At 62.2% G+C, this 57154-nt stretch carries 52 protein-coding genes and 1 pseudogene (2 of these 53 cut by a window edge); 35 read left to right on the top strand and 18 right to left on the bottom strand.

The features are described 5' to 3' along the window. From FHS82_RS14915 to FHS82_RS14905, 3 genes are all read left to right on the top strand, one after another. Positions 1–710, top strand: the 3' portion of a protein-coding gene (locus FHS82_RS14915) for an acyl-CoA dehydrogenase family protein (protein ID WP_166954257.1). Its footprint begins 553 nt before the window's first position; the window shows 710 of its 1263 coding nt (coding positions 554–1263); its start codon lies beyond the left edge, outside the window; its stop codon occupies positions 708–710. Between the two features lie 398 nt (positions 711–1108). Next, on the top strand, positions 1109–2275 hold the full coding sequence (locus FHS82_RS14910) for a winged helix-turn-helix domain-containing protein (protein ID WP_343042589.1): 1167 nt from the start codon (positions 1109–1111) through the stop codon (positions 2273–2275). A gap of 53 nt (positions 2276–2328) precedes the next feature. After that, complete coding sequence (locus FHS82_RS14905; protein WP_166954253.1) at positions 2329–3231, top strand: EamA family transporter; 903 nt, start codon at positions 2329–2331, stop codon at positions 3229–3231. A gap of 10 nt (positions 3232–3241) precedes the next feature. Here FHS82_RS14905 and FHS82_RS14900 read toward each other — a convergent pair whose 3' ends face one another. Next, positions 3242–3466, bottom strand: coding sequence for a hypothetical protein (locus FHS82_RS14900; RefSeq protein WP_166954251.1), 225 nt, complete (start codon positions 3464–3466; stop codon positions 3242–3244). Positions 3467–3717: 251 nt separating this feature from the next. After that, positions 3718–4626, bottom strand: a complete 909-nt coding sequence (locus FHS82_RS14895; RefSeq protein ID WP_166954249.1) for a LysR family transcriptional regulator — start codon at positions 4624–4626, stop codon at positions 3718–3720. 172 nt (positions 4627–4798) lie between these two features. Between FHS82_RS14895 and FHS82_RS14890 the strand changes: the two genes are divergently transcribed. The 13 genes from FHS82_RS14890 (at position 4799) to FHS82_RS14830 (ending at position 16239) form a co-directional block, all read left to right on the top strand. Then, on the top strand, positions 4799–6184 hold the full coding sequence (locus FHS82_RS14890) for an MmgE/PrpD family protein (RefSeq protein ID WP_166954247.1): 1386 nt from the start codon (positions 4799–4801) through the stop codon (positions 6182–6184). Next, positions 6181–6642, top strand: coding sequence for a MaoC family dehydratase (locus FHS82_RS14885; protein ID WP_166954245.1), 462 nt, complete (start codon positions 6181–6183; stop codon positions 6640–6642). Before FHS82_RS14890 ends, FHS82_RS14885 begins: the two co-directional genes overlap by 4 nt. 10 nt (positions 6643–6652) lie before the next feature. Then, positions 6653–7813: an acyl-CoA dehydrogenase family protein gene (locus FHS82_RS14880; protein ID WP_166954243.1), complete on the top strand. Its 1161-nt coding sequence runs from the start codon at positions 6653–6655 to the stop codon at positions 7811–7813. Then, positions 7813–8319, top strand: coding sequence for a MaoC family dehydratase (locus tag FHS82_RS14875; RefSeq protein ID WP_166954241.1), 507 nt, complete (start codon positions 7813–7815; stop codon positions 8317–8319). The genes FHS82_RS14880 and FHS82_RS14875 overlap by 1 nt, the downstream gene beginning before the upstream one ends. Next, a complete protein-coding gene (locus FHS82_RS14870) occupies positions 8316–9542 on the top strand; it encodes a CaiB/BaiF CoA transferase family protein (protein WP_166954239.1) in 1227 nt (408 codons plus the stop codon). The genes FHS82_RS14875 and FHS82_RS14870 overlap by 4 nt, the downstream gene beginning before the upstream one ends. Beyond that, complete coding sequence (locus FHS82_RS14865; RefSeq protein WP_166954237.1) at positions 9535–10908, top strand: MmgE/PrpD family protein; 1374 nt, start codon at positions 9535–9537, stop codon at positions 10906–10908. The genes FHS82_RS14870 and FHS82_RS14865 overlap by 8 nt, the downstream gene beginning before the upstream one ends. Beyond that, complete coding sequence (locus FHS82_RS14860) at positions 10905–11768, top strand: HpcH/HpaI aldolase/citrate lyase family protein (RefSeq protein WP_166954235.1); 864 nt, start codon at positions 10905–10907, stop codon at positions 11766–11768. Before FHS82_RS14865 ends, FHS82_RS14860 begins: the two co-directional genes overlap by 4 nt. A gap of 33 nt (positions 11769–11801) precedes the next feature. Then, a complete protein-coding gene (dctP, locus tag FHS82_RS14855; protein ID WP_166954233.1) occupies positions 11802–12782 on the top strand; it encodes a TRAP transporter substrate-binding protein DctP in 981 nt (326 codons plus the stop codon). Continuing rightward, a complete protein-coding gene (locus FHS82_RS14850) occupies positions 12769–13320 on the top strand; it encodes a TRAP transporter small permease (protein ID WP_166954231.1) in 552 nt (183 codons plus the stop codon). The genes dctP and FHS82_RS14850 overlap by 14 nt, the downstream gene beginning before the upstream one ends. Continuing rightward, positions 13317–14582: a TRAP transporter large permease gene (locus FHS82_RS14845; protein WP_166954229.1), complete on the top strand. Its 1266-nt coding sequence runs from the start codon at positions 13317–13319 to the stop codon at positions 14580–14582. Before FHS82_RS14850 ends, FHS82_RS14845 begins: the two co-directional genes overlap by 4 nt. A gap of 228 nt (positions 14583–14810) precedes the next feature. Then, on the top strand, positions 14811–15017 hold the full coding sequence (locus FHS82_RS14840) for a ParD-like family protein (RefSeq protein WP_166954227.1): 207 nt from the start codon (positions 14811–14813) through the stop codon (positions 15015–15017). Position 15018: 1 nt separating this feature from the next. Continuing rightward, a complete protein-coding gene (gene map, locus FHS82_RS14835) occupies positions 15019–15807 on the top strand; it encodes a type I methionyl aminopeptidase (protein ID WP_166954225.1) in 789 nt (262 codons plus the stop codon). Positions 15808–16050: 243 nt separating this feature from the next. Next, positions 16051–16239 (top strand): hypothetical protein, encoded by a 189-nt coding sequence (locus FHS82_RS14830; RefSeq protein WP_166954223.1) that lies wholly within the window; start codon positions 16051–16053, stop codon positions 16237–16239. A 367-nt stretch (positions 16240–16606) separates the two neighbouring features. Here the strand turns inward: FHS82_RS14830 and FHS82_RS14825 are convergent, their stop codons facing one another. Beyond that, complete coding sequence (locus tag FHS82_RS14825) at positions 16607–17026, bottom strand: DUF2177 family protein (protein ID WP_166954221.1); 420 nt, start codon at positions 17024–17026, stop codon at positions 16607–16609. Between the two features lie 164 nt (positions 17027–17190). On the opposite strand from FHS82_RS14825, the gene FHS82_RS14820 reads away from it, so the two are divergent. Continuing rightward, the gene (locus FHS82_RS14820; protein ID WP_166954218.1) at positions 17191–18699 is read left to right on the top strand and encodes a cryptochrome/photolyase family protein; all 1509 of its coding nucleotides are present in this window, start codon (positions 17191–17193) and stop codon (positions 18697–18699) included. After that, a complete protein-coding gene (locus FHS82_RS14815) occupies positions 18696–19538 on the top strand; it encodes a DUF1365 domain-containing protein (protein ID WP_166954216.1) in 843 nt (280 codons plus the stop codon). The genes FHS82_RS14820 and FHS82_RS14815 overlap by 4 nt, the downstream gene beginning before the upstream one ends. 22 nt (positions 19539–19560) lie before the next feature. On the opposite strand, the gene FHS82_RS14810 is transcribed toward FHS82_RS14815, so the two are convergent. The 3 genes from FHS82_RS14810 to FHS82_RS14800 are packed head-to-tail and all read right to left on the bottom strand — an operon-like array spanning position 19561 to position 21675. Next, positions 19561–20367 (bottom strand): DUF1295 domain-containing protein, encoded by an 807-nt coding sequence (locus FHS82_RS14810; RefSeq protein WP_166954213.1) that lies wholly within the window; start codon positions 20365–20367, stop codon positions 19561–19563. 1 nt (position 20368) lies between these two features. Continuing rightward, a complete protein-coding gene (locus tag FHS82_RS14805; RefSeq protein WP_166954210.1) occupies positions 20369–21040 on the bottom strand; it encodes a ChrR family anti-sigma-E factor in 672 nt (223 codons plus the stop codon). Further along, complete coding sequence (locus tag FHS82_RS14800; protein WP_166954207.1) at positions 21037–21675, bottom strand: sigma-70 family RNA polymerase sigma factor; 639 nt, start codon at positions 21673–21675, stop codon at positions 21037–21039. The genes FHS82_RS14805 and FHS82_RS14800 overlap by 4 nt, the downstream gene beginning before the upstream one ends. 178 nt (positions 21676–21853) lie before the next feature. Between FHS82_RS14800 and FHS82_RS14795 the strand changes: the two genes are divergently transcribed. The 3 genes from FHS82_RS14795 to FHS82_RS14785 all read left to right on the top strand — a co-directional run bounded on the left by FHS82_RS14795 (position 21854) and on the right by FHS82_RS14785 (position 27806). Continuing rightward, positions 21854–23209, top strand: a complete 1356-nt coding sequence (locus FHS82_RS14795) for an NAD(P)/FAD-dependent oxidoreductase (protein ID WP_166954204.1) — start codon at positions 21854–21856, stop codon at positions 23207–23209. Continuing rightward, the gene (locus FHS82_RS14790) at positions 23206–24501 is read left to right on the top strand and encodes a class I SAM-dependent methyltransferase (RefSeq protein WP_166954493.1); all 1296 of its coding nucleotides are present in this window, start codon (positions 23206–23208) and stop codon (positions 24499–24501) included. Before FHS82_RS14795 ends, FHS82_RS14790 begins: the two co-directional genes overlap by 4 nt. A gap of 515 nt (positions 24502–25016) precedes the next feature. Continuing rightward, complete coding sequence (locus FHS82_RS14785) at positions 25017–27806, top strand: bifunctional aconitate hydratase 2/2-methylisocitrate dehydratase (protein ID WP_166954201.1); 2790 nt, start codon at positions 25017–25019, stop codon at positions 27804–27806. A gap of 269 nt (positions 27807–28075) precedes the next feature. On the opposite strand, the pseudogene FHS82_RS14780 reads toward FHS82_RS14785, so the two are convergent. Beyond that, positions 28076–28183 (bottom strand): annotated as a pseudogene (locus FHS82_RS14780) (helix-turn-helix domain-containing protein); the annotation flags it as partial. 110 nt (positions 28184–28293) lie between these two features. Here FHS82_RS14780 and FHS82_RS14775 point away from each other — a divergent pair. From FHS82_RS14775 to FHS82_RS21445, 4 genes are all read left to right on the top strand, one after another. After that, positions 28294–29028, top strand: a complete 735-nt coding sequence (locus tag FHS82_RS14775; RefSeq protein WP_166954200.1) for an SDR family oxidoreductase — start codon at positions 28294–28296, stop codon at positions 29026–29028. Between the two features lie 136 nt (positions 29029–29164). After that, complete coding sequence (locus FHS82_RS14770; RefSeq protein WP_166954198.1) at positions 29165–33049, top strand: CHAT domain-containing protein; 3885 nt, start codon at positions 29165–29167, stop codon at positions 33047–33049. Beyond that, positions 33049–35460, top strand: coding sequence for a CHASE2 domain-containing protein (locus FHS82_RS14765; RefSeq protein ID WP_166954195.1), 2412 nt, complete (start codon positions 33049–33051; stop codon positions 35458–35460). The genes FHS82_RS14770 and FHS82_RS14765 overlap by 1 nt, the downstream gene beginning before the upstream one ends. 145 nt (positions 35461–35605) lie before the next feature. Continuing rightward, positions 35606–36250: a LysR substrate-binding domain-containing protein gene (locus tag FHS82_RS21445; RefSeq protein ID WP_166954192.1), complete on the top strand. Its 645-nt coding sequence runs from the start codon at positions 35606–35608 to the stop codon at positions 36248–36250. A 26-nt stretch (positions 36251–36276) separates the two neighbouring features. Here FHS82_RS21445 and FHS82_RS14755 read toward each other — a convergent pair whose 3' ends face one another. Next, positions 36277–37275, bottom strand: coding sequence for a YeiH family protein (locus FHS82_RS14755; protein WP_208394266.1), 999 nt, complete (start codon positions 37273–37275; stop codon positions 36277–36279). A gap of 117 nt (positions 37276–37392) precedes the next feature. On the opposite strand from FHS82_RS14755, the gene FHS82_RS14750 reads away from it, so the two are divergent. Then, on the top strand, positions 37393–38289 hold the full coding sequence (locus FHS82_RS14750) for a LysR substrate-binding domain-containing protein (RefSeq protein ID WP_166954188.1): 897 nt from the start codon (positions 37393–37395) through the stop codon (positions 38287–38289). A 31-nt stretch (positions 38290–38320) separates the two neighbouring features. Here FHS82_RS14750 and FHS82_RS14745 read toward each other — a convergent pair whose 3' ends face one another. The 7 genes from FHS82_RS14745 to FHS82_RS14715 all read right to left on the bottom strand — a co-directional run bounded on the left by FHS82_RS14745 (position 38321) and on the right by FHS82_RS14715 (position 44497). Then, positions 38321–39157 (bottom strand): phosphodiesterase, encoded by an 837-nt coding sequence (locus FHS82_RS14745; RefSeq protein ID WP_166954186.1) that lies wholly within the window; start codon positions 39155–39157, stop codon positions 38321–38323. A gap of 3 nt (positions 39158–39160) precedes the next feature. Beyond that, entirely contained in the window at positions 39161–40240 is a 1080-nt protein-coding gene (locus tag FHS82_RS14740; protein WP_166954184.1) for an ABC transporter ATP-binding protein, read from the bottom strand. After that, positions 40237–41031, bottom strand: a complete 795-nt coding sequence (locus FHS82_RS14735) for an ABC transporter permease (RefSeq protein WP_166954182.1) — start codon at positions 41029–41031, stop codon at positions 40237–40239. Before FHS82_RS14735 ends, FHS82_RS14740 begins: the two co-directional genes overlap by 4 nt. Before the next feature lies 1 nt (position 41032). Continuing rightward, a complete protein-coding gene (locus FHS82_RS14730; RefSeq protein ID WP_166954180.1) occupies positions 41033–41845 on the bottom strand; it encodes an ABC transporter permease subunit in 813 nt (270 codons plus the stop codon). Between the two features lie 65 nt (positions 41846–41910). Continuing rightward, positions 41911–42924, bottom strand: a complete 1014-nt coding sequence (locus FHS82_RS14725; protein ID WP_166954178.1) for an ABC transporter substrate-binding protein — start codon at positions 42922–42924, stop codon at positions 41911–41913. A 42-nt stretch (positions 42925–42966) separates the two neighbouring features. Further along, positions 42967–43989, bottom strand: a complete 1023-nt coding sequence (locus FHS82_RS14720) for a substrate-binding domain-containing protein (protein WP_246225358.1) — start codon at positions 43987–43989, stop codon at positions 42967–42969. Positions 43990–44215: 226 nt separating this feature from the next. Next, positions 44216–44497, bottom strand: a complete 282-nt coding sequence (locus FHS82_RS14715) for a DeoR family transcriptional regulator (protein ID WP_166954174.1) — start codon at positions 44495–44497, stop codon at positions 44216–44218. A 381-nt stretch (positions 44498–44878) separates the two neighbouring features. On the opposite strand from FHS82_RS14715, the gene FHS82_RS14710 reads away from it, so the two are divergent. After that, on the top strand, positions 44879–45772 hold the full coding sequence (locus tag FHS82_RS14710; RefSeq protein WP_208394265.1) for a helix-turn-helix domain-containing protein: 894 nt from the start codon (positions 44879–44881) through the stop codon (positions 45770–45772). 84 nt (positions 45773–45856) lie between these two features. On the opposite strand, the gene FHS82_RS14705 is transcribed toward FHS82_RS14710, so the two are convergent. After that, on the bottom strand, positions 45857–47980 hold the full coding sequence (locus FHS82_RS14705) for a TonB-dependent siderophore receptor (protein ID WP_166954172.1): 2124 nt from the start codon (positions 47978–47980) through the stop codon (positions 45857–45859). A gap of 352 nt (positions 47981–48332) precedes the next feature. Between FHS82_RS14705 and FHS82_RS14700 the strand changes: the two genes are divergently transcribed. The 4 genes from FHS82_RS14700 to FHS82_RS14685 are packed head-to-tail and all read left to right on the top strand — an operon-like array spanning position 48333 to position 52312. After that, positions 48333–49346 carry an iron-siderophore ABC transporter substrate-binding protein gene (locus FHS82_RS14700; protein ID WP_166954170.1) on the top strand — a complete coding sequence of 338 codons (1014 nt, stop codon included), beginning with the start codon at positions 48333–48335 and terminating at the stop codon, positions 49344–49346. Then, entirely contained in the window at positions 49343–50401 is a 1059-nt protein-coding gene (locus tag FHS82_RS14695) for a FecCD family ABC transporter permease (protein WP_166954168.1), read from the top strand. Before FHS82_RS14700 ends, FHS82_RS14695 begins: the two co-directional genes overlap by 4 nt. Further along, positions 50401–51438 (top strand): FecCD family ABC transporter permease, encoded by a 1038-nt coding sequence (locus FHS82_RS14690; RefSeq protein WP_166954166.1) that lies wholly within the window; start codon positions 50401–50403, stop codon positions 51436–51438. Before FHS82_RS14695 ends, FHS82_RS14690 begins: the two co-directional genes overlap by 1 nt. Before the next feature lie 43 nt (positions 51439–51481). Beyond that, on the top strand, positions 51482–52312 hold the full coding sequence (locus tag FHS82_RS14685) for an ABC transporter ATP-binding protein (RefSeq protein ID WP_166954164.1): 831 nt from the start codon (positions 51482–51484) through the stop codon (positions 52310–52312). Between the two features lie 146 nt (positions 52313–52458). On the opposite strand, the gene FHS82_RS14680 is transcribed toward FHS82_RS14685, so the two are convergent. Beyond that, positions 52459–52857, bottom strand: a complete 399-nt coding sequence (locus FHS82_RS14680) for a RidA family protein (protein ID WP_166954162.1) — start codon at positions 52855–52857, stop codon at positions 52459–52461. Between the two features lie 169 nt (positions 52858–53026). Here FHS82_RS14680 and FHS82_RS14675 point away from each other — a divergent pair, with 169 nt between their 5' ends. Further along, entirely contained in the window at positions 53027–53626 is a 600-nt protein-coding gene (locus tag FHS82_RS14675; RefSeq protein ID WP_166954160.1) for a TetR/AcrR family transcriptional regulator, read from the top strand. A 36-nt stretch (positions 53627–53662) separates the two neighbouring features. Here the strand turns inward: FHS82_RS14675 and FHS82_RS14670 are convergent, their stop codons facing one another. Beyond that, entirely contained in the window at positions 53663–55051 is a 1389-nt protein-coding gene (locus tag FHS82_RS14670; protein WP_166954158.1) for a cytosine deaminase, read from the bottom strand. A gap of 288 nt (positions 55052–55339) precedes the next feature. On the opposite strand from FHS82_RS14670, the gene FHS82_RS14665 reads away from it, so the two are divergent. The 3 genes from FHS82_RS14665 to FHS82_RS14655 form a co-directional block, all read left to right on the top strand. After that, positions 55340–56209 carry a GntR family transcriptional regulator gene (locus FHS82_RS14665; protein WP_246225356.1) on the top strand — a complete coding sequence of 290 codons (870 nt, stop codon included), beginning with the start codon at positions 55340–55342 and terminating at the stop codon, positions 56207–56209. 94 nt (positions 56210–56303) lie between these two features. After that, complete coding sequence (locus FHS82_RS14660; RefSeq protein WP_166954156.1) at positions 56304–56786, top strand: RidA family protein; 483 nt, start codon at positions 56304–56306, stop codon at positions 56784–56786. Continuing rightward, a protein-coding gene (locus FHS82_RS14655; RefSeq protein ID WP_166954154.1) for a CobW family GTP-binding protein crosses the window boundary here: on the top strand, positions 56786–57154 show its start. The gene runs 630 nt beyond the window's last position; only the first 369 of its 999 coding nucleotides appear in the window; it begins with the start codon at positions 56786–56788; its stop codon lies beyond the right edge, outside the window. Before FHS82_RS14660 ends, FHS82_RS14655 begins: the two co-directional genes overlap by 1 nt.

The raw sequence follows: 57154 nt of genomic DNA, 5'->3' as shown, positions 1-57154 counted from the left end.
CGACGAGCCGTGCCGGCGTGACCATCAACGACGACTGGGACAACCTCGGGCAGCGGCTCACCATGAGCGGCAGTGTCGATTTCGTCGATGTCTCTGTCCGCGACGAGGACATCATTCTGCCACAGCCCGACGATGCGCCGTCCCACCTCGACCTTACTACGCCGAGGATCCAGCTGTTCTTCTCGAATATCTATCTCGGCGCCGCGCGCGCGGCCCTGACGCACGCTGTCGCTTATGTCAAGGAGCATACTCGTCCGTGGCCCGGTTCAATCGCTTCTTCGGCAACGAAGGACCCCTATATCGCGGCGACGATCGGCCGCCTTTCGGCGCATCTGGGTGCGGCGGAGGCGTTTGCCGATGACATCGGGGACCGCCTCCAGCGGGCGGGCGACGCAGGGTACGCGCTCGATCCGGACCAGAGGGCCGCAGTCGCCTGCGACGTCTATCAGGCCAAGATCGTGGCGACCGAAGTCTCACTCGAGGTCACCTCGCGGATTTTCGAGGTGATGGGGGCAAGATCGACGGCATCCTCCTATGGTTTCGACAGGTTCTGGCGCAACGTTCGGACCCATACGCTGAGCGATCCGGTCAGCTACAGGGAGCGCGACGTCGGGCAGTACATCCTCGCGGGCATCGCGCCACCCATTACCCTTTTTGACAGCAAGGCCCATCGATCCGATACGCCGGACAGAGGCGGTCGGGAGGAGTAACTTTCCGGGAGCTATGTCGGAATCTGGGTGATGACGGTTTGCTGAGGGTGGCGTATCGAGGGGGGTAACGAGCCAGTCAGAACCTCCGAAGAGTAATACACTTGATGACAGATTCCCGCCATGGACGTCGGGCTAGCCTGGCGGCGCGACATGGAGCTTTCATGGAGCTTTCGCCGCAGATGCCCGCTTTCCGATCCTATTTTCGGCAGGCATACCATCTGCCCGGCCGGTGACACGGTCCGAGCGCCGCAGCCGGCGAGCCTCGCAATGCAAGACGACCGGTTTCATGCGGGACGGCTCGGGATCCGGGTGGAGTCTGCGATCCCGGGTCGGGACGAATCGGTTATTGTCGAATGATTGTCCGGGCGCGATCCGCGCCGAATGATCGCGGGGATGCCGTGCCGCCACAGACCGGGGAGATCAGCGTCGCACAGGCACGACGCATCGCGCTTGCCGCCCAGGGGTTCGGATCGGCGCGTCCCGTCCGCGTCGATCAAGGCCATCTGCACCGCGTCGTGGGGCGGCTGGGCCTGCATCAGATCGACAGCGTCAACGTCCTCGCGCGGGCGCATTACCTGCCCGCATTCTCGCGGCTAGGTGCCTACGACCGGACGCTTCTCGACCGCGCGGCGTGGGGGCAGCGGAAAGAGCGGCGGCTTTTCGAATACTGGGCGCACGAGGCCTCGCTGCTGCCTTTGGATACCCATCCTCTCCTGCGCTGGCGCATGGCGCGGGCGGACCGGGGTGAGGCCGGCTATGCAGGCATGCGTGTCTTCGCGGGCGAGCGCCGCGAGGAGGCGATGAAGGCGCTGGAGCGCATCCGGCAGGAAGGGCCGCTTGCCGCCTCCGACTTCGAGTCGAGCCGCGCCGGCTGGTGGGAGTGGAGCGATTCCAAGCGCATGCTCGAATGGCTCTTCTATGCCGGCCATATCACCACCGCCACGCGGCAACGCAGTTTCGAGCGCGTCTACGATCTCATGGAAAGGGTGATCCAGCCGGCCGTTCTCGCATTGCCGACGCTGCCGGAGGCCGAGGCCCACCGCTCCCTGATCGAGCGATCGGCACGCGCCCTCGGCATCGCGACGGTGGGCGAATTGCGCGACTATTTCCGCATCGGACCGGAGGATGCGAAGGCCGCCATTGCGGCGCTGGTCGAGGAGGAAGTGCTGATCCCGGTCGCAGTTCCCGGCTGGCCCCCGGCCTTCCTGCATCACGAGGCCCGCCGCCCGCGCCGGGTCGACGCTCAGGCGCTGCTCGCTCCGTTCGACCCGCTCGTCTGGGAGCGTACGCGCACCGAGCGCCTGTTCGGCTTCCGCTACAGGATCGAAATCTATGTGCCGGCTGCGAAGCGTCAGCACGGCTATTACGTGCTGCCCTTTCTGTTCGGCGACAGGCTCGTGGCGCGCGTAGACCTGAAGTCCGACCGCAAGGCTTCGCGTCTTCTCGTGCACGCCGTGCATCTCGAACCGAAGGCTCCGCCGGAGACGAGGGACGCGCTCCGCGTTGAACTCGCGTCGCTCGCCCATTGGCTGGGGTTGTCGGAGGTCTCGACCGGGCCGGTTTGATAATATAATCCTGTGATGTTCATCTTCTCCCGCCGTGAAAGCACTTTCGTTCTATGGATATCTGGATACCAGCAACCGTTATTGCGGCGTTTCTTCAGAATTTGAGATCGGCCGGGCAGAAGCATCTCAAGGGCGTCATGGGCACATCCGGGGCGACCTTCGTCCGCTTCGGATTCGGCGCGCCGTTTGCCGTGCTGTATCTTTTCTTGGTCCTGCGCGTGACGGGTGCTGCGGTCCCGGCGTTCAATCCGGCGTTCGTCGGCTGGGTGGCGGTGGGAGGATTCACGCAGATCGCTGCGACCTATCTGCTCGTGCACCTGTTCTCGTTCCGCAATTTCGCCATCGGTACCGCGTATTCACGCACCGAACCCGCGCAGGCGGTGATCCTCGGCGGGGTGCTGCTGGCGGAAGTCCCGACCGTGGGCGCGCTGGCGGCCGTCGCCATCAGCGTGCTCGGCGTCATGCTCATCTCGGTCGCGCATACGAAAGTGAGCCTGCGGTCGCTGTTCACCTCGCTCCGCACGCGCAGCGTCGCCATCGGCCTGACGTCCGGGCTCGCCTTCGCAGCCAGCGCAGTGGCCTACCGCGCCGCGTCCCTGTCGCTTGCCGGGTCGAACTTCATCGTCCAGGCAACCATCACGCTGGCCTGCGTCATCCTGTTTCAGGCCGCCGCCATGCTGGTCTGGCTGCTGTGGCGGGAGCGGGACGAACTCGCTCGCATCCGTCGGGCATGGAAACCGTCGCTGTTCGTCGGCTTCGTCGGCGCTACCGCCTCGCTGTGCTGGTTCACGGCCATGACCGTGCAACAGGCCGCCGTCGTCAAGGCGCTGGGGCAGGTCGAGATGATCTTCGCCTTCGCCTTCACCGTCTTCGTGTTCCGCGAGCGGATCAACCGGTTCGAGGCGGCGGGCTGCCTTCTCATCGTTCTGGGGATACTGATCCTCGTGCTGTTGTAGCGGGGCCCGGTCAGTTCTCCGCCGGCCGGTCGTCACCGTCGTCCAGGCAGCGGCGGATGCGCCGCTGCCACGCCCCGGCGCGGATCAGCCGGGCGATCAGCGCGGGGTCGGGCAGGCCCGTAAGGTTCGCGGGCAGGGCGCCGACCCCGGCGCGGATCACGACATCACCGACGACGATCTCCACCCCGAAGGTGGCATCCATCGTCGGCGACGCCGCCACTTTCGTGCACGGCAAGCTGCCCCATCCGTAGCTGCTTGCACCAGTCGTAGACCCGCCAGCGTCGTTCCAAGCCAACATCTCCATCGCTCATGCGCACGGAGAATGGCCCGGTCAGAGTTCTAGCGGCAGGAGGGGATCAGCGTCGCGCTTACGTTCAGAATGCGATAACCTTACATTGGTCGAACGGTCAGACCGGGTTGGGCTCGTTGCCGGCCAAGAGATAAGTCGTTCCTCGCGTGGGAGCGTGGAGATACGATGCGGATCGGTCAGCAATAGTGGCTGATGCGTATCAGGTTTGTCAGCGCGCGTGCCGCCGGGGTAAGGCTGCGGTCGGGGGCGGTTGCGATAGCGATCGAACGCCCGAGCACCTTGTCAGGCAGCCGAAGTGTCACGAGTCCGTGCATGCTGCAAATTTTCTGCAGGCCCACCGGAATGAAAGCGCTCGCGAGACCGGAACGGGTTATGGCGATAGACGACAGAGCGTGCATCGTCTGCATCGTCGGCTCAAAACTCAAGCCGTGCTCGGCAAACAGACGGTGGATGTAATGGTAGGTCGCCGAATGGGGTGGCATTGAGACGATAGGGTATTGTGCCATTCGCTGAAGAGAGAAGTCACCTTCTGCAAGCGGATGGCCCTCGGGAACAATTACCACCATTTCCTCAAAAAGAAATTTTTCCAATAGCAAAGATCCATTATCTATATGCTCGTCATAAGGCGCGATTGCAAAATCCACTTCGCCGCGCATGACTCGTTCCAATGCCATTCCGAAGAAATCATCATAAATCGTCACCCTAATTCCTGGGTAAGTGTCCTGGAATGCGCGAACGATACCTGGTAATACGATGGCTGAAACGGTGGGTGTTGCTCCAACATTTACCCGGCCTCGAATCAAGCGGGCTTCGTCGCGGAATTCGTCGATGATGGCTTGCAGGTCGGAAAGTGCCATTCCGGCGCGCGCCTTCAGGCGGGCGCCGTGTTCGGACAGGATTACCCGTCGGGTTGTTCTGTGAAATAACTCAACCCCAAGAACTTCTTCCGCCACCCGGATCCGTGATGAAACTGCCGATTGCGAGATCGAGAGCAACCCGGCTGCGGCGCTGAAGCTGCCAGTTTCGGCCACAGCGATCACAGCCTCCAACGCGCCAAGATCAATTGGAAGTCGTGCCAAGCTCAAGCCCCCCATTCCTATCGCTAACAATCCAATTCATAAATTGGATAGATAATTATATAAAAAATATCCGTTTGAAAGATAAATTCCATACATGCGACGGTGCCACTGGGAGGCGACCATGCACCAGTTTAACCGGCGCATGGTCGCCTCCCCACTTCAATGAGGAGGGAACACCATGAACACGCTTTCCCAAGCGCTTGCGGCGTTTGCGTTGGGGCGGCTCGATCTGCCATCTGACGTGTATGCGAAGGCGCAAGATCATTTTCTGGATACGTTGGGAGTTGCGGTCGCCTCGTCCGGCTTTCCCTTCGCGGCTTCGGTTAACGTTGCAGCCGAGAGTCTTGGCAAGGGCAGCGATGCAACGGTGATCGGCACGGGCCGCACACTTCCGGCCAATCTTGCGGCCATGGTCAATGGCACACTGGCACATGGGCTAGACTTTGATGATACCCATATCGAGGGAATCTACCACGCCAGCGCGACGGCTATGGCGACAGTCCTGGCTGTCGGTGAAGAGACCGGCGCGTCGGGCCGGGAGGTACTCGAAGCGTTTATTGTCGCGCTCGAAATCGGTTGCCGGTTGGCGCTGACGGCCAAAGGCGAATTCCATGACAAGCACCTGCATCCAACGGCAATATGCGGACCTTTTGCCGCTGCTGCTGCGGCGGCGCGGCTCTACGGGCTGAACGAGACACAGCTTGTCGATGCATTGGGGCTTTGTGGATCCCTTGCCGGCGGCATCTTACAGTTCGAGGGCGCGTGGTTGAAGCGGCTGCATCCCGGCTGGGCCGCCCATTCGGGCATTACGGCAGTCGCGCTCGGCCGCGCCGGTTTCACAGGGCCGAAAACGGTGTTCGAGGGGCCTCACGGCTACTTCATGGCTCATCTGGGCTATCTGCCCGACACTGAGCGCCTGATCCGCAGACTGAACGAAGAGTGGGTGCTGACGGGACTGGCGATCAAGCCATATCCCTGCTGTCATTTCATCCATGCCTTCGCCGACGCTGCGTTGGAGCTGGTCGCTGAAAGAGGGGCACCTTTTACTGCGGACGAGATTATCGCAATCGAGGCTCCGCTGTCCGAACGGCTGCATCATTTGGTCTGGGAACCCCGGACAAGCAAGATCGAACCGCAAAGCGAGTATGATGCCCTGTTCAGCACGCCCTACGTGATTGCTCTCGCACTTGCGCGGGGCAGGGTTGATCTGTCTGGGTTTTTCGACGGAAATCTGGCTGATCCCGAAGTGGTCGGCCTCTCGCGCAAGGTCACTTGCACGGTTGATCAGCTCAGCGATTTTCCTGCCCGTTTTCCCGGTGAGTTACGGCTGACTCTTCGCGATGGCAGCCGGCATGTCCTGCGCAAGCCGCAAAGCCGCGGAACGCCGGGGCTTCCGCTGGAGCGGGCCGAGATCCTCGCCAAGTTCCGCGCCAATGTGCTGCGGGAATTGTCGCCCGATGCGACGGAGCGCCTGCAAACACTCGCGCTGAGTCTTTGCGATCTGGAATCGATCGCTCCGCTGCTTTCCGCCACCCGCTCGAACGTGGAGGATGTGGCGGCATGATCCGGCAAGAACGCGGCCTGCTGTATGAGGATTTCAGCATCGGCCAGCAATTCGAACACCACTGGGGCCGGACATTCAATGCGTCGGACGCCAGTTTGTTCAGCAATATGTTTCTTCAGATGAACCCGATTTTCTTTAATGCCCCCTATGCGCAGGCCCTGGGCTACGACGACATCATTGTCCCGCCCATGTTCGTCTTTGCCACGATCCTCGGGCTTTCGGTGGAGGATCTTTCCGAGGCAGGTGGCCCGTTCCTGGGCGTCGATGATCTTTCCTTCGGGGTGCCGGTTCATGCCGGCGACACCGTTTATGCGCGATCCACCGTGGTCTCACAGCGCCTGACCGAGAGTCGTCCCGGCTGGGGCATCACCGAATGGCACACACGCGGTCACAACCAGAATGGCGAGGAAGTGGTGACCTTCCATCGCCGCAATCTGTCGCGCTGCCGCAATACGTAAGGAACTGCAAATGAGCGAACTTTCCGAAGAAATCCGCCAGATGCAAGAGGCGGCAAGGACTTTTGCCGACAAGGAGGTGGAGCCCGTTGCCCAGGCCCTGCACCTTGCTGAAGCCGAAATACCAGACGATCTGCTGCAAAAGCTCTGTGATCTGGGCATTTTTGGTTTGACGGCGCCTGAAGAGGTGGGCGGCCTTGATATGGGCAATCTGGCCGCCGCGGTGGTGACGGAAGAGCTGTCCCGTGCCTGGTTCTCGGTTGGGGCCTTGCCTGCGCGCAACTGGGCGCTGATCGAAATATTGCTGCGCAACGGGACTGCCGAGCAGAAGCAGCGATTCCTGCCCGATTTGATCTCGGGACGCAAGCAGGCGGCGCATTCCGGCACCGAACCCGAAGCCGGATCGGATGCCGCGAATATCAAGACCACGGCAGTTAAAGACGCGGACCATTACATCTTGAACGGCACCAAGCTGTGGTGCACCCACGCAAGACGGGCGGAAGTCATCTCTTGCTTCGTGCGGACATCGAAAGATCACAAACACGCCGGTATTTCGCTTCTGCTGATCGAAAAGCCGCGTGGCGAGTTTCCAGGACCTGAATTCACCGCCCAGAAGCTGAATACCGTTGGCTATCACGGGATGCATTCCTACCAGCTGTTCTTCGATAACCTGAAGGTGCCGGTTGCAAATCTTGTTGGCGGTGTCGAGGGTCTTGCCTTCCGCCAACTGATGGCGACCTACGAATTTGCTCGCATGCAGTTTGCGTTCCGCTGCATCGGCCTGGCGCAGGCGGCTTTTGACAAGGCACGTGACTATGCCGCCACGCGCGTGCAGTTCGGCAAGACGATCAACAGCTTCCAGGCTGTGCGCTTCAAGCTTGCTGACATGTCCACCGGGATCGAGGCGGCGCGGCAGCTGGGCTACATGGTTGCGCGCAAGCTTGACCGGGGCGAGCGTGCCGATCTCGAAGCGGGGCAGCTGAAGCTGTTTGCCGCCGAAATGGCGCAGAAGGTTTGCCAGGAGGCGGTGCAGATTCATGGCGGTATGGGCTTTGCTGTCGAAACCGCCGTCAATCGATACTGGCGCGACAGCGGCTTGCTGACCATCGGCGAGGGTACTTCGGAAATCCAGCGGGAAGTCATCGCCCGCCGTCTCGTCGAGGAGCGCGGCTGATGGCAGTCACAGGGCGCAACAACTACTTCGAAAGCTTTTCGGTTGGGCAGGTCTATGACCATGCGAGAGGACGCACGGTCACCAACTGGGACAACTACGCCATGTGCCACATGTCGATGAATACAGCTTCGGCGCATTTCGATCTGGTTGCTTCCACCACTGCGATGGACGGGCGGTTCCGCGAAAGACTAGTCCTCGGCCCTTGCACGCTGACGATCGTCATCGGCCTGACCACCGAGGACATGAGCGAGAATGCCTTCATGGACATCGCGGTCACCGGCATTCGGCTGAAGGGGCCGGTATTTCAGGGCGACACGCTCTATGCAAGGTCCGAGGTGCTTGCACTTTCCGATGCCTCGCGCCCCGACGCCGGGTTGATGCGCTATCGCTTCACGGGACGCAATCAGGACGGGATCGAGGTCGCCACGGGCGAGCGCACCGTAATGATCAAACGCGCGGCCTTCTGGGCCGAAAAGGACATGAATTTCGGAAAGATCACAGCATGAGCAGCGCTTCACCAGCCGGCTTGCACGGCATCACCGTCATCGACTTGACCCAGGGTGTCGCCGGGCCATTCTGCACGCGGCTGATGTCGCAGATGGGCGCGCGGATCATCAAGATCGAGCGTCCGGGCGGCGGCGACATCATCCGCTTTTGGGACAACATCGTCCATGGCATGTGCTCGGGTCACGCCTGGGTCAATCCCGGCAAGGAAAGCCTCGCGTTGAACCTAAAAGACGAAAAGGCTCGGGACATCCTGATGGAGCTGGTCGCCACCGCCGACGTGGTGATTGAGAACTTCGTGCCAGGAACGCTGGAGGCCTGGGGACTGACCTACGACGCCTTCCGCGCCCGCAACGAAAAGATCATCTTCTGCCGCATCTCTGGCTTTGGGCAGGAAGGCGAGTATTCCACTCGCTCGGCGCTGGATCTGATCGTCCAGGGCGAAACGGGATTGATCTCGACCAATGGCACGCCCGAGGAGCCGGCAAAGATCTCGCTCTCGCTCTGCGATATCTCGGGGGCGATGTATGCGACAGTCGGTATCCTTGAGGCTCTGTTTCACCGCGAACGCACGGGCAGAGGCCAAGAAATTCAGGTCGCGCTTTTCGACTCGATCATGACGTGGACAGGCTATTTCCCCTACATGATGTGGTATGGCGGCAAGGCCCCGGTGCGGGTCGGCCTGCATCACCACACGATGGCGCCCTATGGGCCGTATGTGGCTGCAGATGGCAAACAAGTCATCGTCGCCGGCGGTGGCGGACATGTCGTGATGTGGCGCAAGTTCTGCGAGGCGATTGACGATCTGGCGCTGTTCGACGATCCGCGGTTCAGCAACAACAACGACCGTCTGGCCAACCGGGCTGAACTTGATGTCCGCATTTCCGAGGCCTTTGCGAAGCGCAACCGGGCCTGGTGGCTGGCACGTTTCCATGAATTTGGCATTCCGGCCGGGGCGCTCAACAGTTTTGAGGACGCATTGGACCATCAGCGCTTCCGCGACCGGGATCTGATCAAGGAAGTACAGAGCGCTGTGGGGCCGGTCAAGGTCTTCGACTTTCCGCCCCGATTGTCTGACGTTGCCGCGGTCAATCGACTGGGTCCCCCGTTAGTGGGCGAACATACCGCCGCAATTCTGGCCGAGATGGGAATGGACAGCGATGCGGTCGCAGCCCTGGTTGCTCACGGCACCGTTGGTTTGATCGAGGAGGTGGCAAATGGCTGACGGCTTGGAACGTTCCGGCGCAACAGCGCGTCTTGCCGCCTTTGCGGTGTCTACGGCGGGGGATGAGATTCCCGCCACCGTTCTGGCGACGATGCGCGTATGCCTGCTCGACTGGTTCGGCAATACTGTATTCGCGGCCCAACACGCCGATAGCGCACCGTCGGTGCGCCAAGGCATAGCCGCCTTCGCGGGCACCGAGCCGGGTGCTCACACTGTTGCCGGAGAACCCGGACGCCGTAGCCTTTCGGCAGCGCTGCTGCTGAACGGTACCTTCGGCCACTCTTTGGATTTTGACGATACCAATCTTTTCGGCAAGATTCATCCGGGCGTGACCGTCATCCCGGCCGCCCTGGCCGAGGCGGAGCGCACCCATACTAACGGCGGCGATCTGCTGGCCGCCATCGCGCTAGGTTACGAAGTGGCTTGCAGAGTCGGGGCCGCGCTTGGGGAGGCCACCTACACGCGCGGCTTCCACCCCACGCCGCTTGGCGGCATTTTTGGCGCTGTAGCGGCGATGGGCCGGTTGCGTGGCTTTGATGCAGCGCAGATGCAAGCCGCTTTCGGACTGGCCGGCAGCCGGGCGGCGGGTTCGATGCAATATCTGGAGAACGGCGCCTGGAACAAGCGACTGCATACGGGCTTCGCTGCCCATGATGCCGCACTTTGCGTGGCATTGGCGGAGGCCGGGGTGAGTGGCGCAGCCGCAGCGCTGGAGGGCCGGGCAGGGGTTCTGACCAGCTACTCGCCCGCGCCGCGGCCCGACCTGCTGACCGACGGGCTCGGCACCTTTTGGGCGGCCGCGGAAACGGCGATCAAACCTTATCCCAACTGCCGGCTGAACCATTCGGCTATCGAGGCTGCGCTATTGCTCCGCGAGACCCTGGCCGCGCCGCAGGAAGAATCCTATGCGCTACGCCTCGGTGCGACCGCCTATCGCATGGTTGGCGAACCGCTGCCGCTGAAGCGTGCAGCGCAGAATATCGTCGACGGTCAGTTCAGTGTCTACTTCCAGATTGCCGCTTCGCTGATCGACGGCCGCAACGACTGGAACAGCTATCGGCTGCTTGGCGACGCCGAGGTCAACCGGATCGCCGCCCGGATCGAGGTTACTGAAGACGTGGGCCTGGCCCTGGGTGAGGCGGTGCTCACGCCGAAGTCCGCGCCGGAACTCGCGGTGCATATCCGGGAGCCGCTGGGCGAGCCGACCCGCCCGCTGAGCTGGGATAGCGTTTGCGCCAAATTCACCAGTCTCGCTGCCGGTCCTCTCGGTGCGGGCCGGGCTGCGCAGCTGGCTGCCGGCGTTGCCACGGTTGATGCGCTGACCGATACCGCGCCGTTGATCGCGTTGGCCGGAGCGCCCGCATGACGCGCGATACGGTGCTGCGCCGATCCCAGCTTGTGACACCGGCCAACCGCCCTTCGGCGGTTGCGAAGGCGCTGGTTTCGGCTGCCGACAGCGTGATCCTGGACCTTGAGGACGCGGTGCCCGCGGGGGAGAAGGCCGCCGCCCGGGCAGCGCTTGTCGAGGCCCTCGCGACGGCCGAGATTTCGGTCGGTGAAGTAGCGGTGCGGATCAATGGCATCGATACCCCGTGGTGGCTCGACGATCTGATCGCACTGCGGGAGCTGCCGGTTGGCGCAATCGTGATTCCCAAGGTGCGCCGTCCCGAGGATGTCGTCTGCGTCGACCGTGTCTGTCGTCAGCTGACCATGCAGCGGGGGGTGCTCTTGGCCCTGCTGCCGATGATCGAGACCCCCGGTGCGGTGCTGCGGGCTCCCGAGATTGCGCGCAGCAGCGAGCGCAACGCGGCACTCGTGTTCGGGGTGGGCGACTACATGGCAGAGACCGGTATCGCCTTCGGGGCTGAGGGAATTGAGCTTGCCCGTGGGCAGGTCGCTCTGGCGGCGCTTGGGGCAGGGCTTGAAGCCGTGGATCAGGTCTGGCCCTGGATCAAGGATCTGGAGGGGTTGGCGCGGGATGCGCAGCGAGGCAAGGCCTTGGGTTATGCCGGCAAGTGGGCGCTGCACCCGATGCAGATCGAAGCCATTCACAGCGCCTTCTCGGCTGGCGCCGAGGAGCTGGCGGAGGCGCACCGGGTGGTTGCGGCATATGACGCAGCGATTGCAGTGGGCTCCGGCGCGGTGCTTTTCGAAGGGCAACTGGTCGATGAGGCGGTAGTCAAGATCATGAGGAGGCGCCTGGCTACGCAAGAAACCAATACTTGACCAGAAACTTGAAAATACAAAAGGGAGGAAAACATGAAGCGTCTAATTTTGGCGTTCGCGTTGGCATGTTTTGCAACAGTTGGCGCGGCGAAGGAGATGGTAATCACTACCGAGGTGCCGGATACCCATTGGAAAACAGGTTATGTTCAACGGTTCGCCCAACTGGTGTCGGAACGTAGCGGCGGCGAAATCAAGGTCAAATTCTATCCCGCCGGCCAGCTTTACAGCGATCGCGATGGGCTGGCGGCACTCGGATCCGACACGGTGCATATGGTATGGCCCATCAGCACTCATCTGGAGTCGCTGGACCCGGGCATGGGGCTTCTCGGCCTGCCTTTCACATTGTCGGACGAGTTGATGGCCAAGCCGGGCTTCGCCCGCGATCTCGCGGCCTATCTGTCCGAGAAGGTGCGGGACCGCAACCTGGCTGTCCTTGCATTGATGCGCGCGACTGACGCTGTTCTGGTCATGAAGAGCACGCCCGTATCAGTGGTCGCCGATCTGAACGGCAAGCGCATCCGTGGCCCGGCCGGCACCCAGTTCCGCGACATGATGCGGGCTCTGAGCGCAAATCCTATCAACCTGCCGGCCTCGGAGATGGTGACCTCGCTGTCGCAGGGCGTGATCGACGGTGTGATGACCTCGCCCGCAGGTTGGCGGACAATCCTCGCTGACTCGGCGCGCAATGGCACGCTTGTGCCGGGGCTGCTATTGACCACCTATGCCGTGGTCGTCGATCGCGCCTGGCTTGACGCCCTGGACGAAACAAGCCGCACAGCGGTCATCTCGTCGATTGAGGAAATTGCTGCAAGCCAGTGGGCGGATGCGATCCGTCTGGACGGCGACGACACCAATGCGATGGTCAGTTCGGGTGCGAGCTATGTCGTGGTGGAGGGCGCTGCCTATGACGCCTTCCGTGGCAAACTGCAACCGGTCAAAGATGCCTTCGGCGCCGCGAATTCCGAGACTTGGCAAGCCTATACTGCATTGGTGGAAAAATATGCCGCACAGTGATCCGGTCGCCCGCGCGGGTCTGCTCGACCGAGGCGTGCGTATCTTCGAGCAGCTTTTAGCCTTTGTTATTGCGAGCCTGCTGCTGGTGGCCCTGGGAACCATGGCCTTTGAAGCATTCTCGCGCCTTCTTTTCAGCAAGAGCGCCTTCTGGGCCGATGAACTGGTGCGCTTCGCGATTATCGCAATGGCCTTTCTGGGCCTCGCATCGGCTGGCATCAGCCGCCGGCATATCCGCACCGATTTCATGGTCAGCCGGCTGCCGGAGCTGCCTCGGCGCCTCCTGTCGGCAGCGGTCATCGGATTGAGTGCAGTCTATTGCTGTGTGCTGATGTGGACGGGCTGGCTGCAGACCAGACAGTTTATCTTCAGCCGGATGCGCAGCGAAAGCTCGCTCGAACTGCCGATGTGGATCATCGCGGCCGTCATCCCGGTCGGGGCGGCGCTGTTTCTGATCTTCTATCTGTACTCTCTCTATTGCCTGGCGCGCGGAGAGATTGATCCCCTGGCCGAGGAACATGGTGAGGAGCGCGAGGAATGATCGCTATTGTTGTCGTTCTGCTTCTCGCGCTGCTTGCTGTCGGGATGCATGTCGGTGTTGCCATGGGGTTGAGCGCCATCGTGATCCTTTGGCTCGAAGGGTTGCCGTTACAGGCGGTGGCACAGAATGCGTTCAGGTCGGTTAACAGCTACGCGCTCGTCGCAGTGCCGTTTTTCATTCTGGCGGGTGAGCTGATGATGCGCGGGCGTATCGCCGAGGTGCTCGTCGATCTGATTGGCGCGGTGGTGCGGGTTATCCGCGGGGGGCTGGCGCTGACGGTGATGCTGGGCTGCATCTTTTTTGCGGCGGTTTCTGGCAGCTCGGTTGCGTCGGCTGCGGCAATCGGGCGGTCTTCCGTTTCGATTCTGGCCAGCGACGGCTATCCCAAGCATTTTTCGGCGGCGTTGGTGGCGGTGGGCGGTACATTGGGCCTGATGATCCCGCCGTCACTGTCATTCATCCTGATCGGTTCGATGGTGGGGTTGCCAATAGACCGGCTTTTCGTCGCCGGCATTCTACCCGGCGTGCTCGAGGCTATCCTGCTTGCGATAACATCAACCGCGATCGCGCGGCGCCGCGGTTATGGCACGCAGTTGGAGCGGCCGGACTGGCTGGCATTCCGCCGGTCTATCGGCCCGGCGTTGCCGGCAGTTCTTTTCCCGATCTTGATCGTTGGCACAATCTACGCCGGTATCTTTACGCCTACAGAGGTCGCCGCGGTTGCAGCGCTTTATGCAGCGCTACTCTGCCTTGTCGTATACCGGACGACGACACTGGCCGGAGTCTGGCAGTCGTGTAAATCTGCGGCGCGCTCGTCGGCCATGATTTATTTGGTCGTCGTTGGCGGTGCGCTTCTCGCCTATGTTCTGACACGAATTGGCTTTGCGGATCAGTTGATCACCGCGGCCAAGGCAGTCAACATGCAGCCGTGGATGTTCCTGATTGCAGTTAACCTGTTTCTGCTTTTGTTGGGCATGTTCGTTGACGGGATTTCCCTCATTGTTTTGACCGCGCCGACGTTGTTCCAGATGGCGCCGCAGTTTGGCGTAGATCCGATCCATATGGCCGTGATCCTGACGGCAAACGTTGAGATTGCGACGCTTACTCCGCCGATCGGTCTCAATCTCTTTGTCATGAGCGGTATCGCGCGCATACCGGTGGAACAGGTCGCACGGGGCGTCATGCCGTTCTATGGAATCCGGTTGGTTGCGCTTTTGCTTCTAACCTTCGTTCCTTGGTTCAGCCTGGCGCTTCTAAGGTAAGCGTTCCCAGGTTTCCCGACGCAACCAGGAGGTTTGGGCATCGAGTTCCTTCTCCGGCCAAATGATAAAAAAGCGCGCCCTCACGGGCGCGCTTTCACCATTCGGCCACCCGTCCCGGGTCCTGACACTAGCCAAAACCGGTCGCCCGTCAGATACGGAGAGCCGTCTTGACTACAAGATATACGAAGCATATACGATTCACATATTAACCGGCTTTAGAGGTTATCCATGGGCATCGTAAAAATCGCCGACGGCCTGCATGATGAAGTTCGCCGCGCTAGCACGGTGATGTGCCGCTCCATCAATGCGCAGGCAGAGTTCTGGATGAAAATAGGCATGTTGGCTGAAGCCAACCCGACGCTTTCCTTCAATGACATCGTCAAGATGACGTTGGAGGAAGCAGAGGTGAGGCCAAGGGGGTTGGTAGTCGCCTAACATGGTGAAAACGCCTGACGAACTGGCGCTCATGAGAGCGTCAGGCAGATTGCTCGCCTCGGTTTTCGAGATGCTCGACGGCAAGGACCTTGTCGGCCTGTCGACCCTGCAGGTCAATGATCTGGTCGAAAGGTTCATTACCGATGATCTCGCCGCCCGTCCGGCGAGCAAGGGGCAGTATGGATTTGAGTATGTCCTGAACTGCTCGATCAATCATGTCGTGTGCCACGGCGTGCCGGATCGTGAGGAGATCATCCGTGACGGGGATATTATCAATCTGGACATCACGCTCGAAAAGAACGGGTTCATCGCCGATTCCAGCAAGACCTACCTCGTCGGCAGTGCCTCGCCTGCTGCGCGCCGGCTGGTCCGGGTTGCACAGGAGGCGATGTGGCAGGGCATCAGGCAGGTGCGTCCCGGTGCCTATGTCGGCGATATCGGTTTCGCAATCGAACGGCACGCCAAGAAGAACGGCTATTCGGTGGTACGGGAATATTGCGGCCATGGTATTGGCCGCGAGATGCATGAGGAGCCGCAGATTCTCAACTACGGGCGGCCAGGCACGGGCATGAAGCTGCGCGAGGGTATGGTCTTCACTGTCGAGCCAATGGTGAACCAGGGCACACGCAGGGTTTCCGCTTCTGACGACGGATGGACCATCGTGACTAAAGACGGGAAGCTCTCGGCGCAATTTGAGCATACAGTCGCCGTGAACAGCACTGGCGTTGAAGTGTTGACGCTCCGCCGTGACGAAATGCCATTGGTGAAAGGCAGAGTGTGGCATCTCTGATATCCGCTTTACCGCGCCTATTCCCTGCAAACTGCCAGTCCTCTTTCCACCTCTGTCGAGTTGTTCCGCTATCGGAGGCAGGCCAGCTTGTGCAGGACGGTGCCTTTCCGCTCCCGACAACGATGCCGCTTCGGTCCGAGCCATGGGCTGGCCAGTGGCCGCCCCTTGGCTGATCAACCTGCTATCCGAGGACAATGCGCTATCCCCATAATGGCGCGGATCCTCGACGTCCCGAGCAGAGATGTGCTGGTCCTGCTGGGGCAGGTGGGGCGCGACATGTCGGGGGCAATTTCCTTTGCCGAGCGCGGCATGACCGGCGTTTATGTGCGTGAGGTTACCCCGGAAGAAGATCTCGAACAGGTCGTCGACGAACTGCCGCGAAAGCCATTCTTTGCAGTAGAAAATTTTATTATAGTAAAATCAATATATTAGCTTGTCATGTTCAAATCGAGGCTCGGGTAGCACGCAACCAAACACACAATGCGACAAGTCCGATAGACGAAAGATGGGCTCATGCGCTAAGCTGCGACCGAGGGCGTTCTGAGCCGAGGCGCATTCGTCGAGGCGCCGGGCTGCGGAATAGCTGTCCAAGGCCGCCCAATGTCGTCGTCCGTCGTGCGATTGTCCTATATGGAGAGTTGTCGGGTAGGGGCCATTCATTTGGTCTTAGCCCGTCGGGTATTTCCGCCAAATCTCGCGCAGGTCGACGCATGGTGAGCAGCTATATTTCGAATTGACCCGGAAAGAGTGCCCGCGACGGTCGGCCGGAACATCCGGCAGTCTACCATATTCAAGCATCCTACTTGGAGGTGAGAGCCTCCCGCAAACACAGCGCCGCCAGATAGCCCGCCGATGCCGACAGGCCGGTGAGGATCGTTCCCCAGGCAATATCCACGACCGAGATGGCTACCGGCCAGTCGCGCAGCGTGGCGTGATTGGTCAGATCGTAGGTTGCATATGCAACGAGGCCGAGGGCGAGGCCGTTGATGGCCGCTTTCGCGAGTCCGCCGGATGCAAGCGCCGGCAGGATCGCGAAAAAGACGATGCCGCCAATATATATAAGGTAGAAAATGGCAGCCGGAGCCAGACTGAAGCCTTCCATTAGCCTGTCGCCGAGTAAAGGGCGATAGAACCTGTCGGCCATGATGCTCAACCATACAGAATCGATAGCCAGGAAGACGACCCCGGCGGCGATATAGGCGATGAACGCGGTTTTCATGCTCGGCACTCTCCTGTGAGCGTCGTTACTTTTACGTGCTTATCGACAACGCGGATCACTTGCAGGGCGGATCACTTGCAGGCCATTTGGAGCCCCGGGAAATTTGGGGGCCTGCGGTGAATTGCGTAAACCGTTCGTGCGTTTCCAGCGTAAAAGGCAACGATATGGCTTTTGACGCCTGCCGTGCGGAGGCCCGACAAGGGGGAGATGAATTGAAATCACCGGCATCCGATGCTGAACGCCCCGTGCTGGTGCTGTTTCGGGATGACCTGCGTGTCGCGGACAACGCTGCGCTCGCCGCCGCCTCTCGCAGTGGCAAGCCGGTTATCGCCGCTTTTGTGCTGGAAGGGGCGTCTTCCGGCGCGCGCCCTCTCGGTGGCGCCAGGCGCTGGTGGCTGCATCACTCGCTGGCGGCGCTCAACGGTACATTGGCGACAATCGGGGTGCGACTTGTGCTCCGGCGCGGAGCGATGGGCGAGGTGGTTGATAGCCTTGTCACGGAAAGCGGCACGGATACCGTTTTCTGGAATCGGCGCTACGATCCCGGAGCCATCGCAGCCGATACGACGATGAAGGCGGGTCTGCGCAATCGCGGGGTTGCGGCGGAGAGTTTTGCCGGCCATCTGTTGCACGAGCCATCGCGCCTCGTTACCTCGACGGGGGGATATTACAAGGTCTATTCGCCTTTCTGGAAAGCGGTGGCGGCCGGTCCCGAACCGCGAGACCCGCTCGACGTGCCGGACGGATTGGAGCCCTTTGCCGGCAATCTCGCCTCAGACGCTCCCGATGCCTTCGGGCTGCTGCCAACGAAACCCGATTGGGCGGGCGGCTTGCGGCAGAGCTGGACGCCGGGCGAGGCCGGGGCGCGGGTGCGGCTGGACGATTTCGTAGCCGGGGCGCTGCAGGATTATGCGGAGGGCAGGGATTACCCCGCCTATCAAGCCACGTCCCGCCTGTCGCCGCATCTTGCGCATGGCGAGATCACGCCGTTTCAGATTTTCGCTGCCCTGCAGGGCGCGGGCAGTGACGTGTCCGGCGCGGGCGCTGCAAAGTTTCGCAAGGAGGTGGGCTGGCGCGAGTTCTGCTACCATCTTCTCTTCCATAACCCGCATCTGGGTACGCGGAACTTTCAGCCGTCGTTCAACGCATTTCCGTGGCGCGAGGATGAAGAAGCGTTGCGGGCGTGGCAGCGTGGCTTGACCGGATTCCCGATTGTCGACGCCGGTATGCGCGAGCTGTGGGAGACGGGCTACATGCACAACCGCACACGCATGATTGCGGCTTCGTTCCTGACCAAGCATCTGCTTGTCGACTGGCGTGCGGGGGAACGCTGGTTCTGGGATACACTGGTGGACGCGGACGCTGCCAGCAACCCCGGCAACTGGCAATGGGTGGCGGGATGCGGAGCGGATGCCGCACCTTATTTTCGCATCTTCAACCCGGTTCTGCAGGGGGAAAAATTCGATCCCGAAGGCCGCTATGTCCGCCGATGGCTGCCCGAACTGGCGCGCTTGCCCGCGCGTTATATCCACAAGCCGTGGGCGGCTCCACCCGCCGTCCTCGCGGAAAGCGGCGTGAGGCTTGGCGAAACCTATCCCCGGCCCATTGTGGACCACCGCCTTGCGCGTGAGCGGGCGCTGGGAGCTTATGAAACCGCCCGGAGTGCGCCATGAACGTGCAGCGCATCGCCCCTGTGGAAGCCAACGGGCCGCCGCCCGCGGAAGCTGGCGTGCTCTATCCGGGCGAGGTCATGCATCAGCGGCTGAGGCCGTTCGGCCATCGGTTCACCTACAACGTGTTCTCGCTGCTGGTCGATATCGACCGATTGCCCGAACTCGGCCGCGCCACCCGGCTGCTGGCCGTCGACGCACCGGGTGTCGTTTCATTCCGCCAGAGCGATCACGTGCCGCATCGTGGCGAAACGCTGCGTGCGCATGTCGACGGGCTGCTGCGTGAAGCGGGGCTCGCGCTACCAGCCCGGCGGGTGTTGCTGCTGGCCTATCCGCGCATTCTCGGCTACGTCTTCAACCCGCTGTCCGTCTACTTCGCCTACGGGGAGGGCGACGAGCTTGTGGCGCTCATCTACGCGGTGCGCAACACGTTCGGCGAACGCCATACCTATGTCGCGCCCGTGCGCGAGGGAGAGGCAGGGCCGGCCGGCATCAGGCAGACGCGGACAAAGATCTTCCACGTGTCACCCTTCATCCCGATGGGGGCGCGCTATGACTTCCGCATTCTGCCGCCGGGGCGGCGCGTGCGGGTCCATATCCATGAGACGGATGCGGGAGAAGGGCTGCTGACAGCGACTTTCGACGGCACGGCGAAACCGCTCACGAGCCTTAACCTCGCCGTGTTGCTGGGGCGCTTTCCCTTGATGACATTCAAGGTGATCGCCGCAATCCACTGGGAGGCGCTGAAACTCTGGCTCAAGGGCGCGCGTTTCCACAAAAGCCCGCCGTTGCCGCCGCCGGCGAGTTTTCGCGATGAGGGCGAGATCGTTGCGCGCGAATGAAGCGGTTCAGGTGCTTTGATTGTTAGTCACTACGCGGCCGCCCGGGCCAGAAGGCGTTGACGCGCCGCTGATAGGCGCGATAGGCCTCGCCGCGCTCCCGCAGCATATGGGCTTCCAGCGGCGGAATGCCCGACGCATGAACAAGAATCCAGTACATGAACACCGGTCCCGCCAGAGCTGCCCAACCCCACGGATAATCGCCACCCGTGCCGATGGCGATCGCGGCGTATCCCGTCCACCCCAGCCATTGAAAGAAGTAGTTGGGATGGCGTGACAGTCCCCACAGGCCGGCATCGCAGATGCGCCCCCTGTTGGATGGCTCCTTGCGGAAACGTGCGAGCTGCGCATCGGCGATGCCTTCGCCGGCGATGGCCGCGAGCACGATGACGATGCCCGCTGCATCAGTCCACGCAAGTCCCGGCGTCGGGTTGCGGGCGGCGAGAAAAATCGCCCCCGCCAGCAGCAGGGCTGCCGCAGCCTGTATTTGCAGGAACCGGAACAGCTCGCCGCGCCATCCGGCCCCCCACTCACGCCGCAGCGTCGCATAGCGCGGGTCGTCCGCACCGCGCGCTGTGCGCAGGGCGATGTGCAGTCCGAGCCGGAGCGACCACGCCGCCGCCAATGCCGCCACGAGCCGTTGCCGCGCCGGGTCGGCAGGCCAATCCCGAATGGGCGCGAGCGCCAGCGCCACGCCCGCCGCGCCGACGAGAAAGGACCATGTCGTGTCGACCCATCCCGATTTCGCGCCGCGCGTCACCGCCGCCCATGCCGTGGTCATGGCCAGCGAAAGGATAATGGCCGTGGCGGCGAAGGCGACGGCTGCGGGCATGTCAGAAGCCGAAAAGCGGCTGGACGATGCGCCCGAAGAGGCCGCTCAGGCGCATGCGCCCGTCCAGCGCCACAAGGCAGATGCATTCGCCGTCGCGATCCACGATCGGCTGGTGTTCCACCTCGTCGTCCACCTCGGCGAGGTCGCCAGGGCCGAAGCGGCCCAGTACATCGGAGAACGAACCTGACAGGACATGGGTGAACTCGGTGCCGGAATGACCGTGTTCAGGCAGCTTCCTGCCGGGCGCGACTTTCAGCAGCATGATGCTGGCGTCGGGTTCGCGCGGCGTGCTAATCCGGCTCATGCGCACGCCCGGGCCCAGCCAGCGCCAGGCGCCGATATCGCAGCCGGCAAGAGCGTCCGGCAATCTGAGACCATCGCGCGTGACGGGAGATGGCCGCGCGGCCGACGGGCCGGCATGACGCCCGCTTGGCGCGGGCGCCGCCTCGGCGTCGATGCGCGTCAATGCGGCGGCCAGCGCGGTGGGCGCGAGGGCGGTCGCGGGCGTCTCATCCAGCACGGCGCCGCCCAGCGCCTCGAAGGTTCTCAGGCGGTTTCGGCAGAGCGGGCAGACGGCCAGATGCGCGGCGATCACGATCGCCGGTCCCGCCGCGAGCGTGCCGGCGGCGTAGCGCAGCAGCGTTTCGTCGGTTGGATGATGGGCGATTGTCATGGTTCGTTTTCCAGGAGGCTGCGCAGGCGTTTCATGGCCAGCCGGATGCGGGACTTGACGGTGCCGAGCGGAATGCCGAGTTCTTCGGCGATCTCTGATTGCGATTTCTCGCCGTAGAACGTCAGACGGATGACGGTCGACTGCTCGGCGGAGAGCCCGGCCAGCGCACCGCGCACGCGCAGCTCGCGCTCGGCGGTCAGCACGGTTTCCTCCAGCGTCGGCGGCTCCTCGACAGGTTCTTGCGGCAGGGCGGACGGGTCGCGCTCACGGCGCAGGTGATCGATGCGCAGGTTGCGCGCGATGGTGAACACCCATGTCGATACGCCCGCCCGCGCGCTGTCGAAGTAGGACGCCTTCCGCCACAGCGACAGCATCGTTTCCTGCACCAGATCTTCCGCCACCGGCGCCGAAACACCGGCGCGCATGAAGAACGTCTTGAGGCGGGGGCCGAAATGGCCGAACAGCCCGGCAAAAGCCTGACGATCCCGATCCTCGGCAACGAGCCGCACCAGCCGCGTCAGCTCGTCCGGCGCCAGCGCCGCCAAGCCGTCTCCCGCCGCGCTCACCAGACGGACCCGCCCGGCCGATGGCGCTGGAGCGGGCGCGGATGCGAACTGTTCCAGAGTGTCATTCATGCGCCTTTCTACGCCCCGGCGTACGCACCGGATCACACGCGGGATGACTTCTTGCGGAAGGCGGTTTTCCCCTCCGGACGATGACTGCCGGTGATCCGCGCGCCGCCGCCGCCCGTAGAACCTAGCTGAACCACGTCGCCGAATCCACACCGCCTGCTTTCAGCGCCAACGGATTGCCATGAAACATCTTGCTAATCCTCCCCACCGGTTGAAGGTTGCCGTCGTGGGCGGTGGCATCGCCGGGCTTTCTGCGGCATGGCTGCTGTCGCAACGCCATCAGGTCACGGTGTTCGAGGCGGACGACCGCGTCGGCGGCCACAGCCATACCGTCGATCGCGGCGGGGTGCCGGTGGATACGGGTTTCATCGTCTACAACGAAGTGACTTATCCCAATCTCACGGCGCTGTTCCGCCATCTCGACGTGCCGAGCGTGGCGACGGACATGTCTTTCGCGGTGTCCATCGACGGGGGGCGGATCGAGTATGCCGGCTCGAACCTCGCGGGCTTGTTCGCGCAGCCGGCCAATGCGGTGAGCCCCCGGTTCTGGTCCATGCTGGGCGATCTCGTCCGTTTCTATCGGGAAGCGCCACGCGCCGTGCGTACTCTCGGGCCGGAGGTGGGCCTCGCGCAATATCTCGATACCGCAGGCTTCGGCGCGGCTTTCCGCGAAGACCATCTCTATCCCATGGCGGCGGCGATCTGGTCGACGCCCTCCATCGAGATCGGTGACTATCCGGCGGCGGCCTTCATCCGTTTCTGCGAGAATCATGGCCTGCTGAAATTCATCGGGCGGCCCGTATGGCGCACGGTCAGGGGCGGAAGCCGCACCTATGTCGATCGGCTGACGGCGTCTTTCAGGGGGCATATCCGTACCTCGTCGCCGGTCGTCTCCATTCGCCGAACGGAGGAGGGGGTTGATGTGAGTGTCGCCGGCGGACCTTCCGAGCAGTTCGATCACGTCGTGATCGGCGCGCATGCGGATCAGGCCATGCGCATGCTCGCGGATCCCTCCGCCGAGGAACGGAGTCTTCTGGGCGCGTTTGCCTACGGCCGCAACCGGACGGTGCTGCATGGGGACGCCGCCCTCATGCCGCGCCGCCGACGTGCCTGGGCGGCGTGGAACTATCTCGCCACGTCGGCGCGATCAGGCGATGCGCCCGCGCCTCCCGGTGTGACCTACTGGATGAACAAGCTGCAGGACATCGACCTCGCCACACCGCGTTTCGTCACCCTGTGCCCACCGCTGGAACCGGACGCCCGCACCGTGCTGTGGAGCGGCATCTATGAGCATCCGCGCTTCAACGCCGCCACGGGCGACGCGCAATCGCGCCTCTGGTCGTGCCAGGGGGTGCGGAATACCTGGTTCTGCGGCGCGTATTTCGGCGCGGGCTTTCACGAGGACGCCCTTCAGGCCGGTCTTGCGGTCGCGGAGCAGCTCGGCGGCCTCAGGCGGCCGTGGGACGTCGCGGACGAATCCGGCCGCATCGTCATCACTGAAAACCGCAATGCAGGAGGCCGCCTTTGTCTGTCATGATCGCTCCGACGGAAAACGGGATCAAGCTTGAGCCGACGACGCAGCGGACAGGGGGCCATTGCCGCACGTTGCCAACCGTTCGCCTCGATCGCGGCAATTTCTCCTCCATGACGGCCTCGTTGTCCTGGCGGGCGCGCATGATGCTGCGCGCGGTTGTCGATCTTCCCTGCGGTTCGCTGACTGTGCATACGCCGGAAGGGCTTGCGCTGTTCATCGGCGGCAGGGCCGAGGGGCCGCATGGTGAGATCGTTCTGAGGAACTGGAATCTGGCCGGCCGCGCCTTCGCGAACGCAACCGTCGGCGTGGCCGAATCCTACATCGACGGTGACTGGAACAGTCCCGACATCACCGCGCTGCTGCAGCTTTTCGCCGTCAACGAAGCCGCCGGCCAGCAAGTGGCGCGGGGCGCCGCTCCGTTGTTCAACGTCTTGCAGCGCCTGCGTCACCGGCTCAACCGGAACACCCGCGCCGGCGCGCGGCGCAATATCTCGGTCCACTACGACCTCGGCAATGCGTTCTACCGCCAGTGGCTCGGCCCGTCGATGACCTATTCATCCGCTCTTTACACCAATGGGGCGAACGATCTGGAAAGCGCGCAGGCGGCGAAATATCGGGCGTTGGCGCGCGACGCAGGTCTCGGTCCGTCTGACCACGTGCTCGAAATCGGCTGTGGCTGGGGCGGATTTGCAGAGTTCGCCGCGCGTGAGATCGGTTGCCGCGTCACCGCGCTGACGATCAGCAGCGAACAGCACGCTTTCGCCCGTGAGCGCATCGCCCGCGCCGGGTTGACGGATAAGGTGGACATCCGGCTACAGGATTACCGCGATGAGCAAGGCATCTACGACCGCGTCGTGTCCATCGAGATGTTCGAGGCGGTAGGAGAGCGTTACTGGCCCCTCTTTTTCGGCAAGCTGCGTGCATGGCTGAAGCCGGGAGGGCTCGCTGGCATGCAGGTCATCACCATCCGGGACAGCGCCTACGCGCGTTACCGCGCGCAGCCCGATTTCATCCAGCGGTACATCTTCCCCGGGGGCATGCTGCCGACGCCGTCGATCATGCGGAAACTCTCGGCGGAGCACGGCCTGAGCGTGGCGGGCGAACGCATCTTCGGGCACGATTACGCCCGCACGCTGGCCGCATGGCGCAGCCGTTTCCACGATAGCTGGGAAACGATAGCGCCGCTCGGTTTCGACGAGCGTTTCCGCAAGCTGTGGTCGTTTTACCTGCACTATTGTGAGGCCGGTTTTCGCGCCAACTATATCGACGTGCGCCACTTGACGCTGCGGGGCTGAAGGATGGTTGCGCGCGGGGGGCGATCTTCGCCCGGGAGGCGGGGGCGAAATCGCCGCTCAGCCGACCTCGCGAGGTTTTGTGAGGAGTTCTGGAGTGTTTCTGTCAAAGACAGAAGCACTCCAGCATTTGCCTGTGGCGGAAAAAGCTTCACTTTTCCAATGCTCAAACGCCGCACGGGCTCAAGAGTTTTTCAGCTTTTTGATTCAATCAAAATGAGAAAAACTCCAATGTCCGGAGCCTACGACGAATGGACCCGCCGGCGCCGTTGCATGACGCTGGCAAACCGTTGCATCGTCAGCGATAATCCCCTCTCCAGACGACCCGTCCTCGCGGCTTGCAAAACTGGGCTACGTCTAAATTGATGATATTACACCGCCTCCTTTGGCACGGCGGGCCTCTTGCTACCTGATCGCGTTCGGTATACCTCGGCATACAATCAGCTTGTCGCCGTTCGCCGGAAACTTTTACGGCCAGGTATGCCTGCTTAATCCAGCCCTGAATCGTAGGGATCGTCATGAGCTTGTACACAGACTACCTCACTGAAATTGAAACGCGCAAAGGCAGCGGCCTGCATCCCAAGCCCATCGATGATGGCGCACTGGTGGAAGAGCTTATCGCGCAGATCGAGGAGGCTGGGAACGAGCACAGGTCCGATTCTCTGAACTTCTTCATTTACAATACCTTGCCCGGCACGACGAGCGCCGCGGGGGTCAAGGCGAAATTCCTGAAGAAGATCATTCTCGGCACGGCTATCGTACCGGAGATTACTCCCGCATTCGCCTTCGAGCTTCTGTCTCACATGAAGGGCGGTCCGTCCGTCGAGGTCCTCCTCGATCTTGCGCTTGGGGATGATGCCGGAATCGCCCTGCAGGCCGCGGACGTGCTCAAGACGCAGGTGTTCCTCTATGAGGCGGACACCGACCGGCTGGGCGCGGCTTACAGGAACGGCAGCGCGATCGCCAGGGACATTCTCGAAAGCTATGCCAAGGCGGAGTTCTTCACCAAGCTTCCGGATGTCCAGGAAGAGATCAAGGTCGTGACCTATATCGCCGCGGAAGGCGATATTTCCACCGACCTGCTGTCTCCCGGCAACCAGGCGCACTCGCGTTCCGACCGCGAACTGCACGGCCAGTGCATGATCTCGCCGGAAGCGCAGGCGGAAATTCAGGCGCTGCAGAAGCAGCATCCCGACAAGCGCGTCATGCTGATCGCGGAAAAGGGCACGATGGGCGTGGGCTCTTCGCGCATGTCGGGCGTGAACAACGTCGCCCTGTGGACCGGCAGGAAGGCCAGCCCCTACGTGCCTTTCGTGAACATCGCCCCGGTCGTTGCCGGAACGAACGGCATCTCGCCGATCTTCCTGACGACGGTCGACGTGACCGGCGGCATCGGCATCAACCTGAAGAACTGGGTCAAGAAGGTCGATGCGGACGGCAAGCCGATCCTGAACAACGATGGCAACCCGGTCCTGGAGCAGAAGTACTCCGTCGAGACCGGCACTGTTCTGACCATCAACGCCAAGAGCAAGAAGCTGCTCGACGAGGCCGGCAACGAGCTTGTCGACGCATCCTCGGCCTTCACGCCGCAGAAGATGGAATTCATGAAGGCCGGCGGTTCCTACGCCATCGTCTTCGGCAAGAAGCTGCAGACCTTTGCGGCCGAGACCCTTGGCATCGAGCCGACGCCCGTCTTCGCGCCGAACAAGGAGATTTCGCGCGAGGGTCAGGGCCTGACCGCCGTCGAGAAGATCTTCAACCGCAACGCCGTCGGCGTCACCGGGGGCAAGGTGCTGCACGCCGGCTCCGACGTGCGCGTCAAGGTGAACATCGTTGGCTCGCAGGACACGACCGGGCTGATGACCTCGCAGGAGCTGGAGGCGATGGCCGCGACCGTCATTTCCCCCACCCTGGATGGCGCTTACCAATCCGGTTGCCACACAGCCTCGGTCTGGGACAAGAAGGCCCAGGAGAACATCCCCAAGCTGATGAGGTTCATGAACAACTTCGGCCTGATCACCGCGCGGGATCCGAAGGGCGTGTATCACTCCATGACGGACGTGATCCACAAGGTGCTCAACGACATCACCATCGACGACTGGGCGATCATCATCGGCGGCGACTCGCATACCCGCATGTCCAAGGGCGTGGCCTTCGGTGCCGACTCGGGCACCGTGGCGCTTGCCCTGGCCACGGGTGAGGCGACCATGCCGATTCCGGAATCGGTGAAGGTGACCTTCAAGGGCACCATGCGCAGTCACATTGACTTCCGCGACGTGGTCCACGCAACGCAGGCGCAGATGCTCAGGCAGTGCGGCGACAACGTGTTCCAGGGCCGTGTGATCGAGGTTCATATCGGCACGTTGCTGGCCGACCAGGCCTTTACCTTCACTGACTGGACCGCCGAGATGAAGGCCAAGGCCTCGATCTGCATCTCGCAGGACGAGACGCTGATCGAATCGCTCGAAATCGCCAAGAGCCGCATCCAGATCATGATCGACAAGGGGATGGAGAACGCGGCGGGCACCCTGCGCGGCCTGATCGCCAAGGCCGACAAGCGCATCGCGGAAATCCGCTCGGGCGAGAAGCCCGCGCTCGCGCCCGACGACAACGCAAAGTACTTCGCGGAAGTTGTCGTCGATCTCGACCTGATCGACGAGCCCATGATCGCGGACCCCGACGTGAACAACGCGGACGTCTCGAAGCGCTACACCCACGACACCATCCGCCCGGTGTCCTACTACAGCGGCGAGAAGAAGGTCGATCTCGGGTTCGTCGGCTCCTGCATGGTGCACAAGGGTGACATGAAGATCGTCGCCCAGATGCTCAAGAACCTTGAGAAATCGCAGGGCAAGGTCGAGTTCAAGGCGCCTCTGGTCGTGGCGGCGCCCACCTACAACATCATCGACGAACTCAAGGAAGAGGGCGACTGGGAAATCCTGCAGAAGTATTCGGGCTTCGAGTTCGACGATCTGCTTCCCAAGAACAAGGCCCGCACCGAGTACGAGAACGTTCTCTATCTCGAACGTCCGGGCTGCAACCTCTGCATGGGCAACCAGGAAAAGGCCGAGAAGGGCGATACCGTCCTGGCCACGTCCACGCGCCTGTTCCAGGGACGGGTCGTCGAGGATACCGTCGAGAAAAAGGGGGAATCCCTGCTTGCCTCGACCCCGGTCGTCGTCCTTTCCGCGATCCTCGGGCGGACGCCCAGCGCGGAAGAGTACAGGGCCGCTGTGGAAGGGATTGACCTGACCAAGTTCGCCCCGCCGCTGGAAAAGCCGGCGATGGCACGGTCTATCCATTTCTGAGGGAACGGCCGGTGCAGTTCAGGGCCGCTGACCAGCGGCCCGCGAGACCGAGGGCAGATACCCGCCAGCGTTCGGGACGGCGGCGTCGCTGCTCTGGTGGGGTCGTCATATAAACTCGCCCCCTCATACGAATGCGGGGTGTGATCCGTCACGCTCGCCGTTCCGAAAGAATGCACTCGGCCAACGGTTCGTCCACCCGGCCCACGAAGACGCCGGGGCCGGGACTGGCGCTCCGCGCAGGCGGCGCATACAATTGCTCCAGCACTTCGCGCATCGGTGACTGTTGAGCGCGGCAAGCCAAGGTCTTTCGCTGCAAGGGTGAAGCTGCTCCGCTCGACGATGCGGACGAAGAAGCGCATCGCATCGCAGCTGTTCATTGTCCGTTACACACGGAAACTAATATCGATTTAATAGTAATTATCCGCTTTACGGATTGTGCTATCCAGTTCGCAGCGCAAGGCGTCCACGAACACAAGGTGAAAATCAAATGCCTGAACAGAAAGTTGCCCTCGTTACTGGTGGTTCGCGGGGTATCGGCGCTGCCATTTGCACACGTCTGGCCCGTGACGGCTTCGCGGTGGTGGTGAACTACGCCGGCAATGCCGCCGCCGCCGATGCAGTGGTGCATGAGATCATCTCCGCGGGCGGCAAGGCCATGGCCGCGCAGGCCGACGTAGCCGACGCAACGGCAGTACGCCGCATGTTCGACAGCGCCGAGGCGGCCTTCGGTGGCCTCGATGTGCTGGTGAACAATGCGGGCATCATGAAGCTTTCGCCGCTTGCCAAGGCCGATGACGCGCTCATCGACAGTCAGATTGGCACGAACCTCAAGGGTTCGATCAATACAATGCGCGAAGCGGCGGAGCGACTGCACGACGGCGGACGCATCATCAATTTTTCCACCAGCGTCGTCGGCCTGAAGCTGGAAAACTACGGTGTCTATGCTGCCACCAAGGCAGCCATCGAGACGCTCACCGCCATTCTTTCCAAAGAACTGCGCGGACGGGGGATCACCGTCAACGCGGTAGCTCCCGGGCCGACGGCAACCGCCTTGTTTCTTGACGGTAAATCCGCCGAACTGATCGAGAAGATGGCAAAGATGAACCCGCTGGAGCGTCTTGGCACACCCGAGGACATTGCAAGCGTCGTCGCCTTCCTTGCCTCGCCTGAAGGCGGGTGGATCAACGGCCAGACCCTGCGTGCCAATGGTGGCATGGTATAAGCACGAAGGTTCATGGAGCCGCCAACGACAATTACACATTGACCAAGTGCCGATTTATTGCCACATTTCGCCAGCGGAGGCGGCGCCGTTATTTTGAAATTGAACGGGCATCGCGAGAAATCAAGGAGCTAGGTTCATGATGAGCCGCCGACTTGGCGCGTTTCTTGCGATCGTAGTTTGCCTGTTCTGGTCTCCGGCATCGGCAACGGATACGGCGAGTACTTGCGGGCCGGAACCAAACAAGTTTGTTGCTAAACGCACCCCCGTCAATGCGGCGCACGCGGAGATCCTGAATCTCATCGCCAAAGGCTCGCCGGATAAAGAAGCTGTTTCAAAGCGCCTGCCGAAAATGCAGGCTGCCGTGCGTGCGGAAAAACTGACTCGTGACCAGGAACTGCTGGTGCGCTTCGACCTGGCAAACATCAACGCCATGGTGGCTGAGACGTCCGATCGAAAGCTCAATGAGGCTCTCCAAGCAGCGCGGAACGATCTTCGCAAGCACGCCAAGGGCGTAGAAGCGCTCTCTGTCCTCGCGGAACGGGATTTGAACCGTCAATCCACCGATATAAAAGAGATCACGCGGGCCCGGCAGTTTTTGACGTATCTCAGCACGCTCGTTGATGATCCGGGTGAGATTTGGCCCCTGTTTCGTATAGCGGGTGAGAACACGGACGGTTACCGCAATCTTGATCCGGAAGTACGCGCCGAGTGGCGAAAGACTGCCGAGCACGCGGCTGCCCTCTATCGGGAGCACAGGTCGCCACGGGTGCGGGCTGAAAGCCACCTTGCGGTTGCCTCCTTCGTATCCATGAACTCCGATGCAAGCACAGTCGAGCGTCTGCAGAACGAGCTGCGGCAGCATTTCGACGAAGTTGAACGGCTGGCGAAGCTGGACACGGTAATCGACGAACGGGGACGGAAGGAGGACGATTGTCGGCACATCTCGCTCAAAGCAGTCGAAACGGCTCTTTCAGTGTTTTCGAAAAGCGCCGATGACGCAGAACGCCGGCGTGCGATAGAGTTTGGGATTCCCCACGCTGCCAATGATGGTATGCTGGAAACGGATTACATCGGTGCCATTAGTAACGTCGCACCGATATTCCGTGTGCGAAACTCGTATCCCGACATCTATCGCAAGGCGATGAATATTATCGATCCGCTCGTATGCGGTGAGGGAATACAGCGCTCCTACTGCGTCGAGCATATACTCGTGGATGCATTTTCCCAGTTGCAGGTGTTCACACTCGCACGCGAGTTACAGTCTTCCTACCTCAAGGCGGTACGTAGCCATTCTCGTGACCCCATGGTGCTCGGCGAGGCTCTGGTCCGTCAGGCTGAGCTTGAATGGTCGTATGGCTCGGCCAGTCGTGCCGAAACGGTGTTCACGGAAGCTTCCAGCATAGAGGATATATCTCTCCAAACGCGCGTGAGCATGTTGCTGCTCGGCATGAAGATTGCCGACGCGAAGCTCGATGACGAAGCGGTCGTCGAGGCGGCGCGACGGCTCATCGCGCTATATGAAACTGTGGCACTCCAGGATAATGCTGAGATACGAAGCAACATCCGGCAGGCGCTGGATGAAGCAGTGTGGTTCTACTGGAGAGGTAAGTTTTGCGGCGGTTGTGGCGAAGAGATGGATGCCGTTGCTAAGTCGTGGTTCAGACAGAGGGCTGCAGAGTTTGGCAAATTTAACGAAATGGACGCCACAGATTATTGGCCTGTTCTTATGATACCCTATCTCGACAAGCATTTCATGACGCCGCAAGATAGAAATACTATTGTCGATGCTGCACTTGCATTGACAAGAGAAAATTCAGTGCGGGTCGCAAATCCGAGCATATCTGTCGATATCGAGCGTAGCGCTCGACTTTTTGCGCCGAAGAAGATGAAAAGTGATCAAACAGCTCGCGCAATATCTATCGTAAGTCACTTTCGCATTAATGACTCATATGATGATTTTTCAGTTGCATTCTTTAAATTTCTTTTTCATAAAGACTACAATTTACAGAAAAAATTGTGGAAAGATTACTCCGATTATTGGTTCGATAGTGACTTCAATCAATGGGGAATGGATACAAAATACCTGCAAACGCTTGAGAACGGCGCCAGGCTTCTCTCTGCCCATGGCTTCGATACTGCTGCGCGGATCGTCTGGCAGGACATGCTGCAGCGCATGGAACCTCGCGATCCGGCCAATCCGTCGCAGGTGAGCATTACTGATCGAGCCAAGCTCGCGCTCATTGGGCTCGCCGCCCCGGCGCACGCGCGCGAGGCCGCCTATGCCCTGGCGGAAGAGGACTTCGAGCAAGCTAACCGTCATCTCGACGCGATGCGTAGACTTGTCGAGGATCGCTTTACGGCCGAGTGGCGTGCCGGCAGCGAACGCACCGTCTTCTTGTTCCGCGAACTGTCAGGCGCATTGCGCCTTGCCGCTCAAACACGCCTGAAGCTTGCCACCAATCCCAAGGTATTGCGCCTCCTGCCGGATCTTCCGGAACAGGCGTACAGGGACTTGCAGCTGGCCATGCTCGGCGACACCGGCCTCACGCTCCAGTCCGCGCACCGGCGCAGGATACTGTCCGACCCCTCGCTCGAAGCGGCATTGACGCGCCGTGATGAAGCGTCCGCTTTGCTGGAACTCCATGAAGCCCACGAGACGGTGATCGAAGCTGCTGATGAATTCTGGGCCGAGAAAGAGCGGCAATCGCTGCAGGACCGTCGCCGCGAGGCCGAGGAGCAGGTTGCCAGGCTGCTCACCACCTCCGGCGACATCACGGCGTTTTCCCCGGTCTCCATTGGTGAAACGCGGGAGGTTCTCCGCCATGGCGAAGGCTTCTTGTCGCTTCATGTCGGGAGCGATGCGGTTTACGGGCTCTATTTCGGCAATGGGACCGGATCGCCGATGATCTGGCGCAGTCCCATTCGCGCTGCGGAACTGGATCGGCAAATCGCGACGCTGCGTCAGGGGGTGATGATCGAGGGTGGAAGGCCGCCACCTTTCCCGCTCGAAAAAGCGCATGATCTTGCCAATCTTCTGCTGGGGCCGGTGAAAGCGCATCTCAAGGAGGTCGATCGGCTGATCATTGCCACCGATGGCCCCCTACAGTCCCTGTCCTTTGCAATTCTACCCCTTGACGTGACAGGTTCCCCGTCAGCAGGGCCGTCCGGATCCCTCCATCGCGGGATCGAATGGCTCGGCGTGAGCCACGCCATTACCTATACACCGTCTGCCCAGACACTGGTGGCAACCCGCCGGTCGCCGGTCGCCAGCGCTGCATCCGAACCGTTCTTCGGCTTTGGTGACCCGTTGATCGGTTCCGCGCGGAAAGAAGCGCAGATGCAGGTTGCATTCAACACCTTGTTGTGGCCGTCAACTACCCGTGGCGGCATTAAGGTGACGGATCTTGCCAATCTGCCTGCCTTGCCGGATACGGCCATAGAACTTCGACGCATGGCGAAAGCCCTTGGCTCAGGCGACGACGTCATCCGCCTGGGCGAACATGCAAGTGAAACCCTGCTGCGGCAAACCGATCTGTCACGCTATCGGGTCGTGGCGTTCGCCACCCATGCGATGGTCGCCAGAGAGCTGTCCGGACATGTTGAACCGGGACTGGTCCTCACGCCCCTCGACACCCCCTCCGAAAACGACGACGGCTATCTCTCGCTGAGCGAAATCCTGTCACTGAAGCTCGATGCAGACCTCGTCGTGCTATCCGCGTGCAACACGGCGGCGTCCGATGGTCGCCCGCGCGCCGAGGGCTTCTCCGGCCTTACGCGCGGTTTCCTGAGCGTCGGCGCAAGGGCGCTTCTGGTCTCACATTGGTCCGTTCCGTCGGCGGAAACGTCCGAACTGATGTCGAGGCTTTTTGCGGCTCATGCGCATGAGGGCGCACCCTCATGGTCTGTCGCACTGCGAGATTCGATCAGGTCCATGGTGAACGATCCCGACCAGCCAACGTATTCCCATCCCGCGAACTGGGGCGCGTTCGTCGTTGTGGGTGACGACGCGCGGAGACGGTGATGCGTTGCTTCCGTGGTTTATCTGCTCGGTATCCGAGGGTGCGAGAGCTTTTCCGCGCAGTCGTGCTGGTGCTGGCCATCATTCTCTTCGGCCTGTTCTCAAACCTTCCCGAAAAGATCCCGCAGTTTCTGGAAAGGATGGTGACGCCTGATTGGGCCGTATGGCTTGCCCTTAAAAGCAACAGCGCGCCGCAGGCGCAACGGCCGGTGAGCCTCATTGAGTTCGATGACGAGACATTCCGTCATTGGGGGCATCCTCCCCGCTTTCCCCGCGACGAGCTTTACGGGCTGGTCCGCTTCGCCGCACGCGGCGGGGCGGAAGCCATCATCGTCGACGTCGACCTGACGGCATCTGCCGACGAGAAGGAATTCGACGAGCTTCTGTCCTTCCTGAACGCTTACGAGAACGAACAGGCGCGCAACGGCAGCAATATCGTGCCCCTGCTGCTCGTGAGGCGGCTTTGGCCGCTTGTCGACGCGGGCGGTAACGTCAGCGTACCGACCTATAACATGCGGGGGAGAGACGCGCTTGCCGGGAAGCTCGCGGATTTGGAAAGTTTCATGCAGTCTGCCGAATTTGTCCTATGGGTCAATGCGCTGCTGGAAAGAGATGAACGCGGGGTTGTGCGCACCTGGTCGATCGCAAGACTGACGTGCAATCCGCCCTATCCACAGTTCCCGACGGCCTTTCTGTCGCCGGGGACGGTGGTAGGCGAACTCGTCCACACCCCTGAGCCATTGCTCGCCCTAAAGCGGGCCAAGGGCGTCGCAAAACATGTTGCGGAACTTCGGTGCGGACCGCAAGCCTCGAAAGGGAGCACAGTTCCCAGCTTCTTGAAGACCGGTTTTTTGGCGGGACCGAACTGGAATTTGCCGATTCCCTTCGTGTTCAGGTTCACGCCGGGGACGCGGGAGTTCAGCGCCGCCATGGCGACAGACAGATATGGGCGTTTACGGAACCTCGTTACTGCATTTTCCGCCCGCAACCTCGTCTCGCCATACATGATGGAGAACAAGAGCTTCGCGCGCCTCGATTGCGCGGCGATCCATGCCGAAGAGGCCGTGCTTCGTGGTGCGGCCCCCGGATGCGATCTGATTGGTGATCGCATCGTCGTGATCGGCGCCACCCACATCGATACGGGCGATCATCACGTGACGCCGCTCGGCACGATGCCTGGAATGCACATCCTTGCGAATATAGCTTCCGGGGGCAGCGCAGTAATCATGGATGCCCAGGATGACGCGCGTCTTTTGGAATGGGCACCGATTGCGTTCGCCCTGAGCTGGTTGCTGCTGTCCTCCTTCCTGAGGCCGCTATTGTTCGGCTTATTCGCGGTGTCTCTCGTGCTGGCGATCGTGGTGCTCGGCTCTCTTGCTGGTTTCTCCCCTGCATCTCTGTCATCCACGATCTTCAAGGGAACGGTATTATACGGCTTCGCGCTCCTTCTACGGAGGTTCTACGTGATGGTTTCCAGGCGTTTGAGCCAGTTCACCGGGTTGGTCCGGCGCCTTGCCGCCCGGATAGCGGGGCCTTCGACCACGGGAATTCTTGTTTGCGCCGCGGCTATCGTAGCGGCTCATCCTGATTCCGCCCATGCGCAGACGCCGGTCGGCGTCGTTTCTCACTTCGAACCCGTGCCCCAATCGTCGTCCGCAGTGCTTATACGCAGAGCAAACCAATCCGAGCGTTCATTGCGTATCGCTGAGGAGCTACTGGAAGGCGACGTCATTCGCGTGCCTAACCGGGACGTGACTGTCCATATCATGCGATCCGGCGGGTCGCATGTCATCTGCGAGGTGACGGCGCGTAACTCCGAGTGCTCATGGCAAGCTCAGGGCTCCGGCTTCTGGCGGCAGCTTCCACAGTACTGGACCGAGATTGTCGATATGCTCAATCCGTCACCGGTCGCCGCCAACAGTGTGACGCGCGGTCCGGGCCAGGAGCAGAATGATCCGTTACGTATTCCGGTTTCGAAGGGCGTGCGCCAGAATCTTCTACGCTCCTCCGGCGGTGTGCCTGTTATCTGGTTCGGCGGAAAGCCGCCGTTCCGCATGACGCTGCGTAGCGGGGAGGCAGAAGTCGATAAAGGTGAGACAAGCCAACGTTTCATCGCGCTGCCCTATGAAGAGCTGTGTTCAGCTGACAGCACGTATTTCAAGGTCCGAGACAACGCTGGTGGGGAAGCTGATATCAACTTCACCTGTGTCGATGCACTGCCTCCCAATGAGATCGCAGCGCTTTATGAACACATGTTACAAGCCGATCGGACTTTCATTTTGGCCACGTTCCTTTCACGTCTCGATAACGGTGCCTGGACACTGGAAGCGGTGCAGCAGGTCAGGCGCATTCCCGAGCCTTCGCTCGCCGCTAGAATGTTCGTCGAGAAGCTGTTCTCAGGAAATTATCCATAGTCATAATATAGTAATAAATTGCGAAATCGTCGAAAATTGCCTCCGCTGGAACGACGAACGCCCCGGCATCACCTGCGTCACCAAGGAACTTGGAGACCATACGGGCCGCCTGAGGGAGACGCTTCGCGTTGGGCAGGACGTCAGGGTGGAAGGTCCTTACGGCTGCTTCACTTTCGGCGACGACCGGCCGCGGCAGATCTGGATCGGCGGCGGCATCGGCATCACGCCGTTTCTTGCCCGCATGAAGCATATGGCGCTTCAGAAAGGCACACCGGACTGGCCGCTCTCGCAGCAGATCGATCTCTTCCACTCGACGGCCGATGTCGACGAGGAAGCGCGGGGCAAACTGACGGAGGGCGCATCGGGTGCCGATGTCCACTTGCACGTCCTGATCGACGCGCGCGACAGCTATCTGACCGGGGAGCGGATACGCGAGCCCGAGGTGCGCCACCTGCTTGTCCGACAGGGCGGAGCCGCAGGTATTGATGGGTGCGCTGGGCACGCCGGCTGCGGAGAATGTCGAAACCCAGTGTGCCGATCGCCGATCGCCGATCGCCTGACCGTCACCCAGAACCTCGGCCCCACCGACGCGGTCAAGCACGCCGTCGCGGCTTCCCTTGGCATTTCCATCGTGCTCGATGCCTCCGTGACCAACGAGGTAAGGGACGGGCGTCTCCACGCGATCGAAATCGAGGACGCGGCGCTGGCGAAGGACATTTACGTCATCATACCGGCGAAGACACCGCCGAACTCGGAAATCCACCGGTTCGTCGCCTTTCTGATGGAATAGGGACGTGCCGGTTGTTGCTCTGTTCGTTACGGCGCGGAGAGGAGGGCGACGGCGGTGGCGCTCAGCACCGCGAGGGTGATGAGGGACAGGCCGCCGGCGGCGAGCACTCTTCCGCCCGAAGAGAGAACGGTGCGAAGATTGACGGACAGGCCCAGCGCCGCCATGGAAAGATTGGTGAGGCCGGACGACAGGTGACTGAGCGGCGAAAGCAGTGCTTCGGGAACGAGGTTCAGCGACCGCGCCGTCATCAGCACGGCAAAACCGATGACGCACCACGGAACCGGCACCGCGCGGGCTCCCGCCTGCCCCCCGGCACGGCCGCGCATCAGGCCGAGGCAGGCGATCACGGGACCAAGCATGAGAACACGTATAAGCTTCACCAGGATGCCGATCTCGGCGCTTGCCTGGCCAATGGGTATGGTGGCCGCCAGCACCTGCGGCACCGCATAGAGCACCATGCCGGCGATGACGCCGTATTGCCACTGTGTGAGATGGAGAAGCGGGAATGTCAGCGGCAGCAGCACCACGACCGGGATGCCCAGGGCGGCCGTGAATGTGATGGAAGCGGTCACTTCTTCGCCCTTCGCGCCGATCACGGGGGCGGCGGCGGCGATCGCGGAATTGCCGCAGATGGCGTTTCCGCAAGCGACGAGTATCGCCACCCGCCGCGGCAGTCCGAGCATTCGACCGATGCCATAGCCTGCCGACAGCGTCATGACGACAACCGTCATCACTGCGCCGACCATGGCGAGGCCGGCATCCACAATCGCTGTAATGCTGGTCGAGGCGCCGAGAAGCACAATGGCGATTTCCAGAGGCCATTTGGCGGCGAATTGCACCCCGGGGAGCCAGCAGGGCGGAATTTTCCAGATTGTATGGATTGCCGTTCCAAGCAGGATCGATAGGATAATACTATCAATCCAGGTAAATCCAAGAAATATGAATTCAATATTCGCAAGGAAGATAGCTGAAATCGTGATAAATACGCAAGCGGACAGACCAGTTAGAAGTTTTTTATATTTCATGATAAATATCATAAATTTCGTATGTTTTTGACTGACTTGAAATATATTGCATTGTTAAAAAAATATATCTATCGAGAAAAATGATACATTCTGTTTGACGAAACCGAACGGTTTGCCATGACTTTTGAGCAGCTCACCATCTTTGTCGCGGTCGCGGAGCGCGAGCATCTCACACGCGCCGCCTCCGCGCTTGGCTTAACGCCATCGGCTGTCAGCGCCTCTATCAAGACGCTTGAGTCTTTCTACAACGTACGTCTGTTCGAGCGGGTTGGCCGCGGCATCGAACTGACGCGCGACGGGCAAACCTTTCTCAAGGAAGCGAAGGAAACGCTTGCCCGCGTACGAGCCGCGGAACTCGTTCTGGGCGATCTCGGTAATCTCAAGAGAGGGCATATCGATATTCACGCAAGCCAGACAATCGCTAATTACTGGCTGCCACAGAGACTCCTTCGTTTTCGCGACGTCTATCCGGAAATAGAACTCAGTCTTACAGTCGGCAATACGATGACCGTCACCCGTGCTGTCGTCGAGGGCACTGCCGAACTGGGGTTCATCGAAGGCACCATCGATGAGCCGGCCATCGCGGCGCAAACGATCGCTCTCGATCAACTCGTCGTCGTGGTGCCGTCGGGCTGCAAGCTTGCGCCGGCAGGGAAACTGCCGGTTGTCGACACCATCAGGGAGCTTGCCTGGATCATGCGGGAGCCCGGTTCCGGCACACGTTCGGAATTCGAGGCAGCGTTGCAGGCGTTTTGCATCGATGTCTCCGAACTCAAGGTTCTGTTGACCCTGCCGTCGAACGAGGCCGTTCTGAAGGGAATTCTCTCCAGCGGGGCCGCCGCGGCCCTTTCCAGAGCGGTTGTCGAGCCTTTCATCGGGAACGGCACGGTCACGGTACTCGACATACCGTTGCCGTCACGCAAGTTCACCATCCTGAAGCACAAGGAACGCCGGTTGTCGTCAGCCGCCCGGCGGCTCAGCGAGTTGTTCCGGAACAGTTCGTTCGGGACGTAATTCCGGCGTGCGATCGAGATGGCCGCGCTGCCTACGGGACCGCATCCGGGCGGCGGCCGGGGTAGTCGTCGGGCAATATGAACGGGAACGGACCGGGTGCCCTGTCTATCTTGGCCGTGTGGGTGACGATCCGGTTGCCGGCAAGCCGATGCAGCAGAAGCTCAGGCGGTTCCAGGATGAAGCACGACGGCGCATCGGCATGCAGGTCGAGGGCGACCTGATGGCCCACGGACGGCGCGATCTGGCATAGCGTTCCGCCGAACAACTGCTGGATCGAACGATGCACGTGTCCGCAGAGAACGCGCTGCACCTGGGGGTTCCTTCTGACAAGGCGCTCCAGTTCCTCCGCGCCGTCGAAAAGGCGTGCCCTGTCCATATGGCCGATGCCGGTTTCGAAGGGAGGATGGTGCAGCATGACAAGCGTCGGCGCTTCCGGAGCCTCCGCGAGCGCGCGCTCCAGAAACGCCAGCGTCTCGGGCAGCAGCGCGCCATGGCTTTCGCCCTGCACCAGACTGTCGAGGGCGACGATGCGCACCGGACCGCACCGCACGGCGTAGTTGAGCGGGCCCGCAGAGGGAAGATACCCGGCGGCCCGGAAGGTGCGCCGGAACGGCTCCCGCCTGTCGTGGTTTCCCGGAATGGCGTAGACGGGCATGGGCAGCCGGGACAGCAACCCGGATACGATCTCGTATTCGTCGTCCCTCCCGCAATCGGTGAGGTCGCCGGTCACAAGAACGCAATCCGGCGCCGGGTTGAGGCGCAGCAGCGCGTGGATCGCGTGTTCGGCGAGGAGATTGGTTTCGGAGATACCGTAGGCGAGTTGGCCGCCGGGCCGAATATGCAGGTCTGAAATCTGGGCGATGAGCATTGATCAGGCTTCTTGCTGGAACTCGATGATCGCCTGCGGATCGATATCGAAAGCGACGATCTGGCCGGGCGTGAAGGACAGGCTGGACGACAGGTCGAGCTGCAACCTGCGGCCCGGCGCGACCTCGGCGACGAGACGTTGCGTGGCACCGAAAAAGGTCGAGGCGACGACGCGCGCCGCAACGGCGGCCTCACCGGCCGACAGCCGCGCGGCTTCGGGACGGAAGCAGATCGCGGCCGTGCGATCGGGGCCGCCGACGTCCAGGCGCGCGTGGGTGCCGTCGCCCTCGATGGCCAGCACCCCGCCGGCCACGCGCCCTTCGAGCCGGTTCATGGTGCCGACGAAATCGGCCACGAAGTCGTTGGCGGGGCGGTGGTAGATCGTCTGCGGCGCGCCGATCTGGGCAATGCGCCCGCGCTGCATGACGGCGATGCGGTCACCGATGGCCATGGCCTCGGCCTGATCGTGGGTTACATAGACGGCCGTGATGCCGAATTCGCGCAGCAGCAGGCCGATTTCGACCCGCAGGCGCTCGCGCAGCACGGCGTCGAGCGCGGCGAGCGGCTCGTCGAGGAGCAGGACGCGCGGCTTGATGGCAAGGGCGCGGGCCAGCGCGGTGCGCTGGCGCTGCCCGCCCGAGATGGCCGAGATGCGGCGATCCGCATATTCGTCCATGCCCACGAGCGCCAGCAGGCGGCGGGTTTCAGCCTCGCGCTGCGCACGCCCGATCCTGCGGATTTTCAGGCCGTAGGCGACGTTTTCAGCAACCGTCATGTTCGGGAACAGGGCGTAGGACTGGAACACCATGCCGACATTGCGCTTCTCGATGGGCACGCCGCCGACATCCTCGCCGTCGAAGCGGATCATGTCGGGGCCGTCGGGCTGTTCGAGGCCGGCGATCAGCCGCAGCAGCGTGGTCTTGCCGCAGCCGGACGGCCCGAGCAGCACGAGGATCTCGCCCGCGGGGATTTCGAGATCGGTGGGCTGGAGCACGGTGACGCCGTTGAACGTCTTGGACAGCCGGCGGGTGGTTATGGACGAGCCGCGCCGGGCAGCCGTCGGGTTTGCGGTGTGGGCGTTCATGACTTTGTCCGTTTCTCCGAGAGGTCCGCAACGGCCTGCACGCCGACGAGCAGAGGGATCACCATGACGAGGAAGACGAGCGTATAGGCGGATGCGATTTCGAGACGCATCGACGCATAGGCATCGGCCAGCCCCACGGGCAGGGTCTTGGTCATCGGCGTATGCATCATCCAAGTCAGGTTGAATTCGCCGATGGACAGGGTGACGACGGTGAGCGCGCCCGCCACGATGCCGGGGCGCACGTTCGGCAGGATCACATCCACGAAACGCCGCCACGCCGGGGAACCGAGGCTGGCCGCGCCTTCATCCAGCGTCCGCCAGTCGATGGTTTCGAGAATGGCGATGACCGAGCGCATCATGAAAGGCAGCGTGAAGAGCACGTGCCCGATCACGACGAACAGCGTGGATTGCCGGAACGCACCGAAGCCGCCGTAGAGAAGGATCATGGCGAGCGCGAGCGCCAGACCCGGAATTGCGACGGGCAGCGTCACGATCTCCTCGACGATGCGGGCGAAGCGGCCGCCCCGGCGCACCAGCGCATAGGCGCCGGGCACGCCGATCAGCAGCGTCAGGATGAGCGTCAGCAGCGCGACGACGAGGCTGCGCAGGACGGTGTCCGAATAGAGCCCCCAGACCTGCCGGACCCAGTCGAGGGTGAAGCCCGCCGAAATGCCGCGTGCGTAGTTGACGGTCAGGCCGGCATATACCGACAGCAGCACAGGAACGATCAGGAACAGGGTGAGCAGGGCCGTGATGACGATCCCGGCGCAGGTGGTCCAGCGAATGCGCATGTCAGCCTCCGTTCACGTCGCGCATGGCGCGGCTGCGGGCGACGACGAGCGCGGCCCAGGTGATGAGTCCGAGAGCGATGGAGATGGCGGCGGCCATGCTGGCGTTGGTGGCCAGCGTGAACTCGGTATAGATCAGCATGGGCACGACATCGATGTTGGTTGCCAGCGTGAAGGCGGTGCCGAAGGCGCCCATCGCCGTGGCGAAACACAGCGCGCCGCCGGTGTACATGGCCGGAAACAGGGCGGGCAGCACCACATCGCGCTGGATCGCGACCGGGCCGGCGCCGAGGGAACGCGCCGCCTCGACCAGCGACGGGTCGAGCTTTTCGGCGGCTGCGAGAATGGTCAGCAACACGCGCGGCACCGAAAAATAAAGGTAGCCGAGAAACAGGCCGAACAACGAATAGGCGAAAACGACGTTGGTGCCGATCAGGCTTTTCGTGACGCTGCCCACGAGTCCGAGCCGGCCGCCGAAAAGGATGATCATGAAGCCCACCACCACGCCGGGAAAGGCGAGGGGGAAGGTCAGCATCGACAGCAGCAGGCCGCGCCCCGGGAACTTCCTGTGGGCGAGCGTCTGCGCCGCGACCGTGGCGACCGCGAGTGTCGCGACCGTGGTGACGATCGCCAGCACCAGCGTGACGATCAGGCTGTTGCGAAAGCGCGCTTCGGTCAGGATGACGAAGAAGCCCGCCAGGCCGCCCGGTCCGCTCCCGGCCTCAAGTGTCAGCCGCGCGAGGGGAAGGATGAGAAAGGCCAGCGTGAAAATCGCCGCCGGCAATATCAGCAACAAGTCGAAATGTCTGCTGCGCACGGGAGCCTCCGGTCGGTGAGGGGCGATGCCGGGGGAGCGCGCTCCTCCCCCGGCAACGTTGGCCGTCAGCGCGCTTCAGACAGGTAGCGCTGGGAGAATGCGGCCTGCGCGGCCTGCGCCTGCGCCCAGTCAATGGCCTTGGCGCGCTCGTATTCGCTCGCCGGCAGGAACTTCCCGGCGATTTCCTGCGGCATCTCGACCGGCAGCGCGGGGCGCAGATAGGCGGTGCTCCAGAAAAGCTGGCCTTTGTCCGAAAGCAGGTAATCAAGCACCTTCTTCGCCGCCTCGGCGTGCGGGGCGCCCTTTACCAGGGTCATGACGTAGGGGAAGGTGACCGAGCCTTCGCAGGGCAGAACGAACTGGAAGTTTCCGTTCTCGGTGTATTTGGCGCGATAGGCGTTGAAATCGTAGTCCAGCAGGATCGGAAACTCGCCGGAAACGACGCGGGCGTAGGATGTCTGCTTGGTCGCGATCGCGCCGTTGCCGGCCAGCGCCTTGAAGTAGTCGATGGCAGGGGTGAAGTTGTCGAGCGAGCCGCCGAGCGCCGTGTTGACGGCAACGGCGGAGACATAGCCGACGGCCGCGGAAGTCGGGTCGAGATAGCCGACCAGACCCTTGTATTCGGGCTTCTTCAGGTCGGCCCAGCAAGCGGGCACCGGCGTGCCGCCCAGGGCGTCGACATTGACGAAAAAGCCGAGCGTCCCCTGATGAACGGCCCACCAGCGGCCGTCGGGGTGCTTCAGGCCTGCCGGAATCTCGTCGAAGCGGGCCGGTTTCCAGGCCTCGACCAGATCCTGCTGGGCGGCGGAAATGCCGGCATTGATGCCGAGATAGGCGATATCGGCCACGGGACTTGCCTTTTCGGCGATGATCTGGGCGATGGCCTGGCCGGAATTCTTGTTGTCGCCCGGGATATCGATACCGAGATCGGCGCGGATGCGGTTCAGCATCTCGCCCCAGTTCGCCCATTCCGGCGGGCAGTTGTAGCAGATCGCGTCAGCGGCCTTGGCCTGAAGCGGAACGAGGGTGAAGACGCTCAGGGCGGCGGCAAGGCCGAGCGAGAGGAGGCTGGCTTTCATGGTCTGGACCTTCCGATCAAGAGGACTGGGTTGGCGTGGGAGTCAGGCTGGTTTGGGAGGTTGGTTGACTGTCGATAATCCGCACTGCCGGGGCGGTGCGATTGTCTCCCCGCTGAGCGGGATGACGTCGGGCCGCAGCTGTTGCGGGGGCTTGTGCCCTGCGGCCATATCCAGGAGCAGGGAAGCGGCGAGCGTGCCCATGGCCTGGGAAGGTTGCTGGATCGTCGAAAGCCTGGGCGAGACATGCCGGGCGAAGTCGATCCCGTCGAAACCGACGACGGATACATCTTCCGGGATGGACAGGCCGGCACGGCGCAACGAGCCGATTACCGTCACCGCCAGGAGATCGTTCGAGGCGATGATCGCGGTAGGTCTGTGGTCGGCGATGACTTCCGTGAGGTCGATGTCTTTCGTGGCGTCGATGAAGTCGACTTCGATCGCCGGGGCAGTTTGCAGTCCTGCCGCGGTCATCGCGTCGCGGTAGCCTTCGTAGCGGCGGGCCGACCGGTCGGAGGAGACGAACCGGCCGCCGACGAAAAGGATGTTGCGATGGCCGAGCGCCAGAAGTTCCTCGGTCATCCGGCGGACGGCGCCGCGATTGTCGACCGACACCGCGCCGACACCCTCGGGCGTGCCTTCGTTGTAGATCGTCACGACGGGCAGCCCGGCCTTGCGAACGCGCTGAAGCGCCACGCTGGAGACGGGATCGCAGACTGTCATGATCATCCCGACGGGACGTTCGCCGATCAGCGCGGTCACGATCTCCTCTTCTTGCGCGGGGTCGTAATTCGATTGACCGAGGACGGTGGACAGCCCCGCCGACCGTGCCCGCTGTTCGACCCCGGCGACAGCCACGGCGAAGACGGGATTGGTCAGGCTGGGAATCAGAATGCTGATGATGGGACGGGTTTCGGGAAAGGCGCGCGCGATCGCGAAGCCAACCTCCAGAGCGGCCTGGACCACGCGCTTGCGCATGTCCTCGCTCACAGGGCCGTTGCCGGTGATGACACGGCTCACGGTGGCAATCGAGCATCCTGCCCGTGCCGCCACGTCGCGGATCGTCATTTCCGATGAACCCATCGCCTTGCCCCGGCCTCTCGCTGCGCCGTACCTGTGCGGCCGCTGATGCAAGGCTCCTAGCAAAAGCTGTTATTGCCTGAATGACAGTGTTTCAGTCGTTTTCAGTGGGCTATAGCATTTCGACATTCCATTGAAACGCCGAAATTCTATAAGTTTTTGATATTACGCGCTTTCTTCACGCAAGCCGGTATCCGCTTTGCTTGAAAACGCTTTATAGGCTGTTGGTGATCATGGATAGGGTATTCATGGCGGAATTGCTCCGGATGTTCGCATCCGGCATGGAGACCTCACCGGCGCCGTGGACGCAGCGCACCTGGCCGGTTTCCTTCAGGGTGCGGATATCGCGCCGGATCGTTTCCTGGAAGATCCCGAAACGGCCGGCGAGGTCTTCGGCGACGATACTCTCGCGGCCGGAGATGAGTGAAAGGATGTTTCGCTGGCGGGCGATGCTGAGCTTGGCGCTGCCCAGCTTGCGGTTCTTGCCGCCTTTCACGAAACAGGGCAAAGCCGTGCCGGCTGTAGAGCATTTCATCGAGAACAGCTCAATAATTTACATTATAGTAATTTTAGAGTAGTGCAGAATATAACTATCATAAAGTTTGCTTCTGTATTATTTATATGTTGCATAAGTTCTCTCGGCAATATAAATATCTGCTTCCGCAATGGTCGGAGCGGAGTGTGCTGACTTTTTTCATGATTACCCGGCGTTTCCGGCTTCTGTCTTTAGGCGGCAAGTGGATACACCGGAAAGCTGGACTGCCGGAACGCGAGCCCATCTCGTCCGTTCCACCCCTTTCTGGAGAACTGGCCGTGACCGGGCGCGTCGAGATGCAGGTGCTTGCGGCCGTGATGCCATGGATAAGGTTGAGTGGAGATGTTAGGCTATCAGCATTCCATGACCTGCCATACAGAAGGCATCCGGCCGCTCGCGCCCGTCAAATGGCGCGGCCTTGACGGGCTGATGAGCGTCTTCTGGGATGCGGAAGGCGAAACCGGGGCGAGAGCCTATTATCTGTCTCCCGACCCGCGCATCGTGATCTTTTTCAACGACGTGTCCTCCCATATCCGGATGACGAACCAGGAAGGCGGAGTCGAAAGGCATTATCGCCGCATGACGCGCGCGATCTATGTGCCTGCCGGTGTTCCCTTGTGGACCAGCTTCACGTCCTCACATCGCTTCTCGCATCTGGATCTGCACGTTCACAAGGACCGGATGTTGAAATTCCTGTCGCCGTCAGTCGGCACCTCGGGTGCGCTCACGGCATTGCGCCGCTCGGTGGAAGTTCAGGATATCGTTGCCATCGAAATGCTGGCCAGCCTGTTGGTCAATGAAGTGTCGAATCCATCGAAACATGCAGTCTATGCCGAAAGCCTCGTCGGCAGCATCGTGGCCGGGCTTCTCGATATTCCCGAGAACAGCAGCGAGCGGGCCAATGGCAGGCTCACCCAGGCGCAGATGAACAAGCTGGTCTCGCGCATCAACGCCTGCAACGATTGCCGCCTGACCGTCGCGGAGATGGCCGCGACGGTGGGGTTGTCCGAGAGCTGGTTCGCCAATGTTTTCAAGCAGACCACCGGCACAACGCCGCTGCAATGGCAGCTTGAAAGACGCATCGATGTTGCGAAAAAGCTGTTGGCGGAAAGCGACCTGACCATAGCGGATATAGCGGCCCAGCTCGGGTTTTCCGATCAGGCTCATCTCACGAAAGCCTTCCGGCGGATTGCCGGGGAAACGCCCGCCGCATGGCGCCGGATGCAGCAGCCTTGATCTTGAGCGAAGTCCTGTCGGCCGGATAAGGCCGTCAAGGGCGGAAGAATCCCGCCCGCAATGACTGCGGGCGGGATGGTTTCGTCACCAGGTATGGCGCAGCGTCGCCGAAATCCTGCGGCCAGGGTTGTACCAGTCCGCTCCGAAACCGCCGTAAGCAACGTGTTTCCTGTCAAACAGATTGCTGACGTTGAGTTCAAGCGAGGTGCTTTCCCGGACCTTGTAGCTGACGGCTGCATCGACGACGAAGTTACTTCCGGTTGACGCCGTATTCGCCTCGTTGAAGTAATACGAGCCCGTATAGCGCCCGCCGACGCCGAACGTCATGTCGCCGCGAATGCCGCTGCCTTTCCACAGGTAGTTGAGCCAGAGCGAAGCCGTATGTCGAGGCACGAAGCTTGGACGATTGCCCTTATTCCCGGCATTTCCATCGTCGACGATCTCGGCATCGAGATACGAATAGGCGGCAGTGAGGCTGATGTTGTTCATCAGCTCCGCCTTTGCCTCCAAGTCGATGCCACGAACACGCACCTCGCCGATCGTGGACTGAATCAGTGTAGCCGGATTGGTGACCGTGATATTGGTTTTGCTGAGATCGTAAATGGCGGCGCTGAACAAACCCGGGAAGGCATCGGGCTGATACTTGATCCCTAGTTCGAACTGCTCGCCGCGCTCGGGCTCAAGGCCGATGGTGGGAGGCGCGGCGGACTCGGCGTAGCTCGCGTACGTCGCCAGCTGATCGGTCCACTTGTAGGTCACGCCGATGCGCTTCGTGAACTCACTGACGTCGTCGTCAGACAGCCTGCCGGTGAGCCGGTTCGTCGATTTCAGATCGAGCCAGTCGTTTCGCAAGCCGACGGTCGCGATCAGTTTCTCCGCGATGGTCAGCTCCTGCTGGAGATAGACGGACTTGGTCTTCTGATCGTTCTTCGTGCTGCTGATAAGCGGAAGAGAAACAGGCGGGCCCGTAAAAATCGGATTGAGCCAATTGATACTTGGCGCAGCCCCCCAATACGTATCGGTGCTGGACAGGAAGTCGTTATATTCTACCCCGGCCAGGGTGCGGCTTTTGATGTTGTTGAAAGTCGCATCGTACTGCAAGCGCGCGTCGGCGATGAAATGCTCGCTTGAGTAGTCGTTGCCGAAGAAAGCCCGGTTGACGAGCGTTGAGCCATTCGTCGGCGTGGCGGAGATGTAGGCATAGCCGAAGTCAGTCTTGGTATCGCTGTAGCGCGCGTTCGAGCTGAAGCTGAGGCCGGAGCCGAAATCGTGGTCGAACATGACGCTGACAGTGCTTCTGTCCGTGCCGCGATAGTTGAAGTCGGGCTCCCCGAAGAACAGCCTTCTGTTCAGATCCGACCCCACCGGATGCCCGCCGCTGCCGGGAACGCCGTCGCGGTTGAGATAGTCGTAGACGACGGTCAGGCTGGTCGCGTCGCTGGGGCGCCATGTCAGGCCGCCCATGAAGAACTGCTGGTCATCCCGCGAATGTTTATATTCATCATCCGCGTCTCTGACCATGCCGGTAACACGGAAGGAAAATTTACCGTCGGGGGTGATGTTGTCTCCGAAATCGAGACCGACTTCCTTGCGGTTGAACGATCCGCCCGTGAGGTAAGCTTCGCCGAACCGTTCATTTTTAGGCCGTTTGGTGACGAAATTGACCGCCCCGCCCGGGTCCGCGACGCCGAAGACGGTTGAGTTCGCGCCCTTCAGGACCTCGATGCGTTCAAAGGCATAGACCTCTTCCCTAACCCCGCCGAAGGGGCGGCCCAGTGTCAGCCCGTCGCGATACATATGGGCGTCGAAACCCCTGATCTTGAAGAAGTCGAAACGGTTGTCCGAGCCGTAGTAATCCGTGGTCACGCCGGCGGTATATTTCAATGCATCCTCGACGCTCTGAACGCCGCGCTGCTGCATTTCCTTGGCGGTGATCACGGAGACGGAGGCCGGCGTATCCAGAATGGCCGCCGGCAGCTTGCTGCCGCTCGACGTCTGCGTTGCGACGATTGATCTCCGATCGTCATCCGCGCGGGTGCCCCCGACGGTGATCGTGTCGAGAACGATGGCGGTGTCCGACGTCTCAGCCTCCTGGGCCAGCAGACGGGATGGCGTGAGGGTGACAATTGCCGCACAACCCAGGAGCAGCGCATTCCGATAGTGGCTGATGGACCGTCTGCCGCATCCACCCGTTTTTTTGAAATTCATCGTCAATTTCCAGAAATTGGTGTTGCTATCGCCGGCGGTCTGAAAATGCGTGCCGGCCTTACCGAAAAGCCTGCCTGGTAACCCTCGTCGGTATCGTGCCCGTTGTCTCGCGCGGCCGGCCACCTGGCCGGGACGTCCTTCCGGATTGCGGACAACAATAGAGATCGTTCGGTATCATGTCGGAATACGTGCTAACCCGAGCGTGCTCGCCGGGTATTGTAAATTTCCCCGCCTTTGTAGAAAGCCACGGAAATCTCACGGCTTTTTCGGGAAGAGGCCGGCTCCGGAGTTGACGCCGGCCGGTGAACCTGAAACTAAAAAGCCACCTCGGACGACATGGAGTTTCTGCCGAATGCTACGGTTCGTTCGCTCTTCCGTGATATTGATCGCCACAGCCTTTTCGATCATCGCTTCCGGCGGCGCGCTGGCCGCGGAGGGCACGTCCTATCCCATCGTCATCAGGCACGCCCTCGGTACGACGACCATTGCGAAAAAACCCGAGCGCGTTGCGACGGTCGCCTGGGCGAACCATGAGGTTCCGCTGGCGCTCGGTATCGTGCCTGTCGGCTTTGCCGCCGCCAACTTCGGTGACGATGACGGCGACGGGTTGTTGCCGTGGGTGACCGAGAGACTGGCCGAGCTTGGCGCCGATAAACCCGGCGCCGGCAAGCCCGTGCTGTTCGATGAAGGCGACGGCATCGATTTCGAGGCTGTCGCCGCCACCAAACCCGATGTGATCCTGGCATCCTACTCCGGCCTGAGCCAGTCCGACTACGACACGCTGAGCCGGATCGCCCCGGTCGTCGCCTATCCCGAATCCGCCTGGGCGACCGACTGGCGCGGCATGATCCGCTTCAACAGCGCGGGGCTGGGCATGGCGGCCGAAGGCGAAGCGCTCATCACGCGCATCGAGGGAGAAATCGCCCGGGCAGCCGCCGGTCATCCAGAGCTTGAGGGCAAGTCGGCGATATTCGTCACGCATCTCGACACCACCAATCTCAGCATCGTCAGTTTCTATACCGCCAACGATACGCGGGTGAAATTCTTCGCGGATCTGGGGCTGAAATCGCCGAAAAGCGTCCTGGAAGCGACGAGACCGGGGCAGTTCGCGGCGGAGGTCAGCGCCGAGCGGGTCGATGCCTTTGACGATGTCGATATCGTCGTGACCTACGGCAGCCAGCCGCTGCTCGACGCCGTGCGGGCCGATCCGCTGCTGTCCAGGATGCCGGCCGTCAGCAAGGATGCGATCGTCATGCTCGGCCGAAACCCGCTCGGCACGGCAGCCAATCCGACACCGCTGTCCATTCCGTGGGTGCTGAAGGATTATGTGTCCTTGCTGGGCGAAGCCGCCAGAAAATCCCGATGACGGCCGGCCGCACGGAAGCATCCGCCCGGGCCCCGGTTCCCGAAAGATCGCGCCGCGCCCGCGGCCTCTCGTTGGCTGCATTGGTCGCGATCCTCGCCGCGCTGTGCGCCCTGTCGGTTGCGATCGGCACGCGCGCGATACCTTGGGCCGACATCGTCGCCGCGCTTGAAAATCAGGTTCTCGGCGGTCAGGTGGACAACATAGGCCAGGCTGCGGTCGCCGTCCGTATTCCGCGAACGTTGCTGGCCCTGCTCGCCGGTGCGGCGCTTGGCCTTGCCGGGGCGATCATGCAGGGCGTGACGCGCAACCCGCTTGCCGATCCGGGTATTCTCGGCGTCAACATGGGTGCGTCTCTGGCGGTTGCTGTCGGAATCGCCTGGTTCGACATCTCCTCCGCCCATGCCTATATCGTTGCGGCCATTCTGGGAGCCGGCGTCTCCGCCGTGTTCGTGTATGTCATCGGCTCGCTCGGGCGGGGCGGGGCGACCCCGCTCAAGCTGGCGCTTGCCGGCGCCGCGACCTCGGTCGCCTTTTCCTCGCTGGTCATCGCCGTCGTGCTGCCGCGGGCCGACATCGCGGGCGGCGTCCGCTCGTGGCAGATCGGCGGTGTGGGCGGAGCGACTTTCGACCGCATCTTCCACGTCCTGCCGTTTCTCGCCGCGGGTTTTGCCATCGGTCTGCTGTCGGCCCGGAGGTTGAATTCTCTCGCCCTGGGCGACGAACTGGCCGCCGGGCTCGGCGAGCGCGTCGCCATGGCTCGCGCCGTTGCAGCGCTTGGCGCGGTTCTGCTGTGCGGGGCAACCACGGCGATTTGCGGGCCGATCGGCTTTCTGGGGCTGGTCGTGCCGCACCTGGGCCGCTTGCTGGTGGGGGTCGATCACCGCTGGCTCCTGCCTTTCTCGGCACTGGGTGGCGCTTGCCTGCTTCTGGCCGCCGATATCGTCGGGCGCATCATTGCGCGTCCCGCCGAACTCGACGTCGGCATCGTCACCGCCTTCGTCGGAGCGCCGGTCTTCATCTGGATGGTCAGACGCCAGCGGGTTCACGAGTTGTGATGTTGCTTTCTCCCACCCTCGACTCCATCATCGACAATCGCCGCCGGCGCGCACGCAGGCGCAGCCTTGTGATCGGCGTCCTGGCGGTCCTGCTCGTGGCGATGTTCGCCCTGACGCTGCTGCTGGGGCAGTCCTTCACACCGCCTGAAGACGTCATTCGCGTGCTGCTTGGGGAGCAGGTGGCGGGCGCGAGCTTTACCGTCGGGCAATTGCGGCTGCCGAGGGCGGTTCTGTCGATCCTCGCGGGACTGAGCTTCGGCCTTGGCGGGGTGGCCTTCCAGATCATGCTGCGCAATCCTCTCGCCAGCCCGGACATCATCGGCATCAGCTCCGGCGCCAGCGCGGCGGCGGTGTTTGCCATCGTCGTTCTATCGCTGAAGGGGCCTCTGGTTTCGGTCATTGCCGTCGCGGCCGGTCTGGGGGTGGCGTTGCTGGTTTATGCTCTTTCATTCAGAAACGGCGTTGCGGGCATGCGGCTTATCCTTGTCGGGATCGGCGTTTCGGCGATGCTGGACAGCTTCATCGCCTATGTCCTTTCCCGCGCCCCGGCCTGGACCCTGCAGGAGGCGATGCGCTGGCTGACAGGCAGCGTCAATGGCGCGCAATTGAGCGACGCGCTTCCGCTCGTGCTGGCGGTGGTTGCCTTCGGCGGGCTGCTGGCAAGCCGCGCGCGGGACCTTGACGCGCTGAAGCTGGGCGACGACACTGCCGCGGCGCTGGGGGTAGGGGTCGTAAGGACCCGCGTCATGGTCATCGTTGCGGCGGTCGGCATGATCGCCTCCGCAACGGCGGTGGCGGGGCCGATCGCGTTTGTCGCGTTCCTGTCGGGACCAATCGCGGCCCGCATTATGGAAAACAACGGATCGTTGCTGATCCCGTCCGCGCTGATCGGCGCAATGCTTGTGCTGGCGGGGGACTACTGCGGCCAGTTCCTGTTGCCGAGCCGCTATCCGGTGGGTGTCGTTACCGGCGCATTGGGAGCGCCGTATCTGATTTTCCTGATCGTCCGCGCCAACCGGACAGCCAACTCGCCATGACCGCCAACTTGCCACGACCGCTTATCCGATGACCGCTTATCCGATGACTGCTTGCTCCCTTGTCGCCAACCGGGTTTCCGCCGGTTATGGCGACACCGACATTTTACGCGGGCTTGATCTTGCCGTGCCGCCGGGCAAGATCACCGCGATCGTCGGCGCCAATGCGTGCGGCAAGTCCACGCTCTTGCGCACGATGTCCCGGCTCATCTCGCCGCGTCAGGGGCAGGTGCTGCTCGACGGCAAGTCGATCCACCGCATTCCATCGCGGGAACTGGCGCGGACACTGGGCCTGCTTCCCCAGTCTCCCGTCGCTCCGGAGGGCATTACGGTTGCCGATCTCGTCAGCCGCGGCAGGCACCCTCATCAGGGCCTGTTCTCGCGCTGGACGCGCAAGGACGACGAAGCCGTAGCGGCGGCACTCGTGGCGACCAAAACCGTCGCCCTCGCGGAGCGACCGGTGGACGAACTTTCCGGCGGCCAGCGCCAGCGTGTATGGATCGCCATGGCGCTGGCGCAGCAGACGGAGATATTGCTGCTGGACGAGCCGACAACATTTCTCGACATCAGTCATCAGATCGAGGTTCTGGATCTTCTGACGGATCTGAATCGGGCGCGCGGCACCACGGTCGTCATGGTCCTGCACGATCTCAACCTGGCGGCGCGCTATGCGGACCACCTCGTCGCCATGGCGGGCGGGCGCCTGCACGTCTCCGGCAAGCCGGAAGACGTGCTGACGGAACAGCATGTGCGAGAGGTTTTCGGCCTCGAAAGTCGCATCATCGTCGATCCGACCTCGGGGAGGCCGATCATGCTTCCGATCGGCCGCCACCGAATGGTGACAGAGCAGGTTTCCACGATCCCGCCGGCAGGTTAGGTCAGGTGTGGGCGAGCCTTGACGCCGGATTGCATGCCGAGGTTCGCGATCGGGCGGCCATGCTCGAATGCCATGGAACTTCCGCTTCCGCGAAAAGCGCAGGTCCGGCATCCGTTTATGGAAAACCGCCGCCGGGCCGCGGCGGCTTACGCCTTGTCGGGAATGCGGGCAATGACCTTGATTTCGAAGTCGAAGCCGGCAAGCCAGTTGACACCGACCGCGGTCCAGTTCGGATAGGGCGCGCGGGAAAATGCCTCGTTCTTCACGGCCATGACGGTTTCGAACTGGTTCTCGGGATCGGTGTGGAAGGTCGTCACATCGACGATGTCGTCGAAGGTGCAGCCCCCTGCCGCAAGCGTCGCCTTCAGATTGGCGAAAGCCTGCCGAACCTGGGCTGCAAAGTCCGGTTCCGGCGAGCCGTCGGAGCGGCTGCCGACCTGACCGGAAACAAACAGCAGATCGCCGGAGCGGATCGCGGCCGAATAGCCGTGTGCCTCGTAGAGGGCATGGCGGTTTGCAGGGAAAACAGCCTCGCGTTGCGTCATGTCATGGTCCTTTCAGATACTGCTGTCCCGCGTGAAACCGGCTTGGCTACCGCCGGTCGGGACTTACAAGAGGTAATGTGATTTGATATACGCTGCGTATGCCGTATAATCTCACATACGAGACGCATGTCAAATCAAATACGTTGCGTATCTGAAATGAAAGTGAATCATGGCTCCGAAGCGCCGCATCGAAATGATGGAGGAGAACCGTGTCAGGCTGATCTCGGCCGCGCGCAAGGCTTTTGCCGAGAAGGGTTTTGCTGCGGCCTCGATGGACGAGTTGACTGCGGATGTCGGCCTCACCCGCGGGGCGCTCTACCACAACTTCGGCGACAAGAGGGGACTGCTTGCCACCGTTGTCGCCCAGGTCGATGGCGAGATGGCCAGGCGCGCGCAAGAGGCCGGTGCCGCAACGGGGAACGATTGGGAGGGGATGCTCGCCGAGGGGGCGGCCTATATCGAGATGGCGCTCGACCCCGAAGTGCAGCGGATTGTGTTGCTGGACGGGCCTGCTTTCCTCGGCGATCCGTCGCAATGGCCAAGCCAGAATGCCTGTTTGCAAATGACGAAACAGGCCGTCGCCCGCTTGATCGCCACGGGCATCCTCAAGCCCGTCGACGTTGACGCCGCAGCGCGCCTTCTCCACGGCGCGGCGCTGAACGCGGCCCTGTGGGTGGCCGCGAGCGATGAGCCACGATCGGCTTTGCCCAAAGCCGTTGAGGCGTTTCAGCTCATGGCGGCAGGCTTGCTGGCGAAGCAAACGGGTTAAAACGCCAGACGCTCTGACGGAATAAGACCGTGCGCTCTAGACCATCTCGTTGGGAGATTCGTCGAGTTCGGCATAGTCGGGCAGGGGGCTGTCGAGCGGGCTGGCGCCGGCGACCACGATGCGGGCGGCCTGCGGCCGTGACAGCAACTCCGACCAGGAACGTCCTTCGCAGATGACGAGATCCGCCCCGGCTCCGGTGCAAAGCGGGCCGCCTGCGATACCGATGAGCTTCGCGGGGAGGGTGTTGACCGTGTCGATCCAACTGCCGGGGGCACGGTCGAGATGCATGACGCGGACGCCGATGCGGAAGACCTCCATCATATCGAGATCGCCGAAGGGGTGGAAGGGGTCGCGCGTGTTGTCCGAGGCGATCGCCACGGGGATGCCCTGTTCGTGCATTTCGTGGATGGCGGTAATGCCTCGCCAGCGCGGTGTCGTGGCATCGTGGCGCCGGTCTTGAAGATGGAGATTGCACAGGGGCAGCGACACGATTCCGAGCCCGGCCCGCGCCACCTTTTCCAGTGTGCGCCTTCGGTCGTTCTCGTCCTGCACGGCGAGCGAACAGCAATGGCCGACGAGAACCGGCGGCGATTCCGCGCGCGCAAGAGCCCGGTCGGCAATGCGCTCCAGCATGTTCGAGGACGGATCGCTGGTCTCGTCGGCATGAAAGTCGAGCGGGAGCCCATGATCGGACGCGGCGCGGAACATGCGCTCCAGCAGGTCGTCCACGTCGGGCGTAGGGAACACGACCGCGCCGAGCGCGCCGCCCGCGCGGCCGACACGCCGGCAGACTTCCGTGAAGAAGGTCTCGTCGCGAACGTATTCGATGCTGAAGAGGCTCGCGCCCTGCAGGGCGATCCGTCCCCGCCAGGTATCGCGCAATTCCTCGAACACCTCCCATGACACCCGATACTGGCCAGGTTGGGAATCGATATGCGTGCGCATGGACGCTGTGCCATGGTGATGCGCGCAGCGCAGCGCGAAGCCCATGCGCCGGCGCAGGTCGGCCGGCGTCCAGTGGGTGCGGTCGGCCGCAGTCACTGCGATGGCCGTGGGCAGCGTGCCGTCGCCGTCCGCGGTGCGTGGCAGGATATGTCCCTTGTCGAGATGGGCGTGGCAATCCACGAACGGCGGCAGCACGATCCTGCCGCGCAGGTCGATGACCGCACAGGGCGCGGGGCGGGCGACATCCGGCGCCCACGGTTCGCGCGCAGACATGTCGCGCGGGACGATTCCGCGGATGCCTCCACCCGCGATGTGGAGATCGGCGGTGACGAAGCCGGTGGCGGCCGTCTCCTGGCCCGGGAGATCGGCGGCCAGTACGGCTGCCGGGATGCGGGCATTGGTGAGCACGTAGCCGCCGGCCGCCGCGCCGCGCCGGATGGCGTCACGGATATCCGCCATCGTCCGGATGTCAGCGATCATCACGATATCCGCGTTCCCCGATCTGCCTTCCCCGATCTGCCTTCCCGGGCGTTGCCTATCCCCCTACGGGAATACCTTTGCACGAACGGTCGTCGGGAGATCTTGCATGTGGCGAGAAGATCATTTATTGATCACAGTATGAGATCACATTTTGATTTCTGTCAATATCGGCATCGGCGGGCCAGCGATGAAGCGGCGTGCAGCGGATCGGAAGGCGTGGAGCCCGATGCGATCCGGCGGAGGATCATCCCGCGCCGGCAGTGTCCTCCCGAGCTATGAGGTGTGAACATGGGGCGCGACAAACCGGGGCGGGAACAGGCGGACTTCGATCCGCAGGACATGAGCCGGGACGTGGTGGGCCGGGACATGGTAGGCCGGGACATGGTAGGCCGGGACATGGACCCGGCGCCGGAGCGGAAGAGCCCTGATCCGGAGGAATCGCCGCAGAAGCGGGAACGCCGCCATGTCTACGGAACGGTCATGAGCCGCATGCGTCGCGGGTTGATGATCGGCGCCTTCCTGCCCGGCGAGGTCATGAGCCTGCGCAAGCTCGCGGCGGAATTCGGCACGAGCGCCATGCCGGTGCGCGAGGTGCTGAGCCGGCTGGTGGCGGCCAATGCCCTGGAGGAGATGCCTAGCGGATCGGCCCGCGTTCCCCGGCTGCGGCCGGCGCGGCTGCGCGATCTCTTCGCCGTGCGCGAGGTGGTGGAGGGAACGGCAGGCGAATGGGCGGCAAAGCACGGCGGGCTGACGCTGGCGGACGATCTTCTCAGGATCAACAACGAACTGCACGCGGCGATCGACAAGCGCGATATCCTGGGATGCCTGTCGCTCAACCAGCAGTTCCATTTCATGCTGTATGAGGCCTCGGGATCGGACGTGCTGGTGCCGCTGATCGAGTCGCTCTGGCTCCAGTTCGGCCCGACGATGTACATGTCGCTGCTCATACCCTCCATGCCGTGGGACGCCTCGCACCACGAGCACGTCGTTGACGCGCTGCGCGCGGGCGACGGCGCGGGCGTGCGGCAGGCCATCGTCGGCGACATCCGCAGCACCTGCGCAGCGCTGTTGAGCGTCACCGGCGAGTCCGGCATTGCGGATCTGCCGTTCATCGCGCGCGCCGGCGCGCTGACCTATCCGTCTGCAAGGGGGGCGTGACTGTCGCCAGTCTCACGCCAGGCCGGGTGCCGGATTTTACCGAAGCGGGACCGACCCCCGGTGTGATGCGCATAATCAGGGAGGAAACATCGGCATGGACAATAATAACACGGGCCATCGCGTGACAACCCGTCTGGCGGAACTGGGCATCGATCTTCCGTCGCCCGTCGCACCGGCGGCCAATTATGTCCCGACACGCAGGACGGGCAATCTGCTCCACGTCTCCGGGCAGGTGCCGCATGTCGACGGCAAGGACGCCTTCACCGGCAGGCTCGGCGACACCTATGACGTCGAACAGGGACAGGCGGCCGCCCGCCTGTGCGCCATCAATATCATCGCGCAGGTGAAGGCGGCGCTCGATGGCGATCTCGACCGCGTCACGGGCGTCGTGCGGCTGGGCGGCTTCGTCAACGCGACGCCTGATTTCACCCGGCATCCGCAGGTACTCAACGGTGCTTCCGATCTCATGGTAGCGGTTTTCGGCGATGCCGGCCGCCACGCCCGGGCGGCCGTCGGCGTGTCGTCGCTGCCGCGCGGCGTGCCCGTGGAAGTCGATGCCATCTTCGAGGTTTCCTGATGGCGCTGGCGCTTCCGCCGCGATCCGGCGCGGGCGGCAGGATTCCGCTCCATGTGCTGACGGGCTTTCTCGGCAGCGGCAAGACGACCATTCTGCGGCGGCTTCTGCAGAGTCCCGAGTTCGCCGACACCGCAGTCATCATCAACGAGTTCGGCGAGATCGGGCTCGATCACGTCCTGGTGCGGGATGTGGCGGAGGATGTGGTTCTGCTGTCGTCGGGCTGCCTGTGCTGCGGGGTGAGGGGGGATCTCACGTCGACGCTCATCGATCTGCTCGAAGGCGCGGCGTCCGGCGCCATCCCGCCCTTTCGCCGCATCGTGGTGGAGACGAGCGGTCTGGCCGATCCGGGGCCGATCCTCGGCGCCGTC

The sequence above is a fragment of the Pseudochelatococcus lubricantis genome (genome assembly GCF_011762225.1).
GTDB classification, from domain to species: Bacteria; Pseudomonadota; Alphaproteobacteria; order Rhizobiales; family Beijerinckiaceae; genus Pseudochelatococcus; species Pseudochelatococcus lubricantis.
This window is presented reverse-complemented; position numbering and strand designations above follow the sequence as displayed.

Coding starts and splice junctions, on each gene's coding strand:
- FHS82_RS14720 (WP_246225358.1), bottom strand. CDS start 43,989: ATGACGATCCGCGACGTGGCGGCACGGGCAGGATGCTCGATTGCCACC.
- FHS82_RS14765 (WP_166954195.1), top strand. CDS start 33,049: ATGCGTTGCTTCCGTGGTTTATCTGCTCGGTATCCGAGGGTGCGAGAG.
- FHS82_RS14810 (WP_166954213.1), bottom strand. CDS start 20,367: ATGCCCGCAGCCGTCGCCTTCGCCGCCACGGCCATTATCCTTTCGCTG.
- FHS82_RS14685 (WP_166954164.1), top strand. CDS start 51,482: ATGACTGCTTGCTCCCTTGTCGCCAACCGGGTTTCCGCCGGTTATGGC.
- FHS82_RS14705 (WP_166954172.1), bottom strand. CDS start 47,980: ATGAATTTCAAAAAAACGGGTGGATGCGGCAGACGGTCCATCAGCCAC.
- FHS82_RS14785 (WP_166954201.1), top strand. CDS start 25,017: ATGAGCTTGTACACAGACTACCTCACTGAAATTGAAACGCGCAAAGGC.
- FHS82_RS14885 (WP_166954245.1), top strand. CDS start 6,181: ATGATCCGGCAAGAACGCGGCCTGCTGTATGAGGATTTCAGCATCGGC.
- FHS82_RS14660 (WP_166954156.1), top strand. CDS start 56,304: ATGGACAATAATAACACGGGCCATCGCGTGACAACCCGTCTGGCGGAA.
- FHS82_RS14745 (WP_166954186.1), bottom strand. CDS start 39,157: ATGCTCATCGCCCAGATTTCAGACCTGCATATTCGGCCCGGCGGCCAA.
- FHS82_RS14740 (WP_166954184.1), bottom strand. CDS start 40,240: ATGAACGCCCACACCGCAAACCCGACGGCTGCCCGGCGCGGCTCGTCC.
- FHS82_RS14880 (WP_166954243.1), top strand. CDS start 6,653: ATGAGCGAACTTTCCGAAGAAATCCGCCAGATGCAAGAGGCGGCAAGG.
- map (WP_166954225.1), top strand. CDS start 15,019: ATGGTGAAAACGCCTGACGAACTGGCGCTCATGAGAGCGTCAGGCAGA.
- dctP (WP_166954233.1), top strand. CDS start 11,802: ATGAAGCGTCTAATTTTGGCGTTCGCGTTGGCATGTTTTGCAACAGTT.
- FHS82_RS14700 (WP_166954170.1), top strand. CDS start 48,333: ATGCTACGGTTCGTTCGCTCTTCCGTGATATTGATCGCCACAGCCTTT.
- FHS82_RS14825 (WP_166954221.1), bottom strand. CDS start 17,026: ATGAAAACCGCGTTCATCGCCTATATCGCCGCCGGGGTCGTCTTCCTG.
- FHS82_RS14805 (WP_166954210.1), bottom strand. CDS start 21,040: ATGACAATCGCCCATCATCCAACCGACGAAACGCTGCTGCGCTACGCC.
- FHS82_RS14790 (WP_166954493.1), top strand. CDS start 23,206: ATGATCGCTCCGACGGAAAACGGGATCAAGCTTGAGCCGACGACGCAG.
- FHS82_RS14820 (WP_166954218.1), top strand. CDS start 17,191: ATGGCTTTTGACGCCTGCCGTGCGGAGGCCCGACAAGGGGGAGATGAA.
- FHS82_RS14890 (WP_166954247.1), top strand. CDS start 4,799: ATGAACACGCTTTCCCAAGCGCTTGCGGCGTTTGCGTTGGGGCGGCTC.
- FHS82_RS14865 (WP_166954237.1), top strand. CDS start 9,535: ATGGCTGACGGCTTGGAACGTTCCGGCGCAACAGCGCGTCTTGCCGCC.
- FHS82_RS14695 (WP_166954168.1), top strand. CDS start 49,343: ATGACGGCCGGCCGCACGGAAGCATCCGCCCGGGCCCCGGTTCCCGAA.
- FHS82_RS14850 (WP_166954231.1), top strand. CDS start 12,769: ATGCCGCACAGTGATCCGGTCGCCCGCGCGGGTCTGCTCGACCGAGGC.
- FHS82_RS14800 (WP_166954207.1), bottom strand. CDS start 21,675: ATGAATGACACTCTGGAACAGTTCGCATCCGCGCCCGCTCCAGCGCCA.
- FHS82_RS14670 (WP_166954158.1), bottom strand. CDS start 55,051: ATGATCGCTGACATCCGGACGATGGCGGATATCCGTGACGCCATCCGG.
- FHS82_RS14690 (WP_166954166.1), top strand. CDS start 50,401: ATGTTGCTTTCTCCCACCCTCGACTCCATCATCGACAATCGCCGCCGG.
- FHS82_RS14675 (WP_166954160.1), top strand. CDS start 53,027: ATGGCTCCGAAGCGCCGCATCGAAATGATGGAGGAGAACCGTGTCAGG.
- FHS82_RS14870 (WP_166954239.1), top strand. CDS start 8,316: ATGAGCAGCGCTTCACCAGCCGGCTTGCACGGCATCACCGTCATCGAC.
- FHS82_RS14875 (WP_166954241.1), top strand. CDS start 7,813: ATGGCAGTCACAGGGCGCAACAACTACTTCGAAAGCTTTTCGGTTGGG.
- FHS82_RS14815 (WP_166954216.1), top strand. CDS start 18,696: ATGAACGTGCAGCGCATCGCCCCTGTGGAAGCCAACGGGCCGCCGCCC.
- FHS82_RS14840 (WP_166954227.1), top strand. CDS start 14,811: ATGGGCATCGTAAAAATCGCCGACGGCCTGCATGATGAAGTTCGCCGC.
- FHS82_RS14680 (WP_166954162.1), bottom strand. CDS start 52,857: ATGACGCAACGCGAGGCTGTTTTCCCTGCAAACCGCCATGCCCTCTAC.
- FHS82_RS14845 (WP_166954229.1), top strand. CDS start 13,317: ATGATCGCTATTGTTGTCGTTCTGCTTCTCGCGCTGCTTGCTGTCGGG.
- FHS82_RS14750 (WP_166954188.1), top strand. CDS start 37,393: ATGACTTTTGAGCAGCTCACCATCTTTGTCGCGGTCGCGGAGCGCGAG.
- FHS82_RS14905 (WP_166954253.1), top strand. CDS start 2,329: ATGGATATCTGGATACCAGCAACCGTTATTGCGGCGTTTCTTCAGAAT.
- FHS82_RS14710 (WP_208394265.1), top strand. CDS start 44,879: ATGTTAGGCTATCAGCATTCCATGACCTGCCATACAGAAGGCATCCGG.
- FHS82_RS14770 (WP_166954198.1), top strand. CDS start 29,165: ATGATGAGCCGCCGACTTGGCGCGTTTCTTGCGATCGTAGTTTGCCTG.
- FHS82_RS14860 (WP_166954235.1), top strand. CDS start 10,905: ATGACGCGCGATACGGTGCTGCGCCGATCCCAGCTTGTGACACCGGCC.
- FHS82_RS14725 (WP_166954178.1), bottom strand. CDS start 42,924: ATGAAAGCCAGCCTCCTCTCGCTCGGCCTTGCCGCCGCCCTGAGCGTC.
- FHS82_RS14665 (WP_246225356.1), top strand. CDS start 55,340: ATGGGGCGCGACAAACCGGGGCGGGAACAGGCGGACTTCGATCCGCAG.
- FHS82_RS14755 (WP_208394266.1), bottom strand. CDS start 37,275: ATGAAATATAAAAAACTTCTAACTGGTCTGTCCGCTTGCGTATTTATC.
- FHS82_RS14735 (WP_166954182.1), bottom strand. CDS start 41,031: ATGCGCATTCGCTGGACCACCTGCGCCGGGATCGTCATCACGGCCCTG.
- FHS82_RS14775 (WP_166954200.1), top strand. CDS start 28,294: ATGCCTGAACAGAAAGTTGCCCTCGTTACTGGTGGTTCGCGGGGTATC.
- FHS82_RS14795 (WP_166954204.1), top strand. CDS start 21,854: ATGAAACATCTTGCTAATCCTCCCCACCGGTTGAAGGTTGCCGTCGTG.